Consider the following 56,170-nt stretch of genomic DNA (forward strand, 5'->3'; position numbering starts at 1 on the left):
CTCCTTTTGAAGCTCCGGCTCTTGGGCACTGCCCAGGGGCCGGAGCTTTTTTGCGTTGAGGTAAGGTCAGGGGGCATCGTTGGTTCATTTCGCACAGGAGGCCCCCGGGTGGAGGTCCAGGAGACCCGCGTCCAGACAGACCGGGTCCTCACCATCCCCAACATCCTCAGCATGGCGCGGCTCGTCGGCGTACCCCTCTTCCTGTGGTTGATCCTCAGGCCGGAGTTCGGCGGCCCCAAGAGCGATGGCTGGGCCCTCCTCGTGCTCGCGTTCAGCGGGGTCAGCGACTACCTGGACGGCAAGCTCGCCCGCCGCTGGAACCAGATCAGCAGCCTCGGCCGGCTGCTCGACCCCGCGGCCGACCGGCTCTACGTCCTGTCCACGCTGCTCGGACTGACCTGGCGGGAAATCCTCCCGCTCTGGCTCACCGCCCTCCTGCTGGCCCGGGAGCTCGTCCTCCTGGTCATGGTGGGCATCCTCCGCCGGCACGGCTATCCGCCGCCGCAGGTGAACTTCCTCGGCAAGGCCGCGACGTTCAACCTCATGTACGCCTTCCCGCTCCTGCTGCTCAGCGACGGAAACGGATGGATCGCGTCACTCGCCGCAGTTTTCGGGTGGGCTTTCGCCGGATGGGGTACAACCCTCTATTGGTGGGCAGGAGTGCTGTACGTAGTACAAGTCCGCCGTCTGGTGCGCGCGGACGCCGTGGCCGATTGAGCCCGTCTCTTGTCTGGACAAAGTCGTCCGATGGCCCCCCGCCGTGAAATGCGGGACACTTTGGACGGGTGAAGTCGGCTAGACAGTCATCTCTTTAGGAGGACGCTTCCGACATGAAGGCCGTCGTGATGGCCGGCGGCGAAGGCACGCGCCTTCGCCCAATGACCTCCAGCATGCCCAAGCCGCTCCTGCCCGTGGCGAACCGCCCGATCATGGAGCATGTGCTGCGACTGCTCAAAAAGCACGGGCTCAACGAGACCGTGGTCACCGTGCAGTTCCTGGCGTCCCTCGTAAAGAACTACTTCGGTGACGGCGAAGAGCTCGGCATGGAGCTCACGTACGCCAACGAGGAGAAGCCACTCGGTACCGCCGGAAGCGTCAAGAACGCCGAGGAGGCGTTGAAGGACGATGCCTTCCTCGTCATCTCCGGCGATGCCCTGACCGACTTCGACCTCACCGAGCTGATCAATTTCCACAAGGAGAAGGGCGCTCTGGTCACGGTCTGCCTGACCCGTGTGCCCAATCCGCTGGAGTTCGGCATCACCATCGTCGACGAGGAAGGCAAGGTCGAACGCTTCCTGGAGAAGCCGACCTGGGGGCAGGTCTTCTCCGACACGGTAAACACGGGCATCTACGTCATGGAGCCCGAGGTCTTCGACTACGTCGAAGCCGATGTGCCCGTCGACTGGTCCGGCGATGTCTTCCCGCAGTTGATGAAGGAAGGCAAGCCGATCTACGGCTATGTCGCCGAGGGCTACTGGGAGGACGTCGGCACACACGAGAGCTATGTCAAGGCCCAGGCGGACGTCCTCGAAGGCAAGGTCAACGTCGACATCGACGGCTTCGAGATCTCCCCGGGCGTGTGGGTGGCCGAGGGCGCCGAGGTGCATCCCGACGCCGTGCTGCGCGGGCCGCTGTACATCGGTGACTATGCGAAGGTCGAGGCCGGCGCGGAGATCCGGGAGCACACCGTCGTCGGCTCCAATGTCGTCGTCAAGAGCGGTGCCTTCCTGCACAAGGCTGTCGTGCACGACAACGTGTACATAGGCCAGCACAGCAATCTGCGCGGCTGTGTCGTCGGCAAGAACACCGACATCATGCGTGCGGCCCGGATCGAGGACGGCGCGGTCATCGGTGACGAGTGCCTGATCGGTGAGGAATCGATCGTTCAGGGCAACGTCCGCGTCTACCCGTTCAAGACCATCGAGGCCGGTGCCTTCGTCAACACCTCGGTGATCTGGGAGTCCCGGGGGCAGGCCCATCTGTTCGGAGCCCGGGGCGTCTCCGGCATCCTGAACGTGGAGATCACGCCGGAGCTGGCGGTCCGGCTCGCCGGCGCCTACGCCACGACCCTGAAGAAGGGCTCCACCGTCACCACGGCCCGCGACCACTCCCGCGGCGCCCGGGCGCTCAAGCGGGCGGTGATCTCCGCACTCCAGGCCAGCGCCATCGACGTGCGCGACCTGGAGAACGTACCGCTGCCCGTGGCCCGGCAGCAGACCGCGCGTGGCAGTGCCGGCGGCATCATGATCCGGACTTCGCCGGGTGTCCCGGACTCGGTCGACATCATGTTCTTCGACGGACAGGGCGCGGACCTCTCGCAGGGCAGCCAGCGCAAGCTGGACCGGGTGTTCGCACGCCAGGAGTACCGGCGGGCGTTCCCCGGTGAGATCGGTGACCTGCACTTCCCGGCCAGCGTCTTCGACTCGTACACCGGATCGCTGCTGCGCAACGTCGACACGACCGGGATAGCCGAGTCGGGCCTGAAGGTGGTCGTGGACGCCTCGAACGGCAGCGCCGGGCTCGTGCTGCCCAGCCTGCTCGGCAAGCTCGGTGTGGACTCGCTGACCATCAACCCGGGTCTGGACGAGTCCCGGCCCACGGAGACGGCCGAGATGCGGCGGAAGGGGCTGGTGCGGCTCGGTGAGATCGTGGCGTCCTCGGGTGCCGCGTTCGGTGTGCGGTTCGACCCTGTCGGCGAGCGGCTGTCGCTCGTGGACGAGAAGGGCCGGATCATCGAGGACGACCGGGCGCTGCTGGTCATGCTCGACCTGGTGGCCGCCGAGCGGCGCAGCGGACGAGTGGCGCTGCCGGTCACCACGACCCGGATCGCCGAGCAGGTGGCGGCGTACCACGGTACCCAGGTCGAGTGGACGACCACTTCGCCCGACGACCTCACGCGCGTGGGGCGCGAGGAAGGCACCATCTTCGGCGGCGACGGCAAGGGCGGGTTCATCGTCCCGGAGTTCAGCGGTGTGTACGACGGCACGGCCGCCTTCGTGCGCCTGATCGGGCTCGTGGCGCGGACGCAGCTCACGCTGAGCCAGATCGACGCCCGGATCCCGCGGGCGCACGTCCTCAAGCGGGACCTGGCGACGCCGTGGGCCGTCAAGGGCCTGGTGATGCGACGGGTGGTCGAGGCGGCGGGAGACCGCTCCGTCGACACGACCGACGGTGTGCGGGTCGTGGAGACCGACGGGCGCTGGGTGATGGTGCTGCCCGACCCGGCCGAGGCGGTCACCCATCTGTGGGCGGAGGGGCCGGACGACGCCTCCGCGCAGGCCCTGCTGGACGAGTGGTCGGCGGTCGTGGACAGCGCCGGCCGGTGACGGTCGGCGGCTGAGAACGGCAAAACCCGCTGCACGCGTGCGTGCCGGACAAGTGTCCCCAAGGGGGCCTGTCCGGCACGCCGGTGGGGCCGTTCGGAGGTACTGCTCGCGACATGCGACGATGTGCGGCATGCCGCAGCAACCCCCCGTTCGGAGCAGCCCCACGCGGCCGCAGCGCCCGGACGCCTCCATGTCGTTGATCACCAACGTCATGGACCACAGCCTCGACGACGGGTACGCCGAGGCCGCCGCCCGGAGGAAGTCCGAGGGCGAGGGCGGCCTGCCGAAGACGCTCCGGGCCAAGCTGGGCCTGGCCGCCGGCCTCGTCCTCACGGCGCTCGTCGTGACCGTGGGGGCGGCCCAGGCGCGCGTGACAGCGCCCGTCGTGGCCAAGGAGCGCCAGGAGCTGATCGACCGCATCGACAGCGAGACGGCGGACGCCGACAAGCTCGAAAGCACCGTCGACACGCTGCGCGACGACGTCAGCGCGCGCCAGCGGGCGGCCCTGAAGTCGAGCGGGGGCAGCGCCGAGGCGGACCTGGTGGGTCTGCTGTCGGGTGCCACCGCGGTGCACGGTCCGGGTGTCAAGCTCGTCGTGAACGACGCCAAGGAGGCGGGCGGCGGCGGGGACGGCTCCAATCCCCGCGAGACGTCGGACTTCTCCGACACCGGCCGGGTACGGGACCGCGACATGCAGCGCGTGGTCAACGGGCTGTGGGCCTCCGGCGCCGAGGCGATCTCCGTCAACGGACAGCGGCTGACCGCCCTGTCCGCGATCAGGGCGGCGGGTGACGCGATACTGGTCGACAACAGGCCGCTGGTGCCGCCGTACACGGTGCTGGCGGTGGGGAACGGGGAGAGGCTGAGCACCGGGTTCCAGAACAGCGCCGACGGCCTGTATCTGCATGCCCTGGAGGAGAGCTACGGCATCCGCGCCACCATTTCGACGGAGGGCGACGTCCGGTTGCCCGCCGCACCCAGTGTGACCGTACGCACAGCACAGCCGAAGTCCGAGAAAACCGAGAAGGGCACATCGTGATCGCCGTACTGGGCCTCGTCGTGGGAGTCGTGGCCGGCCTGTTGGTCCGGCCCGAGGTTCCGGCGGTCGTCGAGCCTTATCTGCCGATCGCCGTCGTCGCGGCGCTGGACGCCGTCTTCGGTGGTCTGCGGGCCATGCTCGACGGCATCTTCGACGACAAGGTCTTCGTGGTGTCGTTCCTGTCGAACGTGGTCGTAGCCGCCCTCATCGTGTTCCTCGGCGACAAGTTGGGCGTGGGCGCGCAGCTGTCCACGGGCGTCGTCGTGGTCCTGGGCATCCGTATCTTCTCCAACGCCGCGGCGATCCGGCGGCACGTGTTCCGGGCGTGACACCGATGAGCGAGCAGAACGACAGCAACGACGGCAACGGCCGGAACGACCAGCCGGGGAACCGGCTGCGCAGGGAACTGCCGGCGGAAGTGCCCGCGCCCGCGCCCGAGGCCGGGCAGCCGGCCGAGGGGGAGCCCCAGCAGCCGCTGACGGGCCGGCAGCGGCTCGTCAAGGGGCTGTGGCCCCCGCGCTTCACGCGTGCTCAACTCATCGTCGCGGTGCTGCTGTTCGGGCTGGGCTTCGGCCTGGCCGTGCAGGTGGCGTCCAACAGCGACACCGACAGCGCGCTGCGCGGAGCCCGCCAAGAAGATCTTGTACGCATCCTCGATGAACTGGATTCGCGCACTCAGCGTCTTCAGGACGAGAAGCAGGGGCTCGAAAAGCAGCGTCAGGAGCTTCAGAGCAGCTCCGACCAGGCCGCGGAGGCGCGCCGGCAGACCGCCGAGAAAGAGAGGCAACTCGGCGTCCTGGCGGGCACCGTGGCGGCGCAGGGTCCCGGCATCACCATGACGATCGAGGACACGAAGGGGACGGTCCAGGCGGACATGCTGCTCGACGCGATCCAGGAGTTGCGCGCGGCCGGTGCGGAGGCGATCCAGGTCAACGGGGTCCGGGTGGTGACGGGTACCTACTTCACCGACGCCGGCAAGAGCGTGAGCGTCGACGGGAACAAGATCAACGCCCCCTATCGTTTCAAGGTCATCGGCAAGCCGCAGGATCTTGAGCCCGCGCTGAACATCCCTGGAGGCGTGGTGCAGACTCTGGAGAAGGAGCAGGCCACGGTGACCGTCGAGCGGTCGGACAAGATCGTCGTGGACGCCTTGCGACAGGCGAAGCGGCCTGACTACGCTCGGTCGTCCTCCCAGTGAACCGGCGGTGCATGGGGGCCGTCCGGCAGGGGCATGAGGTTGCGGGGGGTCGGCGCACCGAAGGGGTGGTGCGTGGTGGAAACTGTCTGGTGGTTACGGACGTTGTGAGAATGTCCGGCTCGGCCGGTGTAGGCAATCAGGGTTCGTCCTGCCCCACGGGCGGGTCTGTTTCGGTCAAGGGGAATCGCCCGTGAAGTTGTTTGCGAAGTTGTTCGGCAAGAGCGCGCGAGAGGGCAGCGGCAACGCGACCGCTCGTCATCGCGCACAGCCTGACGCGGAGGGCCAGCGCCCGCTGTTCCGGGACCAGGTCGCTGGTCCGGGCGGTGACATTTCGGGAGGTCAGGGCGCGGCGTCTGTTGACCCTGCCCAGTCCGGCGGCATAGGTTTCGGGCAACCGTCAACCTCAGGTACGGGTGGAGGGTTCGCCTCCGGCCCGTACGCGTCCAACGCCCCGGCGGGGCAGCCGCGGCAGGAGGATCCGTCGATGTCGGTCCTGGTATGTACGAGGTGCGGTAACCGGAACGCGGAGAACGCCCGGTTCTGCTCCAACTGCGGGGCGCCGCTGCGTCCCGGGTTGACGCCCGAGCGGGCCACGGAGACGACGTCCACGATCTCGATCTCGGGCCTGGAGGCCTACGACTCCGAGGCGACCGGTCAGACGCCGCTGCCGATGCTCTCCCCGGAGGCACAGGCCGCGGTGGACGCCCTGCCGATGGGCTCGGCGCTGCTGGTGGTGCGCCGGGGGCCGAACTCGGGCAGCCGCTTCCTGCTGGACAGCGACCTGACCACGGCCGGCCGTCATCCGCAGAGCGACATCTTCCTGGACGACGTGACGGTCTCCCGGCGCCACGTGGAGTTCCGGCGCTCCCCGGACGGCTCCTTCACGGTGGCCGACGTGGGCAGCCTGAACGGCACGTACGTCAACCGGGAGCGCATCGACCAGGTCGCTCTGTCGAACGGTGACGAGGTGCAGATCGGCAAGTACCGGCTGGTGTTCTACGCGAGCCGGCAGGGCATCTGACCCGCCCCCGGACTGATGTCCGGGGGGACCCCCAGGGAAGGTCCATGGTGCAAACACCGAGCGGCGGTGCCGGAAGCGGTACCGCCGCCAGGGACAGTGGGCTGATGAGCATCGGCACGGTGCTGAACGTGCTGCGCGACGAGTTCCCCGAAGTCACCATCTCCAAGATCCGCTTCCTGGAGTCGGAGGGGCTCATCGAGCCGCAGCGGACCCCGTCGGGGTACCGCAAGTTCAGCGCCGGGGACGTCGAGCGCCTCGGTCACGTCCTGCGGATGCAGCGGGACCACTACCTGCCGCTCAAGGTGATCCGTGAGCATCTGGACGCCATGGAGCGGGGTGAGGCCGTCCCGCTGCCCGTGGTGGGCCGCCAGCGCACCGCGGAGGACGTGCCCGCGCGCGTGGAGGGGCCGACGGTGGCCAGGATCGGCAGGGCCGAGCTGCTGGCCGCCGCGGACATCGACGAGGACGACCTGAAGGAGTGGGAGTCCTACGGGCTCATCACCGCGCTGGAGGACGGGGCCTACGACGCCGAGGCCGTCACCGTGGCCTCGCTCATCGCCGAGCTGGGCCGGTTCGGGATCGAGCCGCGCCACCTGCGGGTGATGAAGGCCGCCGCCGACCGCGAGGCGGGCCTGGTCGACCAGGTCGTGGCCCCCCTCAAGCGCCACCGCAACCCGCAGACCAGGGCGCACGCCGAGGCCCGTACGAAGGAGCTGGCGGCCCTGACGGTGAAGCTGCACGCGGCCCTGGTGAAGACCGCTCTCGGTGTGCGGCTGCCCTGATCCGGCGGGCCGTGGAGCGGCCGGATCGGGCACCTGTTCCCGGCCCGACTACCCAAACGTCCCGGGCACGGCCTAGGGTTGCTGTGTGAACGAGCTCGATGTCGTAGGTGTCCGGGTCGAAATGCCCTCCAACCAACCGATCGTGCTCCTGCGCGAAGTGGGAGGCGACCGTTACCTCCCCATCTGGATCGGGCCGGGGGAGGCGACGGCGATCGCCTTCGCCCAGCAGGGCATGGCCCCCGCGCGACCGCTGACCCACGACCTGTTCAAGGACGTGCTGGAGGCCGTCGGCCAGGAGCTGACCGAAGTGCGCATCACCGATCTGCGGGAAGGTGTCTTCTACGCGGAGCTGGTGTTCGCCAGCGGGGTCGAGGTCAGCGCCCGCCCCTCCGATGCCATAGCGCTAGCCCTGCGCACCGGGACGCCGATCTACGGCAGTGACACGGTGCTGGACGACGCCGGCATCGCCATTCCGGACGAGCAGGAGGACGAGGTGGAGAAGTTCCGCGAGTTCCTCGACCAGATCTCGCCCGAGGACTTCGGCACCAGCAGCCAGTGAGCCCTGGGACCGGCCCGTCCGCCCCGGTGGTCCACCGGGGCGGACGGCGGCCCCGCACGGCCCTCGCCCCGGCAATTGCCCCCGGCCAGTGAGAGCGTCCTACGGCCCCCCGTCAGCGCATTCGGCTAGCCTTTCCCCGCGGTGGGACACGGGAAACCACTCCTTGGGTGATTATCACTCGGCGTGCCGAGTGTGGCGATCGTTGACGCACCCCTGGTGACTGCCTACCGTCGAGAAGGCAGGTCAAGGACGGAGGTCGGCGTGAGAACCAGCGGCGACGGTACGGCTGGGGGTGCCCCCGGACGCGGTTTCGGGGAGAGCGGTCCGTACCCGCCCCCGAGCTCGCGACCGCGCTCAGGCGGGGGTCATGCCCATCCCGGCAGCGCGGTGGAGCACGCTCCGCAGCTGCCGACGGCGGTGCCGAACGGCGGAGGGGTGGCGTCCATGGCGTCCGAGGAGATCGGCTACCGCGGGCCCACGGCCTGCGCGGCTGCCGGCATCACCTACCGGCAGCTCGACTACTGGGCCCGCACCGGTCTGGTCGAGCCCAGCGTACGGCCCGCCTACGGGTCGGGCACCCAGCGTCTGTACAGCTTCCGGGACGTCGTCGTCCTGAAGATCGTGAAGCGGTTCCTGGACACCGGGGTGTCCTTGCAGAACATCCGCACGGCCGTCCAGCACCTCAGGGAACGCGGTTTCCGCGACCTGGAGCGGATGACCCTGATGAGCGACGGCGCGACCGTGTACGAGTGCACCTCGCCGGACGAGGTGCACGCCCTGCTCCAGGGCGGTCAGGGCATCTTCGGGATCGCTGTCGGCGTGGTGTGGCGGGACGTGGAAAGCGCCCTCTCCCAGCTGCACGGCGAGCGCATCGACACCGGCGAGACCCTGGTCGGGCACAACCCCGCGGACGAGCTGGCGCGGCGCCGCAACCGGGCGGTCTGACCTCCGGCTCCGGCCGCCGGCCCTCTCGCGGGGCGCCCCGGCCGCACGGCGTTGTCAGTGCCGTGGTGCAGCATCGGAGATGTGAGAAACGCGCCCACGATCCTGCATCTCGACATGGATGCCTTCTTCGCCTCGGTGGAGCAGGCGTCCAAGCCGAGCCTGCGCGGGAAAGCGGTGGTCGTGGGCGGGCTCGGACCGCGCGGGGTGGTGGCGACCGCGTCGTACGAGGCACGGGTGTTCGGGGTCCACTCGGCGATGCCCATGTCCCAGGCGCGCCGGCTGGCACCCAACGCCGCGTACCTGGTGCCGCGCTTCACCCTGTACCGGACGATCAGCGAGCAGGTGATGGCGCTGCTGCGGGAGCTGTCACCGCTGGTGGAGCCGCTGAGCCTGGACGAGGCGTTCGTGGACCTGGAGGCCGGGGGAGCGGCCTGGGACGGGGAGTCGGCGCGGCGGGCCGGGGAGAAGCTGCGCGCGGACATCCGGGCGGTCACCGGGCTCACTGGATCGGTGGGGCTCGCCGCCTCCAAGATGCTCGCGAAGATCGCCTCCGAGCAGGCCAAGCCGGACGGCCTGCGGCTGATCGAGCCGGGCACGGAGCGGGCGCTGCTGGCGCCGATGCCGGTGCGCACCCTGCCGGGGGTCGGACCGGCCACCGGGGACCATCTGCGCCGGGCCGGGATCACCACGGTGGAGGAACTGGCGGAGGCCGGCGAGGACGAGCTGGTCCGGCTGCTCGGCAAGGCGCACGGGCACGCGCTGTACGCCATGGCCCTGGCCCGGGACGAGCGGCCCGTGGTGGCCGAGCGGGAGACCAAGTCGGTGTCGGTGGAGGACACGTACGACGTGGACATCCACGACCGGCTGCGGGTCGGTCTGGAGGTGCAGCGGCTGGCCGACCGGTGTGTGGGGCGGCTGCGCCAGGCCGGGCTGTCCGGGCGGACCATCGTGCTGAAGGTGCGGCGGTACGACTTCTCCACCCTGACCCGCTCCGAGACGCTCAGGGGGCCCACGGACGACCCCGTGGTCATCCGCGAGGCGGCGGCGCGACTGCTGGACTCCGTGGACACCACGGGCGGGGTGCGGCTGCTCGGGGTGGGGGTGTCCGGGCTCGCCGACTACACGCAGGAGGACCTGTTCGCGCAGGCGATACCCGTGCCCGCGGCGAAGGAGCCGGAGAAGGATGCGGTGGAGGCTGTCGTGGAGCGGGCGGAGCCGGTCGAGCGGCAGTGGCGGGCCGGACAGGACGTGCGGCACGCGGAGCACGGGCACGGGTGGGTGCAGGGGAGCGGGCTGGGGCGGGTGACCGTGCGGTTCGAGACGCCGCACTCCCCTCCGGGGCGGGTGCGGACGTTCTTCTCCGACGATCCCGCGCTGGAGTCCGCCGATCCGCTGCCGTTGGTCCCGGATTCCTCCCACCCGGCCGAACGTCCCGGTCCGCCCGACCGCGGCCGTCGCACGGCTCCGTCCCGGCCCCCGGAGGACCTCGCGGCTCAGGCCTCCTCCGACCCCGCCAGCTTGCCGAAGTCGCGGTCCGGGACCTTGGGGGGTGAGGCCACGTCGAGGCCGTAGTGGTGGTAGAGCTGGAGCTCCTGTTCGGGGGAGAGGTGGCGGCCCACGCCGAAGTCGGGGGCGTCCTTGATGAGGGAGCGGTCGAAGGGGACGTGCAGGGTGCCCTCGACGAGTTCGCTGGGCTCCAGCGGCACGAAGGCGTCCCGGGAGAACAGGCCGGTGCGTATGGCCGCCCATTCGGGCACGCCGGTCGCGTCGTCCAGGTACACCTCGTCGATGGTGCCGATCTTGGTGCCATTGCGGTCGAACGCCTTGCGGCCGATCAGGTTGCGTGGATCGATGTCGGTCTGCACGGTCCCTCTCCCTCCACGTGGTCGCAACTCATCCGTAAGCACTACAAAAGAGCACATTCAAGGAGGCGGCCACTCGAAGGCCCCGGTGTTGACCTCGCTGGTAGGCTGACAGCGGCTGTCGACCCCGTGCGGGAGAGTCCTCCGACCACCTCGGAGGCGCCGAAGGAGCAAATCCTCCCCGGAATCTCTCAGGCTCACGTACCGCACGGACGAGGTCACTCTGGAAAGCAGGGCGGATGTCGACGGCTTCCGCTCTCACCGACGGGGAAAGCCGGTGCCCACGGGCGTCCGGTGAAGCTCTCAGGTCGAGATGACAGAGGGGGAGGCCGTCGGGGTACCCGCGCCGTGGTGCCCCTCGCAGGTCGCGTCAGACCAGGAGGCCTCCGCAATGACCGCCCATCGCATTCCGCTCTCCGAACTCGAAGCGGGCACCCCGTTCGAGCAGCGCCACATCGGGCCCGACCAGGAGGCGCGGGCCAAGATGCTCGCGCAGGTCGGGTACGGCTCGCTCGACGAGCTGACCGCCGCCGCGGTGCCGGATGTGATCAAGAATGCCGACGCCCTGGACCTGCCGGGCGCCCGCACCGAGGCCGAGGTGCTCGCCGAGCTGCGCTCGCTCGCCGACCGCAACCAGGTCCTCGGCTCCATGATCGGCCTGGGCTACTACGGCACCTTCACGCCCCCCGTCGTCCTGCGCAACGTCATGGAGAACCCGGCCTGGTACACGGCCTACACGCCGTACCAGCCGGAGATCTCCCAGGGCCGCCTGGAGGCCCTGCTGAACTTCCAGACGATGGTCGCCGAGCTGACCGGTCTGCCCACCTCCGGCGCCTCCCTGCTGGACGAGGGCACCGCCGCCGCCGAGGCCATGGCGCTCTCCCTGCGCATGGGCAAGAACAAGAAGGGCCTGTTCCTGGTCGACGCGGACGCGCTGCCGCAGACCATCGCCGTGATCCAGACCCGCGCCGAGCCGACCGGCGTCGAGGTCGTCGTCGCCGACCTCGGCGACGGCATCCCGGCGGACATCGCCGAGCGCGAGATCAGCGGCGTGCTGATCCAGTACCCGGGCGCCTCGGGTGCCGTACGGGACATCAAGCCCGTCATCGACCAGGCGCACGAGCTGGGCGCCCTGGTCACGGTCGCCGCCGACCTGCTCGCGCTGACCCTGCTGACCTCGCCGGGCGAGCTCGGGGCGGACATCGCCGTCGGCACGACCCAGCGCTTCGGTGTGCCGATGGGCTTCGGCGGCCCGCACGCCGGCTACATGGCCGTACGCGAGAAGTTCGCGCGCAGCCTCCCCGGCCGGCTCGTCGGCGTCTCCGTCGACGTCGACGGCAACAAGGCCTACCGCCTGGCGCTCCAGACCCGTGAGCAGCACATCCGCCGCGAGAAGGCCACCAGCAACATCTGCACCGCCCAGGTGCTGCTCGCCGTGATGGCCGGCATGTACGCCGTCTACCACGGGCCGGAGGGCCTGCGGACCATCGCCCGGCGCACGCACCGGTACGCCACGATCCTCGCCGAGGGGCTGAAGGCCGGTGGCGTGGAGATCGTGCACGGCGCGTACTTCGACACCCTCACCGCGCGGGTGCCCGGCAAGGCCGCCGCGGTCGTCGCCGCCGCCCGGGAGAACGGGGTCAACCTGCGCCTCGTCGACGCCGACCACGTCTCGGCGGCCTGCGACGAGACCACCAACCGGGCCCAGCTGGCCGCCGTCTTCGCCGCCTTCGGTGTCGAGGGCGACATCGAGGCGCTGGACGAGACCGCCGAGGACACCCTGCCCGAGGCGCTGCTGCGCACCGACGCCTACCTCACCCACCCGGTCTTCCACCAGCACCGCTCCGAGACCGCGATGCTGCGCTACCTGCGCAAGCTGGCCGACCGCGACTACGCGCTCGACCGCGGCATGATCCCGCTGGGCTCCTGCACCATGAAGCTCAACGCGACCACCGAGATGGAGCCGGTCACCTGGCCCGAGTTCGGGCAGCTGCACCCCTTCGCACCCGTCGAGCAGGCCCAGGGCTACCTCGCGCTCATCCACGAGCTGGAGGACCGCCTCGCCGAGGTCACCGGCTACGACAAGGTCTCCCTCCAGCCGAACGCCGGCTCCCAGGGCGAACTGGCCGGTCTGCTCGCCGTACGCGGCTACCACCGCGCCAACGGCGACGAGCAGCGCACCGTGTGCCTCATCCCGTCCTCCGCGCACGGCACCAACGCGGCCAGCGCCGTGATGGCCGGCATGAAGGTCGTCGTCGTCAAGACCGCCGAGGACGGCGAGATCGACGTCGAGGACCTGCGCGCCAAGATCGAGCAGCACCGCGACGAGCTGGCGGTGCTGATGATCACCTACCCCTCCACGCACGGTGTGTTCGAGGAGCACGTCGCCGACATCTGCGCCCAGGTGCACGAGGCGGGCGGCCAGGTGTACGTCGACGGCGCCAACCTCAACGCGCTCGTCGGCCTCGCCAAGCCCGGCCACTTCGGCGGTGACGTCTCCCACCTGAACCTGCACAAGACGTTCTGCATCCCGCACGGCGGCGGCGGCCCGGGCGTCGGCCCGGTCGCGGTCCGCTCGCACCTGGCGCCGTACCTGCCGAACCACCCGCTCCAGCCGGAGGCCGGCCCCCAGACGGGCGTGGGCCCGATCTCGGCCGCCCCGTGGGGCAGCGCGGGCATCCTGCCGATCTCGTGGGCCTACGTCCGTCTGATGGGCGGCGAGGGCCTCAAGCGGGCCACGCAGGTCGCGGTGCTCTCCGCGAACTACGTCGCCAAGCGCCTGGAGCCGCACTACCCGGTGCTCTACACCGGCCCCGGCGGCCTCGTCGCGCACGAGTGCATCATCGACCTGCGCCCGCTGACCAAGGCGACCGGCGTGAGCGTGGACGACGTGGCCAAGCGCCTGATCGACTACGGCTTCCACGCGCCGACCATGTCCTTCCCGGTGGCCGGCACGCTGATGATCGAGCCGACCGAGTCCGAGGACCTGACCGAGCTGGACCGGTTCTGCGATGCGATGATCGCCATCCGCGCGGAGATCGACAAGGTCGGCTCCGGCGCGTGGCCCGCCGAGGACAACCCGCTGCGCAACGCCCCGCACACCGCCGCCGCGCTCGGCGGTGAGTGGACGCACGCCTACAGCCGCGAGGAGGCCGTCTTCCCGGCCGGTGTCTCGGCCGCCGACAAGTACTGGCCGCCGGTGCGCCGCATCGACCAGGCCTACGGCGACCGCAACCTGGTGTGCTCCTGCCCGCCGCTGGACGCCTACGAGGACTGAGCGAACCGCTGACGAAGGCCCCGCCCGGATCTCCGGGCGGGGCCTTCGCGATGTCCTACGCCGTCGCCAGCGAGACCTCCGTCGCCTTGATCAGGGCGACGACGTCGGAGCCCACGAACAGGCCGAGGTCCCCGACCGCGTCCTTCGTGATCGCGGCGGTGAGTTCGCCGCCTTCCACGGCGACCCGGACGGTGGCCATGGCCTCGCCGAGCGAGAGGCGGATGACTGTGCCCCGCAGCTGGTTGCGGATCGACAGACCCTCGACCCGGTTGGCGGCCAGGGAGACCTCCGTCGCCTTCACCAGGGCGGTCACCGGGGAACCCAAGGCGAGGCCGAGCTGCTCGACGGCTTCCAGGGTGACGGCCGCGGTGAGGTCCTGGCCGCCGGTGAGCCGGACTTTGACGGTCGCCATGACTTCGCCCGGGCGCACCTCGGTGACGGTGCCGGGCAGCTGGTTGCGGATGCTCAGGGTCATGGGCACCCACCGTAGAGGGCCGGTCCGCTCAGGCCGGGTATGCGTGGGTCTGCGTCGCTTTGACCGTCGCCCAGACCGGTGCACCCGGGTGCAGGTCCAGCTCGGCGGCGGCGACCGTCGTCAGGTCCGCCGCGAGCGGCAGCTCACCGGTGAGGTCGGCGCGGATCTGATCGCCGTACGTCTCCAGGCCGGCGACCTCGCAGCGCCACAGGTTGCGGGCGCTGGCGCCGGAGGGCCGGTCCCGGAACAGGGTCACGGCGGACGGCGGGAAGGCCACGAAGGCCGGGCCCGACAGCTCCTCCGTGGTCGTGATCGCGGGCCCGGTGTCGAGCCGTACGGTGTGCCCCGCGGCCTGTCCGCGGTAGAGGTTGAGGCCGACGAGCCGCGCGATGTAGTCCGTGCGCGGGTGACGGGCGATGTCGGCGGGGGTGCCCTCCTGGACGACCCGGCCGTGCTCCACGACCACCAGCCGGTCCGCGAGCACCATGGCGTCCAGCGGGTCGTGGGTGACCAGCACGGAGACCGCCTCGAACTCGGCCAGGTGGCGCCGGAGCTGTGCGCGGACCTCCAGCCGGGTACGGGCGTCCAGGGCCGCCAGCGGCTCGTCCAGGAGCAGCAGCCGGGGACGGGTGGCCAGGGCGCGGGCGAGGGCCACGCGCTGGGCCTGGCCGCCGGACAGGCCGCGCGGCTTGGAGCCCGCGTGGGCCGTCAGACCCATCCGCTCCAGCCAGGCCGCCGCCTGGGCGCGGGCCTCCGCCTTGCGCACGCCCTGGCAGCGGGGGCCGAAGGCGACGTTGTCCAGGGCGGACAGGTGGGGGAAGAGCAGGTAGTCCTGGAAGACGACGCCGACCGGGCGGGACTCCGCGGGTGTGCGGGTCAGGGGGGTGCCGTCCAGGCGGAGGTGACCGTCGCTGAGGGGGGTGAGGCCGGCGAGGGCGCGCAGGGCGGTGGTCTTGCCGGCGCCGTTGGGGCCCAGCAGGGCGAGGACCTCGCCGGGAGCGGCTTTCAGGGTCACGTCCAGGCGGAAGGCGCCGCGGTCGACGACGAGGCGGGCGTCGAGACCGGAGGGCTGCTGCGGGTCGGTGGTGCGCGGCCGGCCCCCGGCCGGCTCCGGGTTCCCGCCCGCACCGGCCGTGCGGGTCTCGCCGCCGGGTCCGGGTGGCCCCTGCGGGACGGGAGCGCCTTCGGCGGCTGCGGCGGGTTCCTGTGCGGAGGCGGTGCCGTCCGTGGTCGGGGCGGGGTCGGTGGGTGCCGCGGGGTCCCGGGAGGGCTCGGTGCCGTCGGCGGCCTGGGGGCGGGGAGTCGTCATGACGTTGTCATCCAGCGGTCCCTGAGGCCCGCCAGTACCGCGATCGACACGGTCAGCAGGACCAGGCTGAGGGAGATGGCGGCCTCGGGGTCGTTCTGGAGGGCCAGGTAGACCGCCAGGGGCATGGTCTGGGTGCGGCCGGGGAAGTTGCCCGCGAACGTGATCGTCGCGCCGAACTCACCGAGCGCGCGGGCCCAGGCCAGCACCGCGCCCGCCGCGATGCCGGGCGCGATCAGCGGAAGCGTCACCCGGCGGAACGCGGTGAAGCGAGAGGCGCCGAGCGTGGTCGCCGCCTCCTCGTACCGCGGGTCGGCGGCGCGCAGCGTGCCCTCCACGCTGATCACCAGGAACGGCATCGCGACGAACGCCTCCGCGATCACGACCCCGGCGGTGGTGAACGGCAGCGTGATGCCGAACCACGCGTCGAGCCACCGGCCGATGACGCCGTTGCGGCCCAGGGCGAGCAGGAGGGCCACACCGCCGACCACCGGCGGCAGCACCAGCGGCAGGGTCACCAGGGCGCGCACGAGACCCCGGCCGGGGAACTCCGTTCGGGCCAGCAGCCAGGCCAGCGGCACACCGAGGACGAGGCTGACGGCGGTCGCCGCCGTGGCGCTCACCAGGGACAGCTGGAGCGCCTGCCACACCTCCGCGTCGGCCAGCCGGCCCGGCAGGCCGCGCCACGGCGCGCGGACGAGCAGGGCGAGCAGCGGCAGCAGCAGGAACGCCAGGGCCAGCACGCCCGGCAGCAGCAGCGGCAACGGCACTCCGCGCCGGCCCCCCGTGCCGACGCGGCGGCGCCGTGGTCGGCCCGTGCGGGGGCCGGTCGCGGCACCGGGCTTGTCGAGCGAGGTCACGGCTTGAGGAACCCGGCCTCGCTCAGCACCTTCTGGCCCTCGGCGGAGCGTACGAGGGCGACGAACGCCTTGGCGGCCTCGGTGTTCGGCGCGTTCTTCAGCAGCGCGATCGGGTAGTCGTTGACGGCCCGGGCCGATTCGGGGAACTCCACACCCTCCACCTTGTCACCGGCGGCCCTGACATCGGTCTTGTACACCACCGCCGCGTCGGCCTCCTTCAGCTCCACCTTGGTCAGGGCGCCCTTGACGTCCTGCTCGTAGGAGACCGGCGTGAGCTTGAGACCGCTCGCGTCCAGGGCCTTGTGGGCGGCGGCGCCGCACGGCACGGTCCTGTCGCACAGGACGACCTTCAGACCGGCCTTGGTGAGGTCCTTCAGGGAGGCCACCTTGTGCGGGTTGCCCGGTACGGTGGCGATCTCCAGCTGGTTGCGGACGAAGGTGACCGGGGTGCCGGCCGTGTCCTTCTGGTCCGTCACGACGGCCATGGTCTTGGGGCTGGCCGCGGCGAACACGTCCGCCGGGGCTCCGCCGGTGATGTTCGCGGCGAGGGTGTCGCTGCCGCCGAAGTTGAAGCTGACCTGTGTGCCCGGGTGCTGCTTCTCGAACTCCTTGCCCAGGGCCGTGAAGCTCTCCTTCAGCGAGGCCGCCGCGAACACGGTCACCGTGCCGGAGAGCTTCGGGGACGTCGATGTGCCGGAGGAGGCGGACGAGTCGGAGGAGTTGGACGAGTCGGTGGAGCCCGACGAGGAGGAGCAGGCGCTGAGGGCCAGCGCGGCGGCGGCTCCCGCGCCGGCCAGCCGCAGCATCCGCCGGGTCCGGCGCACGGAACGGGTCATCACGGATCTACTCCTCGGTTCTGTCGAACGACGTCGCGCCCGGGCACGGCCCAGTTGGCCATGCCGTGATGATTTTGCCGCATGTACCAGGCAGAAGTCATCTGTTGCCTCGCATGAGCTGGCAACTGTGGGCTTGCGGCTTGCATGTGCGTTTGCACGGCGCTCGTCGGTCCGAGGTGTGACGGTCGTGCGTGCCCGGTCAGGTCCGGTCGATGTGCACGTTGGTGGACTTCACACGCGCGGTTGCCTCCATGCCGACCTCCAGGCCCAGTTCCTCCACCGCCTCGCGGGTCAGCAGCGAGACGAGCCGGTGCGGGCCCGCCTGGATCTCCACCTGGGCGGCGACGTCGCCGAGCTTGATCGCGGTGACGATGCCGGGGAAGGCGTTGCGGGCCGAGGTGTACGAGGCGTCCTCCTCGGCGGCGCCCGCCTTGGCCAGTTCGACCGAGAACGCGGCGAGGTCTCTGCCGTCGACGAGCCGCCGCCCGGACTCGTCGCGGTGCGTGGCCACCCGGCCGGCGTCGGCCCAGCGGCGGGCGGTGTCCGGGCTGACGCCGAGCAGCCGCGCGGCCTGACCGATGGTGTAGGACTGCATGCCGGTCACGATAGGGCCACGCCCCCGGGAACCATGGACACGGGTCGGCCGCCGGAGGTGCCGTGATGCGGCCGTACCGCGCCCCGGTCCCGGCGGAAGCGTTCGGCGGCTGCGGGGCCGGGCGTACGTCGTCGCGGTGCGGGACGGCCGGAGCGCCGAGGCGATCCACGCCCGAACGCGCGGCCCGGCTCAGCCGCGATGCACGTCCGGCCGCGCGGCCAGGGGTCAGCCCGTGTGCACCCGTGGCCGGCGTTCGCGGTCCGGTTCCGCCTCGCGCAGGACCTCGCGGGTGACCGGGGCGACCTCGCCCTGGCCGAAGAGGAAGAAGCGGAGGAAGTTGGCGAACGGGTTGCCTTCGGTCCACTCGAAGTAGATGTGCGGGGTGCAGCCGGTGACGTCGCGGATGTGCAGCAGCAGCGCGGCGAGGGCGTTCGGGATCGAGGCGGACTCCAGCGTCAGCACCCGGTAGCGGCCGTGCAGCACCTCGCCGCGGACGGTGAGGCCCGCCTCGAACTCCGACGGGTCGGTGACGGTGACCTCGACGAAGACGAAGTCCTCCTGCTCGGGCAGGTCGTTGTCGGTGCGGATCTGCTCGATCTTGTCGCGGTACTCGGCCTTGTCCCGGCGGTCCGGCTCGTTGGCGATGAACCGCATCTTGCGGCTGGCCATGTCCCGTATGAACCGTTCCGCCATGGGATCGAGCGACACGCTGGTCACCCGCAGCTCGAAGGCACGGGCCAGCCGGGACAACAGGGACACCAGCACGATGCCCGCGATGAAGCAGGCACCGATCTTCACACCGTCCGGGCGCTCGATGACGTTCACGACGGTCGTGTAGAGGAACACCACCGAGATCACCGCGAACGTGACGGTCCAGCCGTGCTGTCCCGCCTTGCGCGCGGCGATGGTCACGGCGATGGCGGCCGAGCTGATCAGCACCAGCACACCGGTGGCGTAGGCGCCGCCCTGCTTGTCGACGTCGGCGTCGAAGATCCAGGTCACCAGGAAGGCGACCAGGGTGAAGACGATGACCATCGGCCGCACCGCCCGCGCCCAGTGCGGGGCCATGCCGTAGCGGGGCAGGTAGCGGGGCATCAGGTTGAGCAGCCCGGCCATGGCGGAGGCGCCCGCGAACCACAGGATGGCGATCGTCGACACGTCGTACACCGTGCCGAAGGTGTTGCCGAGGTACTCGTGCGCGAGGTAGGCGAGGGCGCGGCCGTTGGCCTGGCCGCCCGTCTCGAACTCCTTCTCCGGGATCAGCAGCGTGGTGATGAAGCTGGTGGCGATCAGGAAGCAGCTCATGATCAGCGCGGCGGTGGTCAGCAGCTTCTTGGTGTCGCGGATGCGTCCCGCGGGGTGCTCCTCGGTGTCGCCGGCGTCGCCCCTGACGTGCGGCATGACGGCGACACCGGTCTCGAAGCCGGACAGGCCGAGGGCGAGCTTCGGGAAGACGATCAGTGCCACGCCGATCATCACGAAGACGTTGCCGTGTTCGGCCGTCAGGGCGCTGGACCAGTCGGTGACCACGTGCCCGGCGGTGACGACGTGCCACAGGCCGGTGATGACGACGACGAGGTTGAGGCCGAGGTACACGCCCACCAGGGCGACCGCGACTCCGATCGCCTCCAGGAAGCCCTTGAGGAAGACCGCGCCGAGCAGGGCCACCAGCAGGAGGGTGATCAGCATCTGCTTGCCCTGGAGGGCCTGCGTCAGATGCGGGTTCTCCACCAGGTGGGTGGAGGCGTCGGCGGCGGACAGCGTGATGGTGATGAGGAAGTCCGTCGCCGCGAAGCCCAGCAGGGTGAGCACGAACAGCTTGCCCTGCCAGAACGACAGCAGCCGCTCCAGCATCGCGATCGAGCCCTCGCCGTGCGGGCTCTCCTCCGCGACCCGGCGGTAGACCGGCAGCGCGCCGGCCAGCGTCACGATGACGAGCACGATGGTCGCGACCGGCGACAGCAGACCGGCGGCCAGGGCGGCGATGCCGGGCTGGTAGCCGAGGGTGGAGAAGTAGTCGACGCCGGTCAGGCACATCACCCGCCACCAGCGCTGTCCCTGGTGCGGGGGCTCCGGCTCGGCGTGGGGTCCGGTGTGGCCACCGCCCTTGCCCATGTCGGACAGGCCCTCCAGCATCCACGCGCGCAGGCGGCTGGTACTGGGAGGGCGCTCGGTCGTGACCATCGGCGTGCTCCTGGTGTGCGGCTCAGCTCTTTGCGGCCATCACGCGGACGGCGGCACCAGCGTAAGCAGAGAGTGACGCCTGGGCCCATGGATCACGGCTCGGGCGGCGTCAAGCTTGCGTTAAGAATGGCCCGCGCGGGGCGGAGCCGCACCGAGAAGGGGAGGCGGGGGCGGGTTCGTCCGGGGTCGGGCGGAGCGGGTGGGCGCGGGGGAGCCGGCGGGGGAGCCGCCCGGGTGGCGGCCACCGAGCGTCACTCCAGGCCCGACGCCCGGAACACACCGAGGGCCGTCTCGCGGTCCACGCGGCGGGCCAGGTGGTGCAGCTCCGTCGCACCGCTCAGCAGCGTGCCGGCGGCCTCCGAGCCGCGGGTGCCCTCGTGCAGCCGGTACCACAGTTCCGGGTTGCGGACGAGGACCTCCGGGTCGATCTCGATCCGGTTGCCGAGGGCGTCGCGCAGCACCAGGCGCTGGGTGACACCGTCCAGCGGGCGCACCGCGGTCAGCAGATCGGTGCGGACGCGGCGGGTGCGGTACAGGCGCCGGGTGGCCAGCCAGTTCCGCCCGGCGGACACGCGCACCGGGAACAGCACGAGGAGCAGGAGCAGGGCCAGCAGGAGCCACAGGGCGCCGCGCCACCAGGTCAGCGAGCCGGCCGCCCAGTCGACGCACAGCAGCAGGCCGAACAGCGCGCCCGCGCAGCCGGCCGACGTGCGCGCGTCCTGGGTCCAGCCGCGGTCGTGCACCACGGTCCCGGCGCCGGACGGGTGGGCGCCGGTCGGCTGGGGGCGGGTGTCGTTGCCGTGCTCCATGGGGAAAACGGTAGTCCGTCGACGGTGCCCCGGCTTCGCCGTTGACGGTGCTCTGACGGCCGGGGGCCGGATCTTGACGGGACGGCAGCGGCCCGGCGTGCCGTCCTCGCCCCGCGCACCGGTGCGTGACCTGGTCGCCCCCTTCACGACCCCCGGGGTGCCGATTCACAACCCCCGGGTGTCGATGCGCAGATGCCACGTGTTGCGGCGGTGGACGGACAGCAGCTCCGATTCCAGCGGGGACGGGGGCACCGCCAGGACCGGGCAGACCGCGTGGGCCAGGCAGTGCCGGGAGACCCGGCCGGAGAAGGCCCGTTGCAGTCCGCGCCGCCCGGCACCCACGACCAGGACGTCGTCCTCCCGGTTCGCGGTCGCCACCAGCGCCGGGCCGGGGGCGCCGCGGACGACGACGGGCTGCATCGGCACACCGGGGCCCTCCGCGTCGAAGGTCTCCTCCAGCACCGAGGCCAGCCGCTGCTTGGCGAGCCGTTGCCACTCCTCGACCAGCAGTCCGGCGGTGGGGGAGCGCCGCGCGGCGGAGTCACCGCCCGGTGGTTCCCAGGCCAGCACGGGCCAGAGCCGGGCTCTCAGCCGACGGGCCAGCGCGGCGGCCCGCCGCAGGGCCGTGACGCTGTTCAGGGAGCCGCTCACACCGACCACCACGCGCGTGGCCGCCGAGCCGTCGTAACCGGACATGACTCATGCTCCACCGTTCCGGACGGGCACCGGAGGGGGTGACGCCCCTGACGCCCGTGACACCCGCGGGGATGCCCGCCGCGATTCCTCGCTTCCTTCCATCCCACTCCCGTGCCGGTGATTCGACCAGCCGGGCGGTACGAGCACTCCCGCGACCACTCCCGCGAACGCCCCTGGGATCATTAAGATTCGGCGCTCATGACGAAACTTTCGAAACCTCCAGGGGGCGAGCATGCGAACGTACGACAATCCCGTCATCCCGGGTTTCCACCCCGACCCCAGCGTGTGCCGGGTCGGCGACGACTACTACTTGGTGTGTTCCAGCTTCGAGTACTTCCCCGGCGTTCCGCTGTTCCATAGCCGGGACCTGGTGCACTGGCGCCAGATCGGCAACGTGCTCGACCGGCCGGGGCAGTTGGACCTGCCCGAGGACCTCCCGGCGTCCGCCGGCATCTACGCGCCGACGATCCGGCACCACGACGGACTCTTCCACGTCGTCACCACCAGCGCCGGCGCCGGCGGCACCTTCCTCGTCACCGCGGAGCGCCCCGAGGGTCCCTGGTCCGACCCGGTGTGGATCGATCTGCCCGGCATCGACCCGGACCTGGCGTGGGACGAGGACGGTTCCTGCTGGGTCGCGATGGCGGGGGTCAGCGTGGCCCGGATCGACCCGCGCACGGGACGGGTGCTGGAGGGTCCGCTGCCGATGTGGTCCGGCACCGGCCTGCGCGACCCGGAGGCCCCGCACCTGTACCGGATCGGCGACTGGTGGTACCTGCTGCTCGCCGAGGGCGGCACCGCCCTGGGGCACGGGGTCTCCGTGGCGCGCGCCCGCTCGCCGCGCGGCCCCTGGGAGCCGGCTCCCGGCAACCCGCTGCTGTCCCACCGCGGCACCGGCCTGCCCATCCAGTGCACCGGACACGGCGACCTGGTCCAGGCGGCCGACGGCACCTGGTGGATGGTGCTGCTCGGCACCCGGCCCCGTGGCTGGTTCCCGGAGTTCCACGTCCTCGGCCGGGAGACGTTCCTGGTCCCGGTGGAGTGGGCCGACGGCTGGCCGCGGACGGGTCCGGTCCAGGAGCGGCATCCGGCGCCGGCCGCCTGGGCACCCGTCGAACAGCCGCCGGCGCGGGACGACTTCGCGGGCCCGGCGCTCGCACCGCACTGGATATCCCCGCGGCGCCGGCCCGAGGGCTGCTGGTCGCTGACCGAGCGGCCGGGCCATCTCACCCTGGCCGCCACCGGTGACAGCCTCGACCGGCCCGGGCACACCTTCGTCGGCCGCCGCCAGCAGCACCACGACTGCCGGGCGGCGGCGTCGCTGGAGCCCGGCGCCGCGCGGGCGGGGCTGTCGGTGCGCCTGGACGAGGCCCACCACTACGACCTGGAGGTGAGCGGGGGTACCGCGGCCGTGATCGCGCGGATCGGCCCGCTGCGGCAGCGCGTCGCCGAATATCCGGTGCCGGCGGGGCCGGTCACCCTGGCCGTCGAGATCCGCGCCACCCGGGACCCCGGGACGCAGCACGGCCCCGACACCCTCGTCTTCTCCGTCGCGACCGCCGAGGGAACCGTCCGGCTCGCCGAACTCGACGGCCGCTATCTGTCCACGGAGGTGGCCGCCGGGTTCACTGGCCGTGTCATCGGCATGTACGTCACCGAGGGCCGCGCGGCCTTCGACTGGTTCGAGTACGCGCCCGCCACGCCGTAAGCGAGACCTCGGCGCGCCGAGCGATGTCGAAAGTTTCGGAAGGGTGGGCGCGGGGCTGCCCGGCCCGCGCGCCCCGGACACGCGTCGGGGCCGGTGCGCGCGGGTCATGTGCGGCCGGCCCCTCGGGGCACTGTGCCCCTGTTCAGGTCAGGTCGGTGTGCGTGCCCGGATCGGGTCGCCCCGTCGCCCTCAGGCGGCGGTCATCACCTGCTCCGCACCGAGCGGGCGGTGCGGGGCGATGACGCGGCCGTCGGGCAGCAGCTCACCGGTGTCCTCGAAGAGCAGGACGCCGTTGCACAGCAGGCTCCACCCCTGCTCCGGGTGGTGCGCCACGAGGCGGGCGGACTCCCGGTCGGCGGATTCGGCCGGCGGGCACGGTGGTTGGTGCTGGCACATGGGCGGGATCTTTCGCTCTGTCGTGATCATGTCCGTCCCCCGTGGTGATGAGTCGTTGGGAAACCAGTGTTGTCCTCTGGGCGTCGTTCCGCAGGGATTTCACGGCACCGCTTCTCACAGGTTCAGGACGCGTCACCCGCGCGGACGGTTCAGTCCAACTGCACTGTCCCTTCGGGTGGTTCGCAGTGGCCGGATGGGACTAGTCCGGATGGCTCCGGGCGGCGGAGTGCTCGAAAGACAGTCGTACCCCGCTTCCCTCGCGGGAAGCGGGGTACGCGGGCGTCGGTCAGGCAGGCGAGCCGAGCAGCGGGAGAGGAGTCGCCCGATGGGTCAGCACCGGAAGCAACTCGGCGACCGGGAACGGACGGTGCGTCGGTATGCCGGGCGGTGCGGGCGCCAGCGGCACGAGCAGATCGGTGGCGGCGGGATGGCCCTCGCTGCCGTCGCCGGAGCAGTCGCCGTGCAGCCACAGGGTGAGCATGTACAGCCCGGGCACGGACAGCAGCCGCGCTTGATACGGCTGTTGCAGGGCCTCGGCCTGTTGCAGGGCGCGTTCGGTGGAGGCGACGTACGGGCCCTCGAAGAAGTGCGAGAAGGCCCAGCCGTCGGGAGTCAGCATGGTGTCGGCCGCGGCCACCGCGCTGTCACCGCACCGGATCAGGAAGCGCCAGCCGGCCAGCCGGGTCGCGGACAGGCCTTGCGCGGTGATCCGGTCCAGCACATGGACGGGCAGCGGGAGTTCCGGCGTCGCCGGACCCTGCGCGGCGCGCAGGGAGGGGGTGCGCGCCTCACGGACCGCGGTGGGGGAACCGAGGGCGGTGAGGACGGAGCGCAGGGCAGGCGCGGGGGCAGGGGGCACGTGCAGCGGCATGTGGGTCGCCTCTCATTCGACAGGCGCGGCGGCGCGAGGAGGGTGGGGCGGACGGCGCTGTCAGCTCACGGAAGGCCGGAGAGGTGGGGGCCCAGGTCGGTGTGAAAGAGAGTGCGGCTCGGTCTGCCGCCCGTCAACGGGGACGGCAGGAACACCGCGGAAAACCAGGACCGAGGGCGCCAACCTTCTGCCTTGTGGAGGAAGTTTATACGACGTGTGTTCGGTCGGTGTTTCGGCTATCCGATTCCGGTCGGACCGGCAAGGCGGAATTAGGCCGTCGATTTACGGAAATCATCCCGATTTCCGGACCGGGCCCCCGTCGCTGACCTCGCCCTACGCACCGGTAACGGTCGGCCGAATGTCGTCGGCGTTTTTCACGAGGTGTGCGGGGCACCCGAAGGTGCGAGTGCGGCATGCCCCGTGAATGTGCCGCCGGGAACATTACGACAGACTAGCGGGCGGCGGGCCCGCGCGGGACGTTATCGATCGCTTCGGCTGGGCATCATCCCACCTGACCCGGGAGCCAGGCGGCCGGATCGTCGGCCCGCCCATCCGAGGAGGGACACTTCGATGGGGGAGAAGGTCGTGGCAGGGCAGTTCGACCTGTCCGATCGCCAGCGCTACCGTGAAAAGCTCCAGCAGTGCCTCACGGGACTGGAGCGGCTGCTGCGCGAGAAGCGATTCGACCGGCCCAAGAATCTCATGGGAGTCGAGATCGAGTTGAATCTCGCGGGGCCGGACGGTATGCCGAAAATGTTGAACGGGCAGGTACTGGAGCGCATCGCGAGCCGCGATTTCCAAACAGAACTCGCCATGTTCAACCTGGAAGTCAACATAGCCCCACACCGACTGGGCGGCCGGGTTTTCGACCGGCTCGCCGAGGAACTGCGCACGTCGCTCGCCTATGCCGACCGGAAGGCCGGCGAGGTGGACGCGGGCATCGTGATGATCGGCATCCTGCCCACCCTCGACCGGGACGACCTGGTCTCCTCCAACCTCTCCGAGGTCGACCGCTACACACTCCTCAACGACCAGATCGTCGCCGCGCGCGGAGAGGACTTCCGGCTCGACATCGAGGGCGTGGAGCACCTCGTGTGCACCTCGAAGTCGATCGTGCCCGAGGCCGCGTGCACCTCCCTGCAACTGCACCTGCAAGTCACCCCGGGCCGGTTCGCCGACGTGTGGAACGCGGCCCAGGCGGCCTCCGCCGCGCAGATCGCCGTCGGCGCGAACTCACCGTTCCTCTTCGGGCACGAGCTGTGGCGCGAGTCCCGGCCCCCGCTGTTCCAGCAGTCCACCGACACCCGGCCGCCCGAGCTCCAGGCACAGGGCGTACGGCCGCGCACCTGGTTCGGCGAGCGGTGGATCACCTCCGCGTACGACCTGTTCGAGGAGAACCTGCGCTACTTCCCGGCCCTGCTGCCGATCTGCGACGACGAGGAGCCGCTGGAGGTCGTCGAGGCCGGCGGGGTGCCCAAACTCGCCGAACTCGTGCTGCACAACGGCACGATCTACCGCTGGAACCGGCCGGTGTACGGCATCGCGGACGGCGTCCCGCACCTCAGGGTGGAGAACCGGGTGCTGCCGGCCGGGCCCACCATCACGGACGTGATCGCCAACGCGGCCTTCTACTACGGCCTCGTCCGCGCCCTCGCCGAGGAGTCCCGGCCGGTGTGGACGCGGCTGCCGTTCGCCGCGGCCGAGGCGAACTTCGACGCGGCGTGCCGGTACGGCATCGACGCGCGCTTCGTGTGGCCCCGACGGGGGCGGTACGGCGGCACGGGCGAGGTCGACGCGGTCACGCTGGTCCGCGACGAGCTGCTGCCGCTGGCCTCGGCCGGACTGGACGCGTGGGGTGTGGAGGCCGCCGACCGGGATCTCTACCTGGGCGTGATCGAGGAACGCTGCCGGCGCCGCGTCAACGGGGCGTCCTGGCAGGCGGCCACCTTCCACCGGGCGCTGGAGCAGGGGCTGTCCCGGCAGGCGGCCCTGGCGGCGACGACGCGGAGGTACGCCGAGCTGATGCACGTCGGGGAGCCGGTGCACACGTGGCCGGTGGGGCTGCCGGAGCCGGTACCGCTGGGCTGAGCACCGGGCTCCGCCGGGCTGTCGCAAGGCCACGGCGGAAGGGGATCGTAAGGCCACGCCGGGAGGGGGGCGTAAGGCTACGGCGGGCTGTCGTAAGGCCACGAGAGGGCCCTGCCCTCCGGGGCATGCCGCGCCCTCCACAGCTCCTTCTGCGATCCTTGCCAGGCGAAAGGTGGGCCAGGGGCCCGTGAGCCGGCTGGAGGCAGGGGTGCAGGTGGAGGCTGACTCGGTGGCCGATTCCGCGGCGCGGGAGCGCGACCCGCGACGGATGCTGCGGGACGAGACGCTGCTCGTGCTGGCGCTCTCGCTCGGGGCGAGCGGGGTGTCCGCGCTGATCAGCTTCATCGGCTCGGTCACCAAGCCGGGCGGGCTGAAGGACCAGGCGGCCACCCTCAACGCCTCCGCCGCACCGGGCCGCCCCTGGCTGGACCTGGCCTGGCAGCTCTTCGGCATCGCCACCGCACTGGTCCCCGTGGCGCTCGTCGCCCACCTGCTGCTGCGCGAGGGCGCGGGCCTGCGCACCCTCGGCTTCGACCGCACCCGTCCCTGGCCCGACCTCGCCCGCGGTGCCGGCATCGCGGCCGTGATCGGCAGCACCGGCATCGCCTTCTACCTCGCCGCCCGCGGACTCGGCTTCAACCTCACCGTCGTACCCGAGGCACTCCCGGACGTGTGGTGGAAGTACCCGGTGCTGATCCTCTCCGCGGTGCAGAACGCGATCCTCGAAGAGGTCATCGTCGTCGGCTACCTGCTGCGCAGGCTGGGGCAGTTGGGCTGGACCCCGGGGGCCGCGCTGGCGGCCAGCGCGGTCCTGCGGGGCTCGTACCACCTCTACCAGGGCGTCGGCGGCTTCCTCGGCAACATGGTCATGGGCGTGGTGTTCGTCTGGCTCTACCGCCGCTGGGGCCGGGTCGGGCCGCTGGTCGTCGCGCACTCCCTGCTCGACATCGGCGCGTTCGTCGGCTACGCCCTCCTCGCGGGCAAGGTGGGCTGGCTGCCGACCGCCTGAGCGAGCCCTCAGGCGCACAGTTCGCCGTCGAGGACCGTCACCGCGAAGCCGGTGAGCAGGGTGCGCTCGCCCCGCAGGCCGGTGCGGACCAGCCCGGTGCGGCGGGAGGCCTGGAGCCCGGTGAGGTCGTCGCGGCCGAGGCGGGCGGACCAGTGCGGGGCGAGCGCGGTGTGGGCGCTGCCGGTCACCGGGTCCTCGTCGATGCCGACGTTCGGGAAGAAGCAACGGGAGACGAAGTCGTGGCCACGTGAGGGCTCGTCGGCGCGGGCGGTGGCGATGACGCCGCGTGAGGAGTAGGCGCCCAGGGCCCGGTGGTCGGGGGAGAGGCCGAGCACGGTCTTCTCGTCGGCGAGTTCCACCAGCAGGTCGCCGACGTTCGGCCCGGTGTCGAACGCGGCGACCGGCCGCGCCCCGAGCGCCTCGGCGACCCCGGCCGGGATCTCGACCGGGGTGAGCGGGGCGGTCGGGAAGTCCAGGGTGACCGAGCCGTCCGCGCCGGGTGTGGCGATCAGCACGCCGCTGCGGGTGGCGAACCGCACCGGGCCCTCGTGGGCGCCGGTGGTGTGCAGGACGTGGGCCGTGGCGAGGGTGGCGTGGCCGCACATCGCGACCTCGGTGACGGGCGTGAACCAGCGCAGCGCCCAGTCCGCCTCGCCGCCCTCGGGCAACCGGTGCGCGAACGCCGTCTCGGCGTGGTTGACCTCCATGGCGACGTTCTGGAGCCAGTCGTCGTCCGGGAAGACGTCGTCCAGGAGCAGGACTCCGGCCGGGTTGCCGGCGAAGGGGCGGTCGGTGAAGGCGTCGACGATTCGGATGCGCATGGCCCGACGCTAGCGGTTGCTTCGGCCCTCGGGCCAAGGCCAATCACGGGATGCCGGACTGATTCCCGGCCCGGTCGGCCGCATGGGAAGGGGATTGTCAGGCGATCGGTTCCGATATATCGTTGAGGCATCGCGAACGATAAGCGATGCAGACGCGACAGATCAACGATGGAATGGAGTGATCGCGATGCGCACCCACGGTTTCGAGCGTGGACACCGGCACGAGGGCCCTGGCCGACGGGGTAGGGGCGGTTTCGGTGGGTTCGACGGGCGCCGGGCCGCCTTCGGGCCCTTCGGTCCGGGCGGTCCGGACTTCGGCCCCGGTGGACCCGGATTCGGACCGGGCCCCTGGGGGCCGCGCGGACGGGGCGGCCCGCGAGGGCGGGCGCGGCGCGGTGACGTACGCGCCTCGATCCTGGCCCTGCTCAAGGACCGGCCCATGCACGGCTACGAGATGATCCAGGAGATCGCCGAACGCAGCGGCGGCGCCTGGAAGCCCAGCCCCGGTTCGGTCTACCCGACCCTCCAGCTGCTGGAGGACGAGGGCCTGATCGCCAGCGAGAGCGAGGGCGGCAAGAAGCTGTTCGCCCTGACCGAGAGCGGACGCGCCGCCGCCGACGAGGGGCCGGACGCCCCCTGGGAGGAGGCTTCGCGCGGGGTCGACTGGGAGGCGCTCACCGAGATCCGCCAGGCCGGCTTCGGGCTGATGGAGGCCTTCGGTCAGGTGTGGAAGACCGGCAGCAAGGAGCAGCGCGAGAAGGCGCTCGCCGTCATCAACGACGCCCGCAAGAAGCTGTACCTGATCCTCGCCGACGAGGACTGAGCCTCCTGGACGAGGGCCGTGGCGCCCCGCGCCGTCCGCGCGGGGCGCCTTCGCCTGTCCCGGCTCAGGCCGCCGGGCCGTCCAGCTTGCGCAGCGACTCGTTCAGGGCGGCCGTCGCCGAGTCCTTGAGCTTGCCCGCCATCAGCGACACCGCGGCCCCGGTGAACTCCCCGTCGATCCGGAGTGTCGTGGCGTCCCCGTCCGGGGTCAGCGTGTAGCGGGTGGCGACGGTCACCGCCATCGGGCCCTGGCCGCGGATGGCGAACACCCGGGCCGGTTCCAGCGCCTCGATGGTCCAGTCGACCTCCGCCGGAAAGCCCATCGGCTTCATGTCCTCCTGGAACGTGCCGCCCACGGCCAGGGTCTTCAGGCCGCCTCGCGGGAAGCCGGTGTGGGTCGCGTTCCACGCCCCGTACGAGGGCCGGTCGGTGAGCTGGGCCCACACCTTCTCGGCCGGCGCCTGGATGCGTGCCTCGGCGCTGACTTCGGCCATGCGACCACCCCTTCGGATCGGGCGTATCGGGCTACGGTGTCGCGGAACGTAGCCGCGGTGGCGCGAACATTCGATACTGATGAACCGTCAGGACCGTTGCGGGGGCGTGCCGTCCGTGCGCGGGATCGGTCCGATCTCCTCCGTACCGGTCTGATCTCCTCCGTAAGGATGAGATCCGGCTCGGTGATGTCCACTCCGCGTGGGACGCGAAAATGGTTCCCCTCGTGGATGTCCCGTCCCGTTGCGGCTGATGAGGTAGGGGATGTGCAACCCCGTACAGCCCACCGGACCGCCGATGACGGAGCGGTTCCGCACCCGGACGGCGCTGCCGGGCTCGGTGCCGAGCTCGCGGCGGTGGTCTCCGCTGCCCGCCGCAGGGCCGTCCGGGACAGGGACCGGCACACCGACACCGCCCATCTGCTGCACGCCCTGCTGGAACACGATCCCGAGGCCCGCGCCGCCGTCGGGGGCCCGCAACGGCTCGCCCGGGTCCTCGGCTACCTGGTGCAGCGCAGCATCGGCTATGGACTGCGCTGGCAGAGCAGGGTGGAGGACTCCGGCGCCATGCCCCTCGTCCCCGCGCCGGCCGGCCCCGCCGACGCCGCGAGTGGGCCTGCCGACCCCATGGGTCCCGCCGGTCCCGGTGTTCTCGGGGGTCCGGGCAAGCACGCCGAGGGCTGGTCCCCCGCCGCGTCCGCCGCGCTCGCGGACGCCCGCGCGCGTGCCCGGCGGCGGGGCGCGCCCCGCGTCGGCGGCACGGACCTGCTCGCGGCGCTCGCCGCGGACCCGCGGTCCCGGGCGGTCGAGGTCCTCGAACGCGCCGGCGTCCCCGCCCGCGAACTGTCCGCGCGGATCGAGGCGGTGGCGGACGTGTACGCCGACGACGGCGGGGCGGCCCGCTGAGCCCCCGGCCCTTCCTCCGGGGCCCTTCCTCCGGCCGCCGTCCATCAGCTGAGACAGGTGTCATCTGGGGTGACGCTCCTGTCGTCGCCTGTCATCATGTGCCGGTGCGTACGTCTGTGAGCAGTCAGGACAGCCCCGGCAAGGGAGCCGGGCTCGGTCTCGCGCTCGGCTCGGCGCTGGCCTTCGGCGGGTCCGGAGTGGCCGCCAAGCCGCTGATCGAGGCGGGGCTCGACCCCCTCCACGTGGTGTGGCTCCGGGTGGCGGGCGCCGCCCTGGTCATGCTGCCGGTCGCGATCCGGCACCGGGCGCTGCCGCGCCGCCGGCCCGCGCTGCTCGCCGGGTTCGGACTGCTCGCCGTCGCCGGTGTCCAGGCCTGCTACTTCGCCGCGCTCTCCCGCATACCGGTCGGCGTGGCCCTGCTCGTCGAGTACCTGGCCCCCGCCCTGGTGCTCGGCTGGGTGCGGTTCGTGCAGCGGCGGCCCGTCAGCCGCGCCGCCGCGCTCGGTGTCGTCCTCGCCGCAGGGGGCCTCGCCTGCGTGGTCGAGGTCTGGTCCGGCTTGAGCTTCGACGCGCTGGGCCTGGTGCTGGCGCTCGGCGCCGCCTGCTGCCAGGTCGGTTACTTCGTGCTGTCCGACCAGGGCAGCGACGCGGGTGAGGCGGCGCCGGACCCGCTCGGTGTCATCGCCTACGGGCTGCTCGTCGGCGCCGCCGTGCTGACCGCGGTGGCCCGCCCCTGGAGCATCGACTGGCCGGTGCTGGCCGGCTCCGCCCGACTGAACGGCACCGCCGTACCGGCGGTCGCCCTGCTCGCGTGGATCGTGCTGGTCGCCACGGTGATCGCGTACGTCACCGGGGTGCTGTCCGTGCGCCGGCTGTCGCCGCAGGTCGCCGGGGTCGTCGCCTGTCTGGAGGCGGTCATCGCCACCGTGCTGGCCTGGGTGCTGCTCGGCGAGCACCTGTCCGCGCCGCAGGTCGCCGGGGGCGCGGTGGTCCTGGTGGGCGCGTTCATCGCGCAGTCCGCCACCCCGGCCGAGGGCTCCTCCACGCCGGTCGCCTCGGGCGGCGCGGAAAGGGAGTTGTCCGCGCGGGGTACGGCCGCCTAGGCTCCGGATCATGTCGCGCCGCGCGCTCGTCCTTTCGCCCCTGGCCGCCTGAGGCGGGCCCCCGGGTCCCGCCCGGCGCGTGCGCGCCGGGCCGGACGGTGCTGCCCGCAGACGAAGTCCGCGCGCCCCGCCCGAGCGGGACGCTCCCGTACTTCCGCACGTCCACGTGCGCTTCTGCGGAGAGATTCCCTTGTCGACCTTCTCGCACCCCGCTCCAGGCCTGCCCGTCGGGCGTGGCCTGCTCTACCTGATCGTCACCGGTGCCGCCTGGGGCACCGCGGGCGCCGCCGCCTCGCTGGTCTACCGCACCAGCGACATGGGGGCCTTCGCCCTCTCCTTCTGGCGCTGCGCGCTGGGGCTCGCCCTCCTGTCGGCCGGCCGGCTGCTGCGGCCGCGCGTCCGCCGTCCGGCCCCGGCCCGGCCCCCGCGCCGCACGCTCACGAGGGCGCTGGCCACCGGGCTCGGCCTGGCCGTCTTCCAGACCGCGTACTTCGCGGCCGTGGCGTCGACCGGGCTGGCCGTGGCCACCGTCGTGACCCTCGGCGCGGGTCCCGTGCTCATCGCGCTCGGCGCCCGACTGCTGCTCGGGGAACGGCTCGGCGCCGGTGGTGCCGCGGCGGTCGCCGGCGCGCTCGCCGGGCTGGCCGTGCTCACCTTCGGCGGCTCGGCGGCGACCGTACGGCCGGCCGGGGTGCTGCTGGCCCTGGCCTCGGCGGCGGGCTACGGCGCGATGACCCTGCTCACCCGCTGGTGGGGGAGGGGCGGGGGCACCGACGCCGCCGGCACCACGGTGGGCGCCTTCGCCGTGACCAGCCTGTGCCTGCTGCCGTTCGCGGCGGGGGAAGGGCTGCTCCCGCACACCGCCCACCCGGCCCGGCTGCTGTGGCTGCTGCTGTACATCGCCGCCGTACCCACGGCCCTCGCGTACGCGTTCTACTTCGCCGGAGCCGCCGTCGTCCGGTCCGCGACCGTCTCCGTGATCATGCTGCTGGAGCCGGTGACCGCGGCCGTGCTCGCCGTCGTCCTGCTCGGCGAGCGGCTCACGGCGGCCACGGCGGCCGGCACCCTGCTGATGCTCGGCGCGGTCGCGGGCCTGGCGGTGGGCGAGGTCCGCGGGGCCGGCCGGCGGGAACCCGCCCCGGTGTGAGCCTCGGCCGCTACCGCGCCGCCAGGTAGTCCGGCAGCTCGACGCCGGGCGCCAGGTCGGCGTTGCGGACCGGTGTGTCGTAGCCCTTGCGGAGCGGGACGACCCCGGCCCAGTGCGGCAGGTCCATGTCCTCGGGCTCGTCGTTGGCGTCGCCGGTGCGGACCTTGGCGGAGACCTCCTCCAGGTCCAGGCGGATGACCGCGGTGGCGGCCAGCTCCTTCTTGTTCCCGGGCCGGGAGTCGGCGGCCCGGCCCGGGACGACGTGGTCGACCAGCGCGTCCAGGGCCAGCCGCCGCTCCTCGGGGTCGGTGACCTCGTACGCGGTGCCGTGCACCACGACCGAGCGGTAGTTGATCGTGTGGTGGAAGGCGGAGCGGGCCAGCACGAGCCCGTCGACGTGGGTGACCGTCAGGCACACCGGCAGACCCGGGTCGGCCTGGCCGGTCATCCGCAGCGGCCGGGAGCCGGTCGAGCCGTGCACGTAGAGCCGCTCGCCGACCCGGCCGTACAGCGTCGGCAGCACCACCGGGGCGCCGTCCCGGACGAAGCCGAGGTGGCAGACGTACCCCTCGTCCAGGATCGCGTGGACGAGCTCCTTGTCGTAGGACGCCCGCTCGGCGGAGCGCGTGGGCACGGTCCGGTCGGTCGGCGTGTAGGCGGCGGTCCGTGTGTCCTCGGTCGTGCCCTGCATGGCGTCCCCTCCAGTGGCGGCGAGTTTTGCACTAGTGCATAATGCTGTTTGTGCTAGGAGAATATCGGATCACCGGGCGCGGCGCAGCCGAGATCGCGGCCGGCGTCGAGCAGGCGGTCGGCACCGGCGAGCTGCGACCGGGCGAGGCCCTGCCCCCCATGCGGGAGCTGGCGGCCCGGCTCGGAGTGAACGCGAACACGGTCGCCGCCGCCTACCGCATCCTGCGCGAACGTGGGGTGATCGAGACGGCCGGCCGCCGGGGCAGCCGTATCCGCCCCAAGCCGGCCACCACCGGCCGCGAGCAGCTGCGCGTGGAGGTGCCCCCCGGAGGCCGGGACCTGTCCACGGGCAATCCCGACCCGGCCCTGCTGCCCCTCCTGGCCCCGGCCCTCGCCGCGGCGGCGGAGCAGGGCGACCGCGTGCCCGTCCGCTACGGCGACGACCCCGTGGACGCGGAACTCGCCCGCCTCGCCCGCGCCGAACTCGACGCCGACGGCGTCCCGGCGGGCCCGCTGACCGTGACCTCCGGCTCCCTCGACGCCGTCGAACGCGTGCTCGCCGCGCACCTCAGGCCCGGCGACACGGTCGCCGTCGAGGACCCCGGCTGGGGCAGCCTCCTCGACCTCGTCCCCGCCCTGGGTCTGCACACGGCCCCGGTCGGCGTGGACGACGACGGACCGCGCGCCGACGACCTGCGCCGCGCCCTGGAGTCCGGGGCCCGCGCCCTGATCGTCACCGACCGGGCCCAGAACCCGACCGGCGCCTCGGTCACCGCCACGCGCGCGCGTGCCCTGCGCGCGGTGCTGCGGGACCACCCGGGGACCCTGCTCGTCGAGGACGACCACGGCCACGGCATCGTCGACCTGCCGTTGCACCCTCTCGCGGGCGTCACCCGCCACTGGGCCTTCGTCCGCTCCGCCGCCAAGGCCTACGGCCCCGACCTGCGCCTCGCCGTCCTCACCGGGGACCCCGTCACCGTCGACCGGGTCCGCGGCCGTCAGCGCCTGGGCCCCGGCTGGGTGAGCCTCCTGCTGCAACGGGCCGTGGCCCACCTGTGGACCCACGGCGCGGTCGACCGGGCGGCGGTGGCGGAGGCGTACCGGGCCCGCAGGGCCGGCCTGGTCGACGCGCTGGCGGAGCGGGGCGTCGTCGCGCACGGCCGCAGCGGCATGAACGTCTGGGTCCCGGTCCCCGACGAGACGGGCGCCATCGCCCGCCTGCTCCACAGGGGCTGGGCGGTCGCCCCGGGCGCTCGCTTCCGCCTGGCCTCCCCGCAGGCGGTCCGCATCACGGTCTCACCGCTCGCCGAGGAGGACATCGCCCCGCTGGCCGACGCGGTGGCGGCGGCGGTGCGCCCGTCCCTGGCCCGCGCCTACGGCTGACGGTGACGGGGCGCGGGGCGCGGTGAGCCACCATGGACCCGCGCCCCGCCCCTCACGCGCCCTTGCCCCGCACCTGCGTGAGCGCGGCCCCCGCCAGTACGATCACCGCCCCGACCGGCGTGGTCCACCGCAGGGTCTCCCCGAGGATCGCCACCCCCGCGGCCGTGGCGATGACGGGGATGAAGTACGTGACCATCTGGGCGGTGGTGGGCCCGACCTCGGCGACCAGCCCGTACTGGATCAGCACCGCCAGCCCGGTCCCCAGCGCGCCCAGGGCGGCGACGGCCAGCAGCGGAACGACGGCGAAGTGCTCCGGGACGCTGGTGAACAACGGCGTCACGACGGCCAGCTGCACGGTCGCCAGCAGCAACTGGCCCCCGGTCATCGACAGATGGGAGTTCCCCGTGCCGGCCAGGGTCCGCCGCACGTAGATCCAGCCGACCGGGTAGCTCAGCGAGGCCAGCAGCGCCATCGCCGTACCCGTGGCGTCCAGCCCGTGGAAGCCCTGCCAGGCGCCGAGCACGGTGAGGACGCCCAGGAAGCCCAGGCCCAGCCCGGCGACGCGCACCCGGGTCGGCCGATCCTCGGACAGGGCGACCAGGGACAGGGCCATGCCCCACAGGGGGGACGTGGCGTTGCAGATGCCGGCCAGGGTGGACGGGATCGTCAGCTCGGAGTAGGCGAACAGGGAGAACGGCAGGGCGTTCAGCAGGAACGCGGCGACCGCCATGTGCCCCCACAGCCGGGCCCCGCGCGGCAGCCGCTCCCGCTTCACTGCCATCGCCGCCACCAGTACCGCCGTGCCGAACACCAGCCGCCCGAGGGTGACCTGGAAGGGCGCGTACCCCTCGGTCCCCACCTTGATCAACAGGAAGCTGAAGCCCCAGATCAGGGACAGGACGCCGAAGCGGAGCCGCCAGTCGAGGCGGGCGCGCGGCCGGGCGGGTGCGGGGGACTGGGACCGGGTTCGGGTCGATGCGGTGACCGTGCTCATGGTCTTCACGATGCGGGAGACCACCTCGTAGCACAATCGAGATTTCTCACCTGGTACCTCTTAGAATCGCTTACATGTTGAACCTGGAACGCCTGCGCACCCTCGACGCCCTGGCCCGGCACGGCTCGGTCAGCGCCGCCGCCGACGCGCTGCACGTCACCACCTCCGCGGTCTCGCAGCAGCTCGGCAAGCTGGAGCGGGAGGTCGGCCAGCAGCTCCTCGCCAAGAACGGCCGGGGCGTACGGCTCACGGACGCCGGCCGACTGCTGTCGGAGCACGCGGCGCGCATCCTGTCCCAGGTCGAGCTCGCCCAGTCCGACCTGGAGGCACAGCGCGGCCAGGTCGTCGGCGAACTGAGACTGTCGGCGTTCCCGACCGCCGCCCGCGGCCTGTTCCCCGCCGCGCTCGGCGCCCTGCGCACCGAGCACCCGGGACTGCGCGTGCGCTCCAGCGAGCTGGAGCCGGAAGCGGGCATCGCCGGGGTCGTACGCGGCGATCTCGACCTCGCGGTGGTCCTGGACTGGTACAACAAGCCGATGCCCGTGCCCGACGGCCTGGTCAAGGCGCCCCTGCTGGACGACCCGGCCGAGGTCGCCATGCCCGCGGCGCACCGGCTCGCGGACCGGGACGAGGTGGACCTCACCGAGTTCGCCGAGGACGAGTGGATCACCTGGGGCGAGGGCGAGTTCTGCCACGAGTGGCTGATGTTCACCCTGCGGTCCAAGGGCGTCGAGCCGATCGTCGGCCACCGCGCGGGGGAGACCCACACCCAGCTCGGGCTCGTCGCGGCCGGGCTGGGCGTGTGCATCGCACCGCTGCTGGGCCGGCACCCGGTGCCCGAGGGCGTGGTCCTGGTGCCCCTCAGGCAGCGCGTGCGCCGCCATGTGTACGTGGTCTGGCGGGCGGACGCCGACCGCAGGCCCTCCATCCGCGCGGCCGTCGAGGCGCTGCGGACGGCGGCCCGGAAGCTGGGCTGAGACCCGCGGTCCGGGCTACGCCCCGCCCAGCTTCCGGAAGTCCCACGACACGACCGTGTCCGGGGTCAGCCGGGCCCAGGCGTGCCGGCCGTCGTGCGGCATCTCGTCCAGACCGAAGTTCTTGCGCGCGAACAGCGTCTCGGCCGTGTCCAGTTCGGCGCACAGCTCGCCCCGCCGCGGCACCTCGCCGACGAACTCCACCCGGCCGGACAGCTCGACCCCGCGCAACTGGTCGTACTCCTCGCCGGAGTCCACCACGACGGCCACCCGGGGGTCCTGGCGCAGCTGCGCCCAGCGCCGGCTGCGCACCACCGAGTACAGCCACAGCGACGTGCCGTCCCAGGCGAACCACAGCGCGCTGACGTGCGGTGCGCCGTCGGCCGAGACGGTCGCGACCCGGCAGGTGCGCTGGGCGGTGAGGAACTCGTCCAGTTCCCCGGGCGTCATCATGATCTTCCGGCCCCGGCGCTGCTGTGTGACGGTCATGCGGCCCCCTCTTTCTCCCACGTCGTGTCGGAAAACTATGGTGATCCTCTGACATCACGTCAGAAAGGAGAAGCCGTCGTCTTCAAGGGGGCGCTGCCATGCCGTCGTACGACCGACTCGACGACCTCCTCGATCCCGCGAGCACCGTGCTGCTCACCGTGGAGTGCCAGCAGGGGGTCGTCGGCCCGGACAGCGCCCTGCCCGAACTCGCCCGCGTCGCACGCTCCTCCGGTGCCCTGCACAACGTGGCCCGGCTGGTCGCCGCCGCCCACGAGACCGGTGTGCAGGTGATCCACGCGGTCGCCGAACGCCGCCCCGACGGCCGGGGCGCGAACCGCAACGCGCGCCTGTTCCGGGCCGCCGAACGGCTTCCCGTGCAGCAGCTGACCGGCAGCACGGCGGTCCGCGTCGCGCCGCCGGTCGAGGTCGCCGAGCAGGACTTCGTGGTACGGCGGCTGCACGGGCTGTCGCCGATCCACGGCACCGAGGTCGACGCCCTGCTGCGCAACCTCGGCTGCCGCACGCTGATCGTCAGCGGGGTCTCGGCCAACGTGTCCGTGCCCAACGCGGTGTTCGACGCCGTCAACCTCGGCTACACCGCCGTCGTCCCGGCCGACGCCATCGCGGGGGTGCCCGCCGACTACACCCCCGCGCTGATCCGCAACACCCTCGCCCTGGTCGCCACGGTCGCGACCACCGACGAACTGCTCGGCTGCTTCGGGCGGGCGCGCGGACGGCGCTGAACCCGCTCAGGCCAGCGTGATCTCGTCGCCGGAGACGGTGATCTTCGCCGCGGGCAGCGGCTGCGTCGCGGGCCCCTTCTTCACACTGCCGTCCGTCACGGAGAACTCGCTGTTGTGGCACGGGCACACGATCACGCCGTTCGCCACGCTGCCCACCGCGCAGCCCTGGTGGGTGCACTTGGACGAGAACGCCTTGTAGGTGCCCGCCGACGGCTGGGTGACCACGACGCCCTGGTCCTTGAAGATCTTGCCGCCGCCCTCGGGGATGTCGGCGGTCCTGGCCAGCGCGGTGCCGCCGGCGCCGTCCTGCGCGGACCCGCCGGTTGCCGAGCCGGTGTCGGCGGTGCCGGACGAGTCGTCGCCCGAACCGCAGGCGGTCAGCGCGGCGGCGAGCCCCGCCGCTCCGGCCGCCGCCATGACGGTACGGCGGGCCGGTCCCGCTGCGGGGAGGGATGGGCTGGTCATCTGAGGGTGTCCTTCCGCGGAGCTTCTCGTGGTCCGTCAGGGGATACGGCCGGGAGAGGGCGGCCGTTCAGACGGGCGCCCGGATCCTTCCCGTCCGGTGACGACCGGAAGCCGCGCGAGGGGGCTCCCGCCCCCGGGCGGGCCCTTGGGGGGCGCACCGAGCCGGGGAGCGGGAGCCTTGGGTCAGGACGGGGGCTGGAGGACCGCGTCGATGACGTAGATGGTGGCGTTCGCGGCCTTGATGTTGCCGCAGACGATGTTCGCCTTGCCGTTGACCTTGAAGTGGCTGCCCGAGCCCGACGTCGTCAGCTTGCCGCCCTCCACCGTGGTGAAGGAGCCGTTGGAGAGTTGGTCCGGGGCGATCCGCTGGTCCACGACGTGGTAGGTCAGCACCTTCTTCAGCTGTCCCTCGTTCCTCAGCAGCGAGGCGAGCTGCGAGGCGGTCACCTTCTTGAACGCCTGGTCGTTGGGGGCGAAGACGGTGACGTCGGGCTTCCCGTCGAGGGCACCGCCCAGCCTGGCCCGGACCGTGGCCGCCACCAGCTGGCTGAGCTCCGGGTAGGCGGCTGCCGCCTCCACGACCTTGTCCCTGGCCGTGTCGGCCTTCTGCGAGAGCGACGAGCAGCCGGGACCGAACGTCCCCGACGGGCTGGGAGACGCGTCCTGTGCGTGGCTCTGCGACGTCAGACCTCCGAGTGCCAGCGGAACGGCGACCAGAGCCGCCCAGGTGGCCCTTGCTGTACGCATGCGGGTGAACCTCATCGCAACCTTCCTCCCGTGGAGGTGTGAGCACTGCGACGGTGTGGACCGCGGAAGTTCTCCGCTGGGCGGGGCGGGGCGACTGCTGCGCCAGGCCATGGGCCGTTCCACCCGGCCACTCAGCGAGCGTAACCAGCCGCCGCGGAGGACCGCATCTCGAAGCCCGGCCCCCGGCAGAGCCGCGTCGCCGGTCCGTTCGCGGGAACACGTCACCACGGCCGGGGACCCTGCCGGACGAACTGGGGTCCCCCACGGGGGCGTCGGACCCCTCGCCACTCGACCGACCGCGTGCCCGTCTGCGGGCACAACGGGTGACGCGTTCGGCGTGGACCGCCGTACCCGCCGCCGGGAGCCGTTCACTGACAGGTGTGATCAGGCTTGGTACGGCGCTCGTGGGCCTCGGCGGAGCCCTCGGCGGAGGCTTCCTCGGAGCGACGGCCCACTACGTGGTCAGGACGCTGGGACAGCGCCGCAGGGACGAGCGATCGGGACTTCAGGCCCAGCGGCAAGCCGTCCACCAGCAGTTCAGGCAGGTGTGCGCGGCAAGGGACTGGGTGGCTGGGCTACCGCAGTCCATCAGCGCGTCGGACTCGCCTGAGCACCGGCAGCGGACCAGGGCCGAAGCGGTCAGGCTCAGGGACGAGTGCCGCACCGTCTGGGACAGCGCCCGAGCGGACGTCGACAGCGGCGAGGTCCGCTCGGCCATGGCCGGTCTCGAACGGGAAGTCGCGACCGTCCTGGGCCAGGTGGCCAAGGGGAACCTCGCCCCGGACATGAACCGGCTTCAGCAGCGTCTGGACGAGCTGACGGCCGCCGCGAAGCACCGGCTGACGACCCGTCTCGGCGCACGGCCTTCCGAACTGACACGCCTTCGGAGGGGCGGCGAGGCCGACGGTCACCACGAGCCCCGGCGATCCGGAAGGTAAGCTGACATCACAGGGCGCCGTCCTCACTGTCCACCGGCGCTCGTCACAGCCGGCGTCGCCGGAGACATCCGGTCCCCGCTGTGCCCAGGGCAGTTCTGCCCTTCCTGCGTCGTCCACAGGGCGACGACCGAGGTGGTGAGGAGCATGGCCGAACCGGGCGGGAACGGACGGGCGCCGGCCACATCACATGCCGATCCCCGAGGGGACCCGTTCCTCCGCACGCAGTTCGCCGTACCGGCGCGTCCCGTGACGTTCCTGCGGCGCGACCGGCTGGCCGGGCACCTCGACGAGGCCCTGCTGACCCCGTTGACGGTGGTCCACGGAGCCGCGGGAGCGGGCAAGACCCTGCTGGCCGCCGACTGGGCCTCGACCCGGGACGAGCCCGTCGCCTGGCTCACCGCCCAGGTGGCGGACAAGGGAGGCGGCACCTTCTGGGCGTACCTCCTGGAGGCCCTGCGCCTGGCCGGCGTGACGACGTCCGCCGACGCCGGCCTCCCCGCCGAAGCGGGCCGCGCGGACGACAGGCTGCTCACGCGGCTCGCCGCCGAACTGAGCACCCGGAACACCCCGGTGATCCTGGTCGTCGACGAATACGACCGGGTGACCGACCCGGAGATCGCGGACCAGCTCGAATTCGTCCTCCGTCAGGCGGGCCACGGCATGCGCCTGGTTCTCGTCACGCGCACCGAGCCCCTCCTGCCGCTGCACCGCTACCGGGCGGCCGGCACCATCACGGAGATCAGGAACGCCGAGCTGGCCTTCACCCCGGGCGAAGCGGCCGCTCTCCTCGCGCTGCACGGCCTGCGTCTCCCGGCCGACGACGTGGGCGCGCTGGTGGAGCGCACCCGTGGCTGGGCAGCCGGGCTGCGCCTGTGCGCCCTGGCGGCACAGGGGGAGACGGATCCGCGGACGTTCCTCAAGGAGTTCGAGGCCGACCGCACCACGATCGCCGACTTCCTGCTGGCCGAGGTGCTCAAGCGGCAGACGGCCGGGACGCAGGACCTGCTGCTGCGGGTCAGCGTCCTCGAACGCTTCTGCCCCGATCTCGCCAACGCCCTCACCGGGCGCACCGACGCCGAACGGGTCCTGACCGCTCTGCACGGCCAGAACGCCTTCGTCGAGTACCTCGGGCACGCCTGGTTCCGGCTCCATCCGCTGTTCGGGGAGATCCTCCGCGCCCACCTCCGGGTGCGCTCCCCGGAACTGGAAGCCGAGCTCCATCGCCGCGCGGCACGCTGGCTGCGGCGCTCGGGGTCCCTCGGCGAAGCGCTCGGCCACGCGGCCGCGGCGGAGGACTGGGAGACCGCAGCCCGCGCCGTCATCGGCGACCTCGCCCTGGGGGAGGTCTTCACCGGCCTGCACTGCGACGATCTGTCCCGGCTGTTCTCCCGCATGGGGCCCGAGCCCGCCAGCGCGGCCACGGACCTCGTCCGCGCCGCCTGCGAGCTGTCCCGCTGCGAGGTCGCGCGCGGCTCTTCCCGTCTGCGGCGGGCGGCACAGGCCCTGGCGGCACAGGCCGGACCGGCGGACGGCGATCCGGCCGACCTGGCCGCGACCCGGCTGAGCTGCGCCTTCCTGGAGACTCTGGTGGCCCGCCTGACGGGTGCGCCGGCCCAGGCCGAGAGGGCGGCACAGTTGGCGGAACAGGTGCGGCGCGACGTCCCGGACGCGCTTCTTGAGGCGCACCCCGAGCTGATCGCCCTCCTGCTCACCCACCTCGGCTCGGCACGGCTGTGGGCGGGCCGTGTCCGGGACGCCCGAGCGGCCCTGACCACGGTGGTCGACTCCAGCGGGACGGGTGCGACGGAACAGGCACGCCGGGAGTGTCTGGGCCACCTGGCCCTGATCGACTATCTGAGGGGCTGGCCGGGCAGAGCCGAGCGCACGGCGTTGGCCACGGTCACCGCGGCGGACCGCGGCGGCCCGCCCCCGGCGCCCGGTCCCGGGCTGGCCTCGCTGGTCCTGGCCGCGGTGGCCGTCGAACGCGACGAGCTCGACCGGGCGCAGGCGCTCCTCGACGCCGCGGTGGACGCGCGGCACCCGCCGCCGGACCCGGTGACGCAAGCGGGGCGGGCCATCGTCACCGGGCGGATCCTGCTGGCCCGCGGCGACCCGCAGGCAGCGCTCGAAGCGGCGGACCGGGCCGTCGCGGCCGATGTGGCGTCCCCCTGGGCCGAGGCGCACACGGCGTCCGTGGCCGCCGCCGCTCACCTCGCCGAGGGCCGGCCGGAGATGGCCGTCAAGCTGTTGCAGGACGCGCCCGGCGACGAGCCGGTGTGCCTGGTGGGGGCCGCGCAGGCGGAACTGGCCGCGGGCAGGTTCGAGGCCGCGGCCGAACTGCTCGACAGAATGCGGCCACAGGGCGACCTCGGTCCCGCCATCACCGTACGGGCCGCACTGGTCAGGGCCCGGCTGGCAGGCGAGAACGGTGACCACGCCGCCCAGCGCGGGCTCGTCGCGCGGGCGCTCCGGGAGGCCCGCCGCGAGCGGCTGCGACGCCCCTTCGCGGAGGCCGGGCCGTGGCTGCGCACCCTGCCCTTGGGAGCACTGGCCGAGGGCCGGCTCCCCTGCGGACCCACGAGGCGCGGCTCTCCGGCGCGCACGGGGGAGCAACCGGCGCCGCCGGTGGTCGAGGAACTGAGCGGACGGGAACGCGACGTCCTGCGCCGGCTGGCGCAGATGATGTCCACGGAGGAGATCGCCGCCGACCTGTACGTCTCGGTGAACACGGTGAAGACCCATCTCAAGAGCGCCTACCGGAAGCTGGCCGTGAACCGGCGCCATGACGCGGTGCGCCGCGCGCGCGAACTGGGGCTCCTGTGACGGCAGGCTGCGCGAGCGGGCGGGCGGGACGCGCGCGGTCGTACCGCCCGCGCGACCGGCGGTATCACCTCCCACGGGCGAAGCGGTGCGAGGGACGGAGCCGGAGGATCGCACGGACAGGGACCGGCGGTCCCCTCGGGGAGACGTGGGGAGAGCAGCTCATGCGCTACGAGATTCGCGTCGACGGACGGATGACCGAGACGCTGGTCAAGGCGTTCCCCGAGCTGGACCACGTCCTGATGGCCGGCCAGACCATCCTCTTCGGGGCGGTCGTCGACGAGGCACACCTGTACGGGCTGCTGGCCCGCTGCCAGTCCCTGGGGCTGAGGGTGCTGGAGATGCGCCAGATGCCGTCCTGACCCGGCCGTCGGCCTCACTCCGGCGTGCCCCGCCCCTGGCGCCGAAGACCGGCGCGGACGGCGGCCCCGAGCACCCGGACGGCAAGACCCACGATCAGCAGGGTGCACGTCATCTGGCACATCACCAGCACCCTTCCCGTCTCGGAGAGCGCGACGATGTCACCGAAGCCGACGGTGGTGAACGTGGTGAGCGTGAAGTACAACGCGTCGGTCCTGCTCAGGTGCTCGTTGAAGGATCCGGGCACCGTGCGTTCGAGCAGGTAGTAGCCGCTCGCGAAGAGGACCAGATACAGCGCCACGGTGGCCGCCACGGCCTCGACGGCCTTCAGCCGCGGCCAGGGTGAGCGCCTGATGAGCCACATCTCCCAGCCGAAGAACAGGGCGGTCGCCAGCAGGCCACCGACGAGGGTCAGTGCGGCGAGGCCCTCCTGGTACCGGTCCAGCGGCAACAGGTAGTACGCGGTGACGAGACCGGCCGCGACACCGGCCGAGCGGGTGATCGAGACGGCCATCGCCCAGGCACCCGGCCGGAGGGGACGCGCCGTCCCCTCCGGTGGGTCCGGCTGCTCGCCCGCAGCCACTGGATCGGTCATCTCGTGCCTCTTCGTCCGCTCCGCCACGGGCCGGTCGCCGGCCCTCCGCACCACCTCATCGTCCCGGTCCTGTGCACGGATCACCCGCCGCGGGTGACCCCCCGGCGACCGGTCGGCGGCACTCTGGCCCGGTGAGGTGCCCGCACACGGCCCCGTCGGCCCTGCGGAAGAGATCCGCCGATCGCGTGAGGAGGAGCCATGACCTGCTCCCGCGGTCACGAGCCGCATGTCCGACCGCGGCGGCTCGCCGGCGGGGCCCCTCCCTCAGCACCGCCGGCCCACGTGGCCGGGCCCGCGAAGGCCACGCGTCCCTTCGCCCGGCGAGTACGGCCCGGACCGGGCTTCCCTGGCCGGCGCGAGCCGGGCACGGACGCCGCGCACCCGGCCGTCCGCGAGCTCACGGAGGAGGAACCCTCCGCGGGCCGGGTCCCCGACGCCACCGACGACACCCCGTCCGAAGGAGGACCATGGATTCCGGCACCGCCTCCGGACCCGTCGGCCCGGATTCGCCCGAACCGGCCGGTCATGCCCTGACCCCCGACGAACACGCGGAGTACCTGCGGCTCCAGCGCGCCGCGCGGGTACGCCACCGGCGTCTGCGTCGCCTGGGCGCATCGGTCCTCCTGGTGCTGACGCTCGTGCTCGCGCCGCTGGCCGTGGTCGCGGTCTGGGTCCACGACACGGTCGCCGACACCGACCGGTACGTGCAGACCGTGGCGCCGCTCGCCTCGGAGCCGGCCGTCCAGAACGCCGTCGTGAACCGGTTGACCGACCGCGTGGTGAGCCAGGTCGACGTCCAGGCCGTGACGTCCTCGCTCGCCAAGGTCCTGGCGGACAGCGGAGCGCCGCCCCGTGTGGTCGACGCGGCCGGGGAGCTGACCGGCCCCCTGCGCTCCGCCCTGCGGTCGGTCGTGCACCGGGTCGTCCACCGCGTCGTGACCAGCGATGTCTTCGAGCAGGCATGGGTGGCGGGCAACCGGCGGGCGCAGTCCTCGGTGGTCGGCATGCTCACCGGAGAAGGGCAGGGAGCGCTCCGGGCGCAGGGCGACACGGTCCAGCTGGACATCGGTGTGGTGATCGACCAGGTGCAGAAGCGCCTGGTGGACGCCGGGTTCAAGCACGCCTCCGCGATCCCGCGGATCGACCGTTCGATCACCCTGTTCCACACCGAGAAGCTGCACCAGGCGCAGAACGCGATGCGGCTGCTCGACATCCTCGGCGTCTGGGTCCCCGTCCTGGCCCTCGTCGCGGCCGTCGCGGCCGTGTGGACCGCTCCGGGACACCGGGTGATGCTGATGGTCACCGCCCTCGGCGTCGGCGCCATGATGGTCGTCCTGCTCGTGGCACTGGTCGTCGTACGGCGTGTCTATCTCGACTCGGTCCCGCCGGCCACGTTGCCCCCCGACGCGGCGGCGGCGATCTTCGACACCTTTGTCCGCTTCCTGCGCGACAGTGTCCGCACGCTGATCGTCGTCTCGTTGATCACGGCACTGGCGGCCTGGCTGTACGGGCCGAGTCGCGCGGCCCGGGGCGTGCGGTCCGCGGCGCAGAAGGGCACCACGGCGGCGGGGCGGCAGCTGAGCCGCGCCGGGGTGCGCACCGGCCCCTTCGGACAGTGGCTGGCCGTTCACCGGTCCTGGACCACCGGTGTGATCATCGGGGCCGGCGCCCTGTCCCTCGTGCTGTGGAACCACCCCACGGTGGGCGCGGTGGTGCTCGTCCTGGTCCTGGTCGTGGTCGTGCTCGCCGTCACGGCGGTCCTGTCCGCGGCGACGGGGCCGGTGCCCGACCGGGTGGACCGACCGGTCCCATGACGGACGTTCACCCGTACCGGGTGAGGTGGCCGCGGTCCGCTCCGCGCACGCTGAGCGTACGGAACGGCTACCGGGCGCGGACCCGGGACGGAGGCTGAGACATGAGCACGCACATCCGCCTCGCCTATGACTATCCGGCGCTGAGCGTCTTCTGGTCCATGCTGGTGTTCTTCGTGTGGATCATGTGGTTCATCCTGCTCTTCCGGGTCGTCACCGACATCTTCCGTGACGACGACCTGGGTGGCTGGGGCAAGGCGGGGTGGCTGGTGTTCGTCGTCGTCCTGCCCTTCCTGGGCGTCTTCGTCTACCTGATCGCCCGCGGCAGGAACATGGGCCGCCGGGAGGTGCAGCAGGCCCGCGCGCAGCAGCAGGCGGTCGACGACTACATCCGCCGCACCGCCCGGGCGGACGCCCCCCTGAGCAGTGCCGACGAGATCGCGAAACTGTCCGCGATGCGCACGCACGGAGACATCACCGACGACGAGTTCCGGCGCGCGAAGGAACTGGTCCTCGCCGGCAGCGGGCCGTCCGGGCGTCCGGACGCAGCCCCCTCCGCCTCAACGCGCTGAACACGGCGCACAGCACAGAAACGAGGTCGCACCATGCCCGCCGCACACACCGCTTCCACACAGACCGCCAAACAGCAATGGGCCACCGGCCTCACGGCCTTCGCCGCCGTCATGCTCGTACTCGCCGGGATGCTGGACATCTTCCGCGGCATCATGGGCATCGCGCACGACGACGTGTTCCTCGCGACACGCAGCTATGTCTTCCGGTTCGACCTCACGGGCTGGGGCTGGATCCATCTGATCCTCGGCGCCGTCGCGCTGCTGGTGGGCCTCGGTCTCTTCGGGGGTGCCCTGTGGGCGCGCGCCGGCGGGGTGGTCATCGCCTCGCTGGTCATCATCGCCAACTTCCTGTCCCTGCCGTACTACCCGGTCTGGTCGATCGTTCTGATGGCCTTCTCCGGATTCGTCATCTGGGCCCTGTGCGTGGGGCGGCAAGGCGCCTCCGGCGTGTTCGACTGAGGGCCGCGCACGCCGGGCGTGGGCGAGGACCGCGGTGAGGGCGCGATGATCATAAGGAGGGTGTCGATGCCGGAGGGGGCCACCACGCGCCTCTCCTTGGCGGAGGCGCGTCAGCGGCTCGCCCTCGACCCCTTCCTGCTGCTGGACGTCGAGCTGCCCGCGGAGGAGGGCCCGGCGAGCGAGCCACTGGCCCACCGGCTCGGACTGGATGCCGAGGAACTGGCCTGGTTCGGCAGGAAGGGGGAGTCCGCGCGGGCCGAATTCCTGGGTGACATCGCCACGTTCGTCGTGCCGGTGGTCCATGGCGGCCGGGTCGCCCATCTGCACATGCTGGCCGGTGAACGTCACCTGGTCGTCTCCCACCGGGGCCGGGCCGCCCTGGCGGCGGACTGGACCACGTACCTGCGGCGGGAGAAGCCGCACGATGCCGTGGCCACGCTGTTCCTGGTGCTCCAGGAGGCGCTGACGACGTTCCGCCGGGCCGCGGTGGACGCCCGGCTCCAGGTGGAGGAGCTGGAGGACGCCATGTTCGCGCAGCGGCGCCCCGAGCAGCTCTACCGTCTGTCCCACCTGCGCCGCCGGGCCGCCCTCCTGCACCACTCGCTGCTGCCGTACTTGCAGGTGGTCGAGGACATGATCACCCGCAGGATGATGAGCCGCGACTTCCCGGTGGAGCGGCAGCGGCTCGCCCAGGAGTTCCAGCGCGCGGCCCGGCTCGTCCTCGCGGACATCGAGTCCTTGCAGGAGGCCACCCGCCGGGCTTTCGCCAGCTACGGGTCCCTGGTCGCGGGCGAGCAGAACGGCGTGATCAACCGGTTGGCCATCGTGTCGGTGATCTTCCTGCCGCTGTCGTTCCTGACGGGCTTCTTCGGCATGAACTTCGCCTTCATGACCGACGAGTTGGAGAGCAGGGTGGTCTTCTGGCTGCTGGCCATAGGGCTCCAGGCGGGCGTCCTGCTCGTCTCCCTCTACGTCCTGCACCGCACCCGCGCCTGGCGGAGACTGCGGGACCAGGCCTGACGCTCTTCACCGACGATCACCCTCGGTTACTATGCTCACTTCATGCCGGAGGCCGGAAGCGAAGGGCGAACGGCCCTTGAAGCAAGGCTGAAGAGACGGGCTGCCTGGGAACATGCTGAAAGAGGTCACCGCGACCCGCTATGTCACGCCCCTGCGTGAGGGAGGCTCGCTGCCGGGGCTCGTCGAGGCCGACGACTTCGGGACGTACGTCATGAAGTTCACCGGCGCCGGACAGGGCCGCAAGACGCTGGTCGCCGAGGTGGTGTGCGGCGAACTCGCCCGGCGCCTCGGATTCCGCATGCCCCGCCTGGTCACCGTCCGCCTGGACCCGGTCCTCGGGCTCGGCGAGCCGGAGCAGCAGGTGCAGGACCTGCTCCGGGGCAGCGGCGGCACCAATCTCGGCATGGACTTCCTGTCCGGCGCCCTCGGCTACGACCCGCTCGCCTTCCCGGTGAGCCCCGAGGAGGCCGGCCGGATCGTGTGGTTCGACGCACTGATCAACAACGTCGACCGCTCCTGGCGCAACCCCAACCTGCTCGTGCACCACGGCGAGCTGTGGCTCATCGACCACGGCGCCACCATGATCTGGCACCACAACTGGCCCGGCGCCGAGGCCTCGGCGGCCCGTCCCTACGACGCCTCGGACCACGCCCTCGCCGGTTTCGCCCCGGACGTCACGGCCGCCGCGGCCGAGCTGGCCCCCCGGGTCACCGAGGACCTGCTCGCCGAGGTCACCGCCGAGATCCCGGACGTCTGGCTCGCCGACGAGCCCGGCTTCGACGCACCGGACGACCTGCGCCGGGCCTACGCCCGGCCGTTGCTCGCGCGGGCGGCCGGCATCGCCGAGCGGATCACCGGCATCGGCACCGTCAGCGGCTCCGCAACGGGGGAGGGCAAGTGAGCGAGCGCCACATCCACATGGCCGGCCATGTGACCGAGCGGCACATCACCCGGGCGGGCCAGGGCGGCGACCGGGACGTGTTCGAGTACGCGCTGCTGCGGGTCGTGCCCCGGGTGGAGCGCGGGGAGTGCATCAACGCGGGCGTGGTCGTGTACTGCCGCGCCCGGGACTACGTCGGCGCCCGCACCCATCTGGACGAGGCCCGGCTGCGCGCGCTGGACCCGGCCGCCGACGTCGCCGGGGTGCGGGCCGCGCTGCGTGCGATCGAGCGGCACTGCGCGGGCGGTGACCAGGCCGGGCAGGCGGCGGGCGACGACGCGGGGCGCCGCTACCGCTGGGTGATCGCGCCCCGTTCCACCGTGGTCCAGCCCGGCCCCGTGCACACCGGCCTGACGGCCGACCCGGCGGCCGAGACGGAGCGGTTGCTGGACCTCTTGGTGAGGTAATGGATCACACCGGGCGGATGTGCCGTTGACACCGGGTGCCGGGGCTTCTAGCGTCACGGGTGCTGAAGGTACTAAGCGGTCGCTCACCGCACCAAGGGGTCCTCTCCGAGGGCCCGACAGGTTCTCTCAAGGGCGAGGAGACACAGCAATGTCCACCACTGAACAGCGGGTCGCGGTCGTCACCGGCGCGGCGCGCGGCATCGGCGCCGCCACCGCCGTACGACTGGCGGCCGAGGGCCGCGCGGTCGCCGTGATCGACCTGGACGAGGCCGCCTGCAAGGACACCGTCGAGAAGATCACCGCGGCCGGCGGCAAGGCCATCGCGGTCGGCGCGGACGTCTCCGACGAGGCGCAGGTCGAGGCGGCCGTCGCCCGGATCGTGGAGGAGCTGGGCGCCCCGACCATCCTGGTCAACAACGCGGGCGTGCTGCGCGACAACCTGCTGTTCAAGATGAGCGCCTCCGACTGGGACACGGTCATGAACGTGCACCTGCGCGGCTCGTTCCTGATGACCAAGGCCGTCCAGAAGCACATGGTCGACGCCGGCTGGGGCCGCGTCGTCAACCTCTCCTCCTCCTCGGCGCTCGGCAACCGCGGCCAGGTCAACTACTCGGCCGCCAAGGCGGGTCTCCAGGGCTTCACCAAGACCCTCGCCATCGAGCTGGGCAAGTTCGGCATCACCGCCAACGCCGTCGCCCCCGGCTTCATCGCCACCGAGATGACCAAGGCCACCGCCGACCGGGTCGGCATGGGCTTCGAGGACTTCAAGAAGGCCGCCGCCACCCAGATCCCGGTGCAGCGCGTCGGCGAGCCCGAGGACATCGCCAACGCCATCGCGTTCTTCACCGGCGAGGCCGCCGGCTTCGTCTCCGGCCAGGTGCTGTACGTCGCCGGCGGACCGCTCAACTAAGGACCCAGGGGTAACACGGACATGACTGAACTCCCGGAGCCGTCCGGCAGGGTCGCGATCGTCACCGGCGCCAGCCGCGGTATCGGCTACGGCGTCGCCGAGGCGCTGATCGCGCGTGGCGACCGCGTGTGCATCACCGGCCGGGGCGAGGACGCCCTGAAGGAAGCCGTCGAGAAGCTCGGCGCCGAGCGGGTCATCGGCGTCGCCGGCAAGGCCCACGACCTCGACCACCAGAGCGAGGTCGTCGAACGCGCCATGGAGGCCTTCGGCCGGGTCGACTTCCTCGTCAACAACGCGGGCACCAACCCGGTGTTCGGCCCGATCGCGGACCTCGACCTGAACGTCGCCCGCAAGGTCTTCGAGACCAACGTGATCTCCGCGCTCGGCTTCGCCCAGAAGACCTGGCACGCCTGGCAGAAGGACAACGGCGGCGCGATCGTCAACATCGCCTCCATCGCGGGCCTCGCACCCTCGCCCTTCATCGGCGCCTACGGCGTCAGCAAGGCCGCGATGATCAACCTGACCCAGCAGCTCGCGCACGAGTTCGCGCCCAAGGTGCGGGTCAACGCGATCGCCCCGGCCGTCGTCAAGACCAAGTTCGCCCAGGCCCTGTACGAGAACCGCGAGGAGGAGGCCGCGGCGGCCTACCCGCTCGGCCGGCTCGGGGTGCCCTCCGACATCGGCGGAGCCGCCGCGTTCCTCACCTCCGAGCAGTCCGACTGGATCACCGGTCAGACCCTCGTCGTGGACGGCGGCATCTTCCTCAACGCCGGCGTGAGCTGAGCCGCGCATCTCTTCCGGGCGCCGATTTTCGGACGGATCGGCGCCCGGAAGGCCGTCCGGAGTCCGCACAGCGGAATGACAACGTCGTCACCGCTCAGACGATCAACACGGTCCGAAATCGGGCAGGTTGAGGCTCCGGGACGCTGCGGTATGGTCTGCCGACCCTTGGTACGGCGGATCGAGGAGCGTGCGCGTGTTCAACCGGAACCGATTCCTGCGGAGAGTCGCGGCGATCGCGTCCCTGTCGCTGGTGGCCGGATGCAGTCTGCTGTCCGACGGCGATCCCGACAGCCAGGGACCGATCGTCGTGGGGACCACCAGCGCCCCCAGCACCCTGGACCCGGCCGGCGCCTGGGACGGTTCCTGGGAGCTGTACCGGAACATCTTCCAGACGCTCCTCGCCTACCCGAACGGCGCCACCACCCCCCAGCCCGACGCCGCCGAGAGCTGCTCCTTCACCGACTCCACGAGCCGCACCTACCGCTGCGAGCTGCGCCCCGGCCTGAAGTTCGCCGACGGCGACCCGCTGACCGCCGAGGCCGTCCGGTACTCCATCGACCGCATCCGCGCCATCGACGCCCCCGGCGGCCCCGCCGGGCTGCTCGGCAGCCTGGACGACGTCCGGACCAGCGGCGACCGCGAGATCGTCTTCCACCTCAACCAGCCCGACGCCACCTTCCCGTTCGTGCTGGCCACCCCCGCCATGTCGATCGTCGACCCGGACGACTACCCCGCCGACTCCCTGCGCGAGGACACCACGGTCCACGGCTCGGGGCCGTACAAGCTCCAGTCCTACGAGGAGGGCGGCAAGGCCGTCCTGGTGCGCAACGACACCTACCAGGGCTTCGCCAAGCGGCAGAACGACGCGGTGACCATCCGGTACTTCAAGGACTCCGCCGGCATGGTCAAGGCGCTGCGGGACAAGCAGATCGACGTCACCTACCGCGGCCTGGCCGCCGACGACATCCTCGCCCTCCAGGAGCACGCCGGCGCGGACCTGCAACTGGTCGACGGGGCCGGCACCGACATCAGCTACCTGGTGTTCAACCCCGAGGACCCCTGGGCCAAGCAGCCCGCCGTGCGCAAGGCCATCGCCCAGATCGTGGACCGGAGCGCCATCGCGCACAAGGTCTACAAGGACACGGTCGACCCGCTGTACTCGATGGTCCCCAAGGGCCTGACCGGCCACGCCACCCCGTTCTTCGACGACTACGGCGAACCGAGCGTCCCCAAGGCCCGCGAGATCCTCTCCGACGCCGGCATCACCCGGCCCGTCCCGCTCACCCTCTGGTACACCACCGACCGCTACGGCTCCGAGACGGCCCTGATGTTCCGGGAGCTGAAGCGGCAGCTGGACGACTCCGGGCTGTTCAGCATCACCCTCAAGAGCCGCCCCTGGAAGAGCTACGTGGTCGGCTACCAGAAGGGCGAGTACCCGGTGTTCGGACGCGGCTGGTTCCCGGACTTCCCGGACGCCGACAACTTCATCGCCCCGTTCGTCGGCGAGCACAACGCGCTCGGCACGCCCTACCCGGCCAAGGAGATCACCGGCCGGCTGCTGCCCCACGCGCGCGCGGAGAGCGACCGCGCCCAGACCGTCAAGGACGTGGAGGCGGCCCAGCGGATCATGGTGGACGACGCCCGGCTGATCCCGCTGTGGCAGGGCCGGCAGTTCCTCGCGGCCAGCGTCGACATCTCCGGCGGCGAGCAGGCCCTGGACCCCTCGACGATCATGATGATGTGGACGCTGCACCGCAAGACCAGCTGGTGAGCCCGGCTGCCGGGCTCGGCGTACGGTCCTCGCGGCACCGGTTGTCAGTGGGCGCCTGTAGGTTCGAAGACCTGAAGTGACCGCACGCCGTAGTTGATCGACATCGTGAGGACGTTGACGTGACCGACATCGCCATGCTGCCCGAGTCCTGGCGCGGGGTTCTGGGCGACGAGCTGCAGCAGCCCTACTTCAAGGAGCTGACCGAGTTCGTCGAGGAGGAGCGGGCGAGGGGTCCCGTCTACCCGCCGCGCGAGGAGGTCTTCGCCGCGCTGGACGCCACGCCGTACGAGCGGGTGAAGGTCCTGGTCCTGGGCCAGGACCCGTACCACGGCGAGGGCCAGGGCCACGGCCTGTGCTTCTCGGTCCGCCCCGGCGTGAAGACCCCGCCCTCCCTGCGGAACATCTACAAGGAGATGCAGGAGGAGCTGGGCCTGCCCGTCCCGGACAACGGCTATCTGATGCCGTGGGCCCGGCAGGGCGTGCTGCTGCTCAACGCGGTCCTCACGGTCCGGGCCGGCGAGGCCAACTCGCACAAGGGCAAGGGCTGGGAGAAGTTCACGGACGCGGTGATCCGCGCGGTGGCCTCCCGGCCCGACCCGGCCGTCTTCGTCCTGTGGGGCAACTACGCGCAGAAGAAGCTCCCGCTGATCGACGAGACCCGGCACGTGGTGGTCAAGGGCGCGCACCCCTCGCCGCTGTCCGCGAAGAAGTTCTTCGGCTCCCGCCCGTTCACGCAGATCAACGAGGCGATCGCCGCGCAGGGGCACGAGCCGATCGACTGGCGCATCCCGAACCTGGGCTGACGGCGGCCGGGGGCCCGGGGCGCGGGGCCGCGTCGAGGTGCGGCTCCGCCGCGCGGGAGCGACCCGCCACCACGGGCCCGCGGTCGGCCACCGGCCGTCGGCACGACGGCGCCGCCTGTCCGGGAATCCGGTGCGCGCCGGTTAGCGTCAGCAGCGGACCATTGCCGACGGCCCGGAGGGACCCCGTGGCGGAGCGACAGGAACAGGCGGCGCCGGACGCCGTGCTGACGCGGATCGGGCAGATCGTGATGCTGCACCACGGAGGCGACCGCGAAGAGGCCCGCAGCCGTTTCCTGGACCTGTGGGCGGAGGTCGGCGAGGAGGGCGACCCGCTGCACCGCTGCACCCTGGCCCACTACCTGGCCGACACCCAGGACGACCCGGCGGACGAACTCGCCTGGGACCTGCGGGCGCTGTCGGCGGCGGAGGAGGCCGCCGACGGCCGCGTGGGCGCCGGCCCGTCGAGCGTGCGGGGCTTCTTCCCCTCCCTGCACCTCAACCTGGCCGCCGACTACGCCAAGCTGGGCCGCGCCGAGGCCGCGCGCAGCCATCTGCGCCGGGCCCGCAGCGCCGCCCGGTGCCTCGCCGACGACGGCTACGGCGCGGGTGTCCGGTCCGAGATCAGCCGTCTGGCCCTGCGGCTGGGGGAGGACGGAACGCCGGGCGAAGAGGGCTGGAGACCGCCGCGCCAGGGCTAGGGCCGGGCCGGGAGTTCACCCGCCTTCGGGGCGGCGGTCAGTGGCCGTATGCCTGTGCGCAGATCCGGGCTTGGGGACTGTCCTTCCGCCAGCCGCCGTACGTCCTGCCCAGGGCGCAGACATCCGGAGGACCGGTCACCGCCGGGGGTGGGAGCGGCACGGGGGTGTGCGGCCGGCGAGAGGGCGCCGGGAGCGGGGGCCCGGGTGGGGCCGGCGGGCGGTGGGTGACCTCGGGTGCGGCCGGGGTCCGGTGCCGAGCGGGCGGTCCGGAGGGCTCCGGGCGCCCGGACGGGCCGGTCCTCTCCAGCGCCTCGCGGGCCGGTGCCTGCACCACCCGGGGTTCCGCGCTGCCGTCCGGCCGGGTCGCCGTCGGCCGCGAGGGCGACCCCGTCGGCGCCGCGTCCCGCACCGTCACACAGCCGGAGAGGGCCGAGACGGCCACGGTGACCAGAAGCGCTGCGGTGGTCGTCGTCGTTCGATGCACCCGCGCAACTCTGCTGGGCCGGCAGCCGGTTCGGCACCGGGGAAGCCGGATCCGAGGCCCGTACGGGTGACCGCATGCCCCCCGCCGGGGGACGCGCCGTACCGGAGCTGACGTTCAGCCACCGCCGTCGCCGTACCGAACCCGGTCGCTCCTCCCTCGGGGCATCGACGGCATCGCCGGGAGCGCCGCCCGGTGGCCCCCGTATGCTTCCGGCAGGAAACACGCGGGCAAGCCGTAGGGGAGAGCACGTGAAGGTCGGCTGCATCGGACTCGGGGACATCGCGCAGAAGGCGTATCTGCCGGTGCTCGGCACGCAGCCGGGGGTCGACCTGCACCTGCACACCCGCACGCCCGCCACCCTGGACCGGGTCGGCGACAGCCTGCACCTGCCCCGCGAGCAGCGGCACACCACCCTCGACTCCCTGCTCGCCGCCGGCCTCGACGCGGCCTTCGTGCACGCGCCCACCACCGTCCACCCCGAGATCGTCACCCGGCTGCTGGAGGCCGGCGTGCCGACGTACGTGGACAAGCCCCTCGCCTACGAACTCGCCGACTCCGAGCGGCTGGTCGCCCTCGCCGAGCGGCGGGGCGTCTCGCTGTTCGTCGGCTTCAACCGCCGGTACGCCCCCGGGTACGCCCAGTGCCTGGACCACCCGCGCGAGCTGATCCTCATGCAGAAGAACCGGGTCGGGCTGCCCGAGGAACCGCGCTCGATGATCCTGGACGACTTCATCCATGTCGTCGACACCCTGCGGTTCCTGGTGCCGGGCCCGGTCGACGAGGTCACCGTGCGCTCCCGTGCCGAGGGCGGGCTGCTGCACCACGTCGTGCTCCAGCTCGGCGGCGACGGCTTCACCGCGCTCGGCGTGATGAACCGGCTCAGCGGCTCCACCGAGGAGATCCTGGAGGTGTCCGGACAGGACACCAAGCGCCAGGTGGTCAACCTCGCCGAGGTGATCGACCACAAGGGGCAGCCGACCGTGCGCCGGCGCGGCGACTGGGTGCCGGTGGCCCGCCAGCGCGGCATCGAGCAGGCGGCCCTCGCGTTCCTCGACGCCGTGCGGGCCGGGAAGCTGCTCAGCGCCCGGGACGCGCTGGCGACTCACGAACTGTGCGAGCGGGTGGTCCGAGCGGTGCAGGACCGCTGCGGCGCAGCCTGAGCGCCCGCGCCCCCTCGGTCAC

56 protein-coding genes and 1 riboswitch (1 of these 57 cut by a window edge) are annotated in these 56,170 nt (G+C 72.2%); of the genes, 36 read left to right on the forward strand and 20 right to left on the reverse strand.

Annotation, left to right across the window (positions count from 1 at the left end):
• The first annotated feature begins 108 nt into the window (after positions 1–108).
• From clsA to AQJ11_RS31465, 10 genes are all read left to right on the forward strand, one after another.
• The gene (gene clsA, locus AQJ11_RS31420) at positions 109–717 is read left to right on the forward strand and encodes a cardiolipin synthase ClsA (protein ID WP_014671419.1); all 609 of its coding nucleotides are present in this window, start codon (positions 109–111) and stop codon (positions 715–717) included.
• Between the two features lie 113 nt (positions 718–830).
• The gene (locus AQJ11_RS31425; RefSeq protein WP_059265427.1) at positions 831–3,326 is read left to right on the forward strand and encodes a mannose-1-phosphate guanyltransferase; all 2,496 of its coding nucleotides are present in this window, start codon (positions 831–833) and stop codon (positions 3,324–3,326) included.
• 130 nt (positions 3,327–3,456) lie between these two features.
• Complete coding sequence (locus AQJ11_RS31430) at positions 3,457–4,365, forward strand: DUF881 domain-containing protein (RefSeq protein WP_208616659.1); 909 nt, start codon at positions 3,457–3,459, stop codon at positions 4,363–4,365.
• Positions 4,362–4,694 carry a small basic family protein gene (locus tag AQJ11_RS31435; RefSeq protein ID WP_003988855.1) on the forward strand — a complete coding sequence of 111 codons (333 nt, stop codon included), beginning with the start codon at positions 4,362–4,364 and terminating at the stop codon, positions 4,692–4,694. Before AQJ11_RS31430 ends, AQJ11_RS31435 begins: the two co-directional genes overlap by 4 nt.
• Positions 4,695–4,699: 5 nt before the next feature.
• On the forward strand, positions 4,700–5,563 hold the full coding sequence (locus AQJ11_RS31440) for a DUF881 domain-containing protein (protein ID WP_014671416.1): 864 nt from the start codon (positions 4,700–4,702) through the stop codon (positions 5,561–5,563).
• Between the two features lie 190 nt (positions 5,564–5,753).
• The gene (locus AQJ11_RS46635) at positions 5,754–6,584 is read left to right on the forward strand and encodes an FHA domain-containing protein (protein ID WP_189817380.1); all 831 of its coding nucleotides are present in this window, start codon (positions 5,754–5,756) and stop codon (positions 6,582–6,584) included.
• Positions 6,585–6,628: 44 nt separating this feature from the next.
• Complete coding sequence (gene ftsR, locus AQJ11_RS31450; protein ID WP_059265429.1) at positions 6,629–7,366, forward strand: transcriptional regulator FtsR; 738 nt, start codon at positions 6,629–6,631, stop codon at positions 7,364–7,366.
• An 85-nt stretch (positions 7,367–7,451) separates the two neighbouring features.
• Complete coding sequence (locus tag AQJ11_RS31455; protein WP_026253112.1) at positions 7,452–7,925, forward strand: bifunctional nuclease family protein; 474 nt, start codon at positions 7,452–7,454, stop codon at positions 7,923–7,925.
• 261 nt (positions 7,926–8,186) lie between these two features.
• Entirely contained in the window at positions 8,187–8,870 is a 684-nt protein-coding gene (locus AQJ11_RS31460; RefSeq protein ID WP_086011502.1) for a MerR family transcriptional regulator, read from the forward strand.
• Between the two features lie 81 nt (positions 8,871–8,951).
• Entirely contained in the window at positions 8,952–10,442 is a 1,491-nt protein-coding gene (locus AQJ11_RS31465; RefSeq protein WP_059265430.1) for a DNA polymerase IV, read from the forward strand.
• Here the strand turns inward: AQJ11_RS31465 and AQJ11_RS31470 are convergent.
• Positions 10,364–10,735: a PRC-barrel domain-containing protein gene (locus AQJ11_RS31470; protein WP_041665015.1), complete on the reverse strand. Its 372-nt coding sequence runs from the start codon at positions 10,733–10,735 to the stop codon at positions 10,364–10,366. The genes AQJ11_RS31465 and AQJ11_RS31470 overlap by 79 nt on opposite strands.
• 119 nt (positions 10,736–10,854) lie before the next feature.
• Positions 10,855–10,949: riboswitch (glycine riboswitch) on the forward strand.
• Positions 10,950–11,123: 174 nt separating this feature from the next.
• Between AQJ11_RS31470 and gcvP the strand changes: the two genes are divergently transcribed.
• Positions 11,124–14,009: an aminomethyl-transferring glycine dehydrogenase gene (gene gcvP / locus AQJ11_RS31475; RefSeq protein ID WP_014671410.1), complete on the forward strand. Its 2,886-nt coding sequence runs from the start codon at positions 11,124–11,126 to the stop codon at positions 14,007–14,009.
• A gap of 55 nt (positions 14,010–14,064) precedes the next feature.
• On the opposite strand, the gene AQJ11_RS31480 is transcribed toward gcvP, so the two are convergent.
• From AQJ11_RS31480 to AQJ11_RS31515, 8 genes are all read right to left on the reverse strand, one after another.
• Positions 14,065–14,484 (reverse strand): TOBE domain-containing protein, encoded by a 420-nt coding sequence (locus AQJ11_RS31480; RefSeq protein WP_014671409.1) that lies wholly within the window; start codon positions 14,482–14,484, stop codon positions 14,065–14,067.
• Between the two features lie 28 nt (positions 14,485–14,512).
• Positions 14,513–15,793 carry an ABC transporter ATP-binding protein gene (locus AQJ11_RS31485; RefSeq protein WP_079082481.1) on the reverse strand — a complete coding sequence of 427 codons (1,281 nt, stop codon included), beginning with the start codon at positions 15,791–15,793 and terminating at the stop codon, positions 14,513–14,515.
• Entirely contained in the window at positions 15,790–16,650 is an 861-nt protein-coding gene (gene modB / locus AQJ11_RS31490) for a molybdate ABC transporter permease subunit (protein ID WP_014671407.1), read from the reverse strand. The genes AQJ11_RS31485 and modB overlap by 4 nt, the downstream gene beginning before the upstream one ends.
• Positions 16,647–17,486, reverse strand: a complete 840-nt coding sequence (modA, locus tag AQJ11_RS31495; protein WP_059265431.1) for a molybdate ABC transporter substrate-binding protein — start codon at positions 17,484–17,486, stop codon at positions 16,647–16,649. Before modA ends, modB begins: the two co-directional genes overlap by 4 nt.
• Positions 17,487–17,685: 199 nt before the next feature.
• Positions 17,686–18,081, reverse strand: coding sequence for a TOBE domain-containing protein (locus tag AQJ11_RS31500; protein ID WP_041665013.1), 396 nt, complete (start codon positions 18,079–18,081; stop codon positions 17,686–17,688).
• Between the two features lie 225 nt (positions 18,082–18,306).
• The gene (locus AQJ11_RS31505) at positions 18,307–20,265 is read right to left on the reverse strand and encodes an APC family permease (RefSeq protein ID WP_059265432.1); all 1,959 of its coding nucleotides are present in this window, start codon (positions 20,263–20,265) and stop codon (positions 18,307–18,309) included.
• 251 nt (positions 20,266–20,516) lie between these two features.
• Positions 20,517–21,074 (reverse strand): hypothetical protein, encoded by a 558-nt coding sequence (locus AQJ11_RS31510; protein WP_014671403.1) that lies wholly within the window; start codon positions 21,072–21,074, stop codon positions 20,517–20,519.
• Positions 21,075–21,239: 165 nt separating this feature from the next.
• The gene (locus AQJ11_RS31515) at positions 21,240–21,770 is read right to left on the reverse strand and encodes a universal stress protein (protein WP_014671402.1); all 531 of its coding nucleotides are present in this window, start codon (positions 21,768–21,770) and stop codon (positions 21,240–21,242) included.
• Positions 21,771–22,002: 232 nt separating this feature from the next.
• Between AQJ11_RS31515 and AQJ11_RS31520 the strand changes: the two genes are divergently transcribed.
• Entirely contained in the window at positions 22,003–23,478 is a 1,476-nt protein-coding gene (locus AQJ11_RS31520) for a glycoside hydrolase family 43 protein (protein ID WP_079082483.1), read from the forward strand.
• A 189-nt stretch (positions 23,479–23,667) separates the two neighbouring features.
• Here AQJ11_RS31520 and AQJ11_RS31525 read toward each other — a convergent pair whose 3' ends face one another.
• The gene (locus tag AQJ11_RS31525; RefSeq protein WP_041665012.1) at positions 23,668–23,874 is read right to left on the reverse strand and encodes a DUF5999 family protein; all 207 of its coding nucleotides are present in this window, start codon (positions 23,872–23,874) and stop codon (positions 23,668–23,670) included.
• A 286-nt stretch (positions 23,875–24,160) separates the two neighbouring features.
• Positions 24,161–24,745: a hypothetical protein gene (locus AQJ11_RS31530; RefSeq protein WP_014671399.1), complete on the reverse strand. Its 585-nt coding sequence runs from the start codon at positions 24,743–24,745 to the stop codon at positions 24,161–24,163.
• Between the two features lie 570 nt (positions 24,746–25,315).
• Between AQJ11_RS31530 and AQJ11_RS31535 the strand changes: the two genes are divergently transcribed.
• Positions 25,316–26,833, forward strand: coding sequence for a glutamate-cysteine ligase family protein (locus AQJ11_RS31535; protein ID WP_058079765.1), 1,518 nt, complete (start codon positions 25,316–25,318; stop codon positions 26,831–26,833).
• A 208-nt stretch (positions 26,834–27,041) separates the two neighbouring features.
• Positions 27,042–27,842 (forward strand): CPBP family intramembrane glutamic endopeptidase, encoded by an 801-nt coding sequence (locus tag AQJ11_RS31540; protein ID WP_059265433.1) that lies wholly within the window; start codon positions 27,042–27,044, stop codon positions 27,840–27,842.
• Positions 27,843–27,850: 8 nt separating this feature from the next.
• Here AQJ11_RS31540 and AQJ11_RS31545 read toward each other — a convergent pair whose 3' ends face one another.
• Positions 27,851–28,663, reverse strand: coding sequence for a PhzF family phenazine biosynthesis protein (locus AQJ11_RS31545; protein WP_059265434.1), 813 nt, complete (start codon positions 28,661–28,663; stop codon positions 27,851–27,853).
• A gap of 187 nt (positions 28,664–28,850) precedes the next feature.
• On the opposite strand from AQJ11_RS31545, the gene AQJ11_RS46645 reads away from it, so the two are divergent.
• Positions 28,851–29,486: a PadR family transcriptional regulator gene (locus AQJ11_RS46645; RefSeq protein WP_079082495.1), complete on the forward strand. Its 636-nt coding sequence runs from the start codon at positions 28,851–28,853 to the stop codon at positions 29,484–29,486.
• Between the two features lie 64 nt (positions 29,487–29,550).
• On the opposite strand, the gene AQJ11_RS31555 is transcribed toward AQJ11_RS46645, so the two are convergent.
• Complete coding sequence (locus tag AQJ11_RS31555; protein WP_059265435.1) at positions 29,551–29,979, reverse strand: type II toxin-antitoxin system Rv0910 family toxin; 429 nt, start codon at positions 29,977–29,979, stop codon at positions 29,551–29,553.
• A gap of 264 nt (positions 29,980–30,243) precedes the next feature.
• Between AQJ11_RS31555 and AQJ11_RS31560 the strand changes: the two genes are divergently transcribed.
• The 3 genes from AQJ11_RS31560 to AQJ11_RS31570 all read left to right on the forward strand — a co-directional run bounded on the left by AQJ11_RS31560 (position 30,244) and on the right by AQJ11_RS31570 (position 33,132).
• Positions 30,244–30,882: a Clp protease N-terminal domain-containing protein gene (locus tag AQJ11_RS31560; RefSeq protein ID WP_244218431.1), complete on the forward strand. Its 639-nt coding sequence runs from the start codon at positions 30,244–30,246 to the stop codon at positions 30,880–30,882.
• Positions 30,883–30,980: 98 nt separating this feature from the next.
• Complete coding sequence (locus AQJ11_RS31565; RefSeq protein WP_059265436.1) at positions 30,981–31,985, forward strand: EamA family transporter; 1,005 nt, start codon at positions 30,981–30,983, stop codon at positions 31,983–31,985.
• 190 nt (positions 31,986–32,175) lie between these two features.
• Positions 32,176–33,132 carry a DMT family transporter gene (locus AQJ11_RS31570; RefSeq protein WP_059265437.1) on the forward strand — a complete coding sequence of 319 codons (957 nt, stop codon included), beginning with the start codon at positions 32,176–32,178 and terminating at the stop codon, positions 33,130–33,132.
• Between the two features lie 10 nt (positions 33,133–33,142).
• Here AQJ11_RS31570 and AQJ11_RS31575 read toward each other — a convergent pair whose 3' ends face one another.
• The gene (locus tag AQJ11_RS31575) at positions 33,143–33,823 is read right to left on the reverse strand and encodes a pyridoxamine 5'-phosphate oxidase family protein (protein WP_014671390.1); all 681 of its coding nucleotides are present in this window, start codon (positions 33,821–33,823) and stop codon (positions 33,143–33,145) included.
• Between the two features lie 50 nt (positions 33,824–33,873).
• Here AQJ11_RS31575 and AQJ11_RS31580 point away from each other — a divergent pair, with 50 nt between their 5' ends.
• Positions 33,874–35,205: an aminotransferase class I/II-fold pyridoxal phosphate-dependent enzyme gene (locus tag AQJ11_RS31580; RefSeq protein WP_107120910.1), complete on the forward strand. Its 1,332-nt coding sequence runs from the start codon at positions 33,874–33,876 to the stop codon at positions 35,203–35,205.
• A gap of 52 nt (positions 35,206–35,257) precedes the next feature.
• Here AQJ11_RS31580 and AQJ11_RS31585 read toward each other — a convergent pair whose 3' ends face one another.
• Positions 35,258–36,199, reverse strand: a complete 942-nt coding sequence (locus tag AQJ11_RS31585; RefSeq protein WP_175252088.1) for a DMT family transporter — start codon at positions 36,197–36,199, stop codon at positions 35,258–35,260.
• Between the two features lie 74 nt (positions 36,200–36,273).
• Here AQJ11_RS31585 and AQJ11_RS31590 point away from each other — a divergent pair, with 74 nt between their 5' ends.
• The gene (locus tag AQJ11_RS31590; RefSeq protein ID WP_014671387.1) at positions 36,274–37,176 is read left to right on the forward strand and encodes a LysR family transcriptional regulator; all 903 of its coding nucleotides are present in this window, start codon (positions 36,274–36,276) and stop codon (positions 37,174–37,176) included.
• 15 nt (positions 37,177–37,191) lie between these two features.
• Here AQJ11_RS31590 and AQJ11_RS31595 read toward each other — a convergent pair whose 3' ends face one another.
• Positions 37,192–37,662 carry a pyridoxamine 5'-phosphate oxidase family protein gene (locus AQJ11_RS31595; RefSeq protein ID WP_014671386.1) on the reverse strand — a complete coding sequence of 157 codons (471 nt, stop codon included), beginning with the start codon at positions 37,660–37,662 and terminating at the stop codon, positions 37,192–37,194.
• Between the two features lie 98 nt (positions 37,663–37,760).
• Between AQJ11_RS31595 and AQJ11_RS31600 the strand changes: the two genes are divergently transcribed.
• On the forward strand, positions 37,761–38,405 hold the full coding sequence (locus AQJ11_RS31600) for a cysteine hydrolase family protein (protein WP_059265438.1): 645 nt from the start codon (positions 37,761–37,763) through the stop codon (positions 38,403–38,405).
• A 6-nt stretch (positions 38,406–38,411) separates the two neighbouring features.
• Here the strand turns inward: AQJ11_RS31600 and AQJ11_RS31605 are convergent, their stop codons facing one another.
• Positions 38,412–38,870, reverse strand: a complete 459-nt coding sequence (locus tag AQJ11_RS31605; RefSeq protein ID WP_059265439.1) for a Rieske (2Fe-2S) protein — start codon at positions 38,868–38,870, stop codon at positions 38,412–38,414.
• A gap of 183 nt (positions 38,871–39,053) precedes the next feature.
• Positions 39,054–39,617 (reverse strand): fasciclin domain-containing protein, encoded by a 564-nt coding sequence (locus tag AQJ11_RS31610; RefSeq protein WP_244218432.1) that lies wholly within the window; start codon positions 39,615–39,617, stop codon positions 39,054–39,056.
• A 380-nt stretch (positions 39,618–39,997) separates the two neighbouring features.
• Between AQJ11_RS31610 and AQJ11_RS31615 the strand changes: the two genes are divergently transcribed.
• From AQJ11_RS31615 to AQJ11_RS31625, 3 genes are all read left to right on the forward strand, one after another.
• Positions 39,998–40,555: a hypothetical protein gene (locus AQJ11_RS31615; protein WP_059265441.1), complete on the forward strand. Its 558-nt coding sequence runs from the start codon at positions 39,998–40,000 to the stop codon at positions 40,553–40,555.
• A gap of 144 nt (positions 40,556–40,699) precedes the next feature.
• Positions 40,700–43,378: a winged helix-turn-helix domain-containing protein gene (locus AQJ11_RS31620; RefSeq protein ID WP_244218433.1), complete on the forward strand. Its 2,679-nt coding sequence runs from the start codon at positions 40,700–40,702 to the stop codon at positions 43,376–43,378.
• Positions 43,379–43,539: 161 nt separating this feature from the next.
• The gene (locus AQJ11_RS31625; protein ID WP_014671381.1) at positions 43,540–43,737 is read left to right on the forward strand and encodes a hypothetical protein; all 198 of its coding nucleotides are present in this window, start codon (positions 43,540–43,542) and stop codon (positions 43,735–43,737) included.
• A gap of 14 nt (positions 43,738–43,751) precedes the next feature.
• Here the strand turns inward: AQJ11_RS31625 and AQJ11_RS31630 are convergent, their stop codons facing one another.
• The gene (locus tag AQJ11_RS31630) at positions 43,752–44,249 is read right to left on the reverse strand and encodes an ion channel (RefSeq protein ID WP_014671380.1); all 498 of its coding nucleotides are present in this window, start codon (positions 44,247–44,249) and stop codon (positions 43,752–43,754) included.
• Between the two features lie 548 nt (positions 44,250–44,797).
• Here AQJ11_RS31630 and AQJ11_RS31635 point away from each other — a divergent pair.
• From AQJ11_RS31635 to AQJ11_RS31690, 12 genes are all read left to right on the forward strand, one after another.
• On the forward strand, positions 44,798–46,144 hold the full coding sequence (locus AQJ11_RS31635) for a hypothetical protein (RefSeq protein ID WP_059265442.1): 1,347 nt from the start codon (positions 44,798–44,800) through the stop codon (positions 46,142–46,144).
• Between the two features lie 101 nt (positions 46,145–46,245).
• Positions 46,246–46,713: an SHOCT domain-containing protein gene (locus tag AQJ11_RS31640; protein ID WP_014671378.1), complete on the forward strand. Its 468-nt coding sequence runs from the start codon at positions 46,246–46,248 to the stop codon at positions 46,711–46,713.
• A gap of 33 nt (positions 46,714–46,746) precedes the next feature.
• A complete protein-coding gene (locus AQJ11_RS31645) occupies positions 46,747–47,172 on the forward strand; it encodes a DUF7144 family membrane protein (RefSeq protein ID WP_014671377.1) in 426 nt (141 codons plus the stop codon).
• A 66-nt stretch (positions 47,173–47,238) separates the two neighbouring features.
• A complete protein-coding gene (locus AQJ11_RS31650; RefSeq protein WP_058079751.1) occupies positions 47,239–48,192 on the forward strand; it encodes a magnesium transporter CorA family protein in 954 nt (317 codons plus the stop codon).
• Between the two features lie 112 nt (positions 48,193–48,304).
• Positions 48,305–49,093, forward strand: a complete 789-nt coding sequence (locus AQJ11_RS31655) for a HipA family kinase (RefSeq protein ID WP_059265443.1) — start codon at positions 48,305–48,307, stop codon at positions 49,091–49,093.
• A complete protein-coding gene (locus tag AQJ11_RS31660; RefSeq protein ID WP_014671374.1) occupies positions 49,090–49,539 on the forward strand; it encodes a DUF3037 domain-containing protein in 450 nt (149 codons plus the stop codon). Before AQJ11_RS31655 ends, AQJ11_RS31660 begins: the two co-directional genes overlap by 4 nt.
• A gap of 148 nt (positions 49,540–49,687) precedes the next feature.
• Positions 49,688–50,449: a 3-oxoacyl-ACP reductase FabG gene (gene fabG / locus AQJ11_RS31665; RefSeq protein WP_014671373.1), complete on the forward strand. Its 762-nt coding sequence runs from the start codon at positions 49,688–49,690 to the stop codon at positions 50,447–50,449.
• A gap of 21 nt (positions 50,450–50,470) precedes the next feature.
• Entirely contained in the window at positions 50,471–51,232 is a 762-nt protein-coding gene (locus AQJ11_RS31670) for an SDR family oxidoreductase (protein ID WP_014671372.1), read from the forward strand.
• Positions 51,233–51,425: 193 nt separating this feature from the next.
• Positions 51,426–53,003, forward strand: coding sequence for an ABC transporter substrate-binding protein (locus AQJ11_RS31675; protein ID WP_059265444.1), 1,578 nt, complete (start codon positions 51,426–51,428; stop codon positions 53,001–53,003).
• Positions 53,004–53,122: 119 nt separating this feature from the next.
• Positions 53,123–53,806: a uracil-DNA glycosylase gene (gene ung / locus AQJ11_RS31680; RefSeq protein WP_059265445.1), complete on the forward strand. Its 684-nt coding sequence runs from the start codon at positions 53,123–53,125 to the stop codon at positions 53,804–53,806.
• 185 nt (positions 53,807–53,991) lie between these two features.
• Complete coding sequence (locus AQJ11_RS31685) at positions 53,992–54,504, forward strand: hypothetical protein (RefSeq protein WP_059265446.1); 513 nt, start codon at positions 53,992–53,994, stop codon at positions 54,502–54,504.
• 732 nt (positions 54,505–55,236) lie between these two features.
• Positions 55,237–56,148, forward strand: coding sequence for a Gfo/Idh/MocA family protein (locus AQJ11_RS31690; protein ID WP_059265447.1), 912 nt, complete (start codon positions 55,237–55,239; stop codon positions 56,146–56,148).
• Here AQJ11_RS31690 and lnt read toward each other — a convergent pair.
• Positions 56,066–56,170 carry the end of an apolipoprotein N-acyltransferase gene (gene lnt, locus AQJ11_RS31695; protein WP_014671368.1) on the reverse strand. Its footprint extends 1,470 nt past the window's final position, so 105 of the gene's 1,575 nt are visible here — the last part of the coding sequence; the start codon falls outside the window, past its right edge — the gene reads right to left on this strand; its stop codon occupies positions 56,066–56,068. The genes AQJ11_RS31690 and lnt overlap by 83 nt on opposite strands.

The sequence above is a fragment of the Streptomyces corchorusii genome (genome assembly GCF_001514055.1).
GTDB lineage: Bacteria > Actinomycetota > Actinomycetes > Streptomycetales > Streptomycetaceae > Streptomyces > Streptomyces olivaceoviridis.

Bases quoted from the DNA above. Each gene is read 5' to 3' on its own strand.
- modA (WP_059265431.1), bottom strand. From the start codon at position 17,486: ATGACCCGTTCCGTGCGCCGGACCCGGCGGATGCTGCGGCTGGCCGGC.
- AQJ11_RS31480 (WP_014671409.1), bottom strand. From the start codon at position 14,484: ATGACCCTGAGCATCCGCAACCAGCTGCCCGGCACCGTCACCGAGGTG.
- AQJ11_RS31425 (WP_059265427.1), top strand. From the start codon at position 831: ATGAAGGCCGTCGTGATGGCCGGCGGCGAAGGCACGCGCCTTCGCCCA.
- AQJ11_RS31500 (WP_041665013.1), bottom strand. From the start codon at position 18,081: ATGCAGTCCTACACCATCGGTCAGGCCGCGCGGCTGCTCGGCGTCAGC.
- AQJ11_RS31585 (WP_175252088.1), bottom strand. From the start codon at position 36,199: ATGAGCACGGTCACCGCATCGACCCGAACCCGGTCCCAGTCCCCCGCA.
- AQJ11_RS31640 (WP_014671378.1), top strand. From the start codon at position 46,246: ATGAGCACGCACATCCGCCTCGCCTATGACTATCCGGCGCTGAGCGTC.
- AQJ11_RS31530 (WP_014671399.1), bottom strand. From the start codon at position 24,745: ATGCCGCTGCACGTGCCCCCTGCCCCCGCGCCTGCCCTGCGCTCCGTC.
- AQJ11_RS31555 (WP_059265435.1), bottom strand. From the start codon at position 29,979: ATGGCCGAAGTCAGCGCCGAGGCACGCATCCAGGCGCCGGCCGAGAAG.
- AQJ11_RS31545 (WP_059265434.1), bottom strand. From the start codon at position 28,663: ATGCGCATCCGAATCGTCGACGCCTTCACCGACCGCCCCTTCGCCGGC.
- ftsR (WP_059265429.1), top strand. From the start codon at position 6,629: ATGGTGCAAACACCGAGCGGCGGTGCCGGAAGCGGTACCGCCGCCAGG.
- AQJ11_RS31650 (WP_058079751.1), top strand. From the start codon at position 47,239: ATGCCGGAGGGGGCCACCACGCGCCTCTCCTTGGCGGAGGCGCGTCAG.
- AQJ11_RS31635 (WP_059265442.1), top strand. From the start codon at position 44,798: ATGGATTCCGGCACCGCCTCCGGACCCGTCGGCCCGGATTCGCCCGAA.
- AQJ11_RS31620 (WP_244218433.1), top strand. From the start codon at position 40,700: ATGGCCGAACCGGGCGGGAACGGACGGGCGCCGGCCACATCACATGCC.
- AQJ11_RS31575 (WP_014671390.1), bottom strand. From the start codon at position 33,823: ATGCAGGGCACGACCGAGGACACACGGACCGCCGCCTACACGCCGACC.
- AQJ11_RS31645 (WP_014671377.1), top strand. From the start codon at position 46,747: ATGCCCGCCGCACACACCGCTTCCACACAGACCGCCAAACAGCAATGG.
- gcvP (WP_014671410.1), top strand. From the start codon at position 11,124: ATGACCGCCCATCGCATTCCGCTCTCCGAACTCGAAGCGGGCACCCCG.
- AQJ11_RS31440 (WP_014671416.1), top strand. From the start codon at position 4,700: ATGAGCGAGCAGAACGACAGCAACGACGGCAACGGCCGGAACGACCAG.
- AQJ11_RS46645 (WP_079082495.1), top strand. From the start codon at position 28,851: ATGCGCACCCACGGTTTCGAGCGTGGACACCGGCACGAGGGCCCTGGC.
- AQJ11_RS31485 (WP_079082481.1), bottom strand. From the start codon at position 15,793: ATGACGACTCCCCGCCCCCAGGCCGCCGACGGCACCGAGCCCTCCCGG.
- AQJ11_RS31655 (WP_059265443.1), top strand. From the start codon at position 48,305: ATGCTGAAAGAGGTCACCGCGACCCGCTATGTCACGCCCCTGCGTGAG.
- AQJ11_RS31595 (WP_014671386.1), bottom strand. From the start codon at position 37,662: ATGACCGTCACACAGCAGCGCCGGGGCCGGAAGATCATGATGACGCCC.
- AQJ11_RS31605 (WP_059265439.1), bottom strand. From the start codon at position 38,870: ATGACCAGCCCATCCCTCCCCGCAGCGGGACCGGCCCGCCGTACCGTC.
- AQJ11_RS31525 (WP_041665012.1), bottom strand. From the start codon at position 23,874: ATGTGCCAGCACCAACCACCGTGCCCGCCGGCCGAATCCGCCGACCGG.
- fabG (WP_014671373.1), top strand. From the start codon at position 49,688: ATGTCCACCACTGAACAGCGGGTCGCGGTCGTCACCGGCGCGGCGCGC.
- AQJ11_RS31515 (WP_014671402.1), bottom strand. From the start codon at position 21,770: ATGTCCGGTTACGACGGCTCGGCGGCCACGCGCGTGGTGGTCGGTGTG.
- AQJ11_RS31625 (WP_014671381.1), top strand. From the start codon at position 43,540: ATGCGCTACGAGATTCGCGTCGACGGACGGATGACCGAGACGCTGGTC.
- AQJ11_RS31510 (WP_014671403.1), bottom strand. From the start codon at position 21,074: ATGGAGCACGGCAACGACACCCGCCCCCAGCCGACCGGCGCCCACCCG.
- AQJ11_RS31520 (WP_079082483.1), top strand. From the start codon at position 22,003: ATGCGAACGTACGACAATCCCGTCATCCCGGGTTTCCACCCCGACCCC.
- AQJ11_RS31630 (WP_014671380.1), bottom strand. From the start codon at position 44,249: ATGGCCGTCTCGATCACCCGCTCGGCCGGTGTCGCGGCCGGTCTCGTC.
- AQJ11_RS31600 (WP_059265438.1), top strand. From the start codon at position 37,761: ATGCCGTCGTACGACCGACTCGACGACCTCCTCGATCCCGCGAGCACC.
- AQJ11_RS31590 (WP_014671387.1), top strand. From the start codon at position 36,274: ATGTTGAACCTGGAACGCCTGCGCACCCTCGACGCCCTGGCCCGGCAC.
- AQJ11_RS31535 (WP_058079765.1), top strand. From the start codon at position 25,316: ATGGGGGAGAAGGTCGTGGCAGGGCAGTTCGACCTGTCCGATCGCCAG.
- AQJ11_RS31505 (WP_059265432.1), bottom strand. From the start codon at position 20,265: ATGGTCACGACCGAGCGCCCTCCCAGTACCAGCCGCCTGCGCGCGTGG.
- AQJ11_RS31610 (WP_244218432.1), bottom strand. From the start codon at position 39,617: ATGCGTACAGCAAGGGCCACCTGGGCGGCTCTGGTCGCCGTTCCGCTG.
- AQJ11_RS31430 (WP_208616659.1), top strand. From the start codon at position 3,457: ATGCCGCAGCAACCCCCCGTTCGGAGCAGCCCCACGCGGCCGCAGCGC.
- AQJ11_RS31670 (WP_014671372.1), top strand. From the start codon at position 50,471: ATGACTGAACTCCCGGAGCCGTCCGGCAGGGTCGCGATCGTCACCGGC.